The organism is Actinoplanes awajinensis subsp. mycoplanecinus (assembly GCF_001509495.1).
GTDB lineage: Bacteria > Actinomycetota > Actinomycetes > Mycobacteriales > Micromonosporaceae > Actinoplanes > Actinoplanes palleronii.
Window position 1 is genome coordinate 114681 of the sequence record NZ_LLZH01000318.1, and the last position, 56897, is coordinate 171577.

Genomic DNA, 56897 nt, shown 5'->3' on the forward strand with positions numbered 1-56897 from the left:
GCCGTCCGGTTCGCACTGACCTTGAGGTGCGCCTCCGGCGAGGACCCGACGATGTCGAAGTCGTCAAACCGGAGCAGGTACATGTACGGACTCGGGTTGGTGGCCCGCAGTACCCGGTAGATGTCCAGCGCGTTGGCGTCGGTGGGCCGCTCGAACCGCTGGGCCACCACGATCTGGAAGCACTCGCCGGCCCGGATCGCCTCCTTGGCCTGCTCGACCGCCTTCTGGTAGTCGCCCGGGACGGTACGGCTGACCGGCTCGCCGGCCGGCCGGCGCTCCACCGTGGAGATCATCGGCGGGGTGGGCCGGGACAGCGCGGTGGTCATCGCGTCCAGCCGGCCGACCGCGTGGTGGTAGGCCGCGCGGCGGGCCGCGTCGTCGGCGTCCTCGGCCAGCACCGCGTTCGCGACCAGCAGCGCCGAGCCGTCGTGGTGGTCGAGCACCACCAGGTCGGTGGCGAGCATCATGCCCAGCTCGGGCAGCGGCACGTCGACGGCGGCGGTGGACGGCAGCCGCTCGAACCGGCGGACCAGGTCGTAGCTGAGGTAGCCGACCATGCCACCGGTGAGCGGGGGCAGGTCGGCGTCGGGCGCGGCGCCGCCGGTCAGCGCGGCCACCGTCTCGCGCAGGGCCACCACCGGATCGCCGTCCAGCGGCACGCCGTCCGGGGGCGTGCCGAGCCACGCGGCCTGCCCGTCCTTCTCGACCAGGGTGGCGGCGCTGCGGACACCGATGAACGAGTAGCGCGACCAGGCCAGGCCCTGCTCGGCCGACTCCAGCAGGAAGGTGCCGGGGCCACCGGCCAGTTTGGTGTAGACGCCGACCGGGGTCTCGCCGTCGGCGAGCAGCTTGCGGGTGACCGGGACGACGCGCTTGCCCGATGCGACGAACGTCGCCTCGTCCGGGCTGACGATGCCGCTTGTCACAGCGCCTCCAGAGCCGATACCGGGAGTTCCGCGGAGAAGCAGGTGTGTGTGCCGGTGTGGCAGGCCGCCCCGGTCTGCTCGACGGTCACCAGCAGCGCGTCGCCGTCGCAGTCCAGCGCGACCTTCCTGACGAGCTGGTGGTGGCCGGAGGTGGCGCCCTTCACCCAGTACTCCTGCCGGCTGCGGGACCAGTAGGTGGCCCGGCCGGTGGTCAGGGTGCGGTGCAGCGCCTCGGCGTCCATCCAGGCCAGCATCAGCACCTCGTTGGTGCCGTGTTCCTGGACGATCGCGGCGACCAGTCCGTCCGTGGTGCGCTTGAGCCGGGCGGCGATCGCCGCGTCGAGGGACGTCTCTGCATCTGATACGGGCACGAGTCCGATTCTCTCCCATCGTTGCGGAACATTTGCGGGGGCGTCGCCGGGCTTCGCGCAGGAAGCCCCACGATCCGGTCACAGGGGATGTGCCCGGCCGATCGGGACGGTACCGTCGGCGGGGCGCCGTACCAGCCTGAGATGCCCGGCGCCCGCCGCCGATGTGTCTGCGCAGCTCCAGGCAGCCCCGGTGGGCGCGCCTCGCGACGGGAGTGGTTTACCGATGGAGCCGACGTCCAGCCCCGACAACGCCCGGCCCGCGCCCGGACTCGCCCGTTTTTGGCAGGTTCGTGCGGATTCGGATGCGGATCCGGATGCGAGCTACCTGCCCTCCGCCTATCTGCCCGCCGCGGAGGATCCGGCGCGGGAACCGGCGGCCCTGCCCGAGCCGGAGATGGTGTCGCTCGGCTCCCGCCGGGCCGGCGACCCCCTGGAGTTCGCCCTCCCGTCGCTGCCCGCTGACCTGCTGACCGGCTCGTCGATGGCATTCGGCCCGCGCTCGGCCCCGCCGTTCACGCCGCGGGCCTCGGCACAGGGCCCGGGCGGACCGGCCGGCTCCAACGGCTTCCACGGCGACCCGGGCGATCTGCCGCCGAGTGACCCGTTCGGGTTGAATCGCGCCGCCGGACGCGTCCCCGGGCCGTCCCGCGGCGACGGCGCCGGCCCCCGCCCGGCCGGGCGGTCCCGGCACGGCGATTCTGATCACTCGGTCCCTTCGGACCAGGAACCGCAGGCCGGACAGGACGTAGAGTCCCAGGGGCCCGAGACCGAAACACCGGGCCGGGACAACTCTTTCGGGGGATTCCGGCTCGGCGGCAGCGGGCGATTCCTCTTCGGGGGGCGGACCGAACCGGGCCCGCAACCGGGCGTCAACGGACACGCCGCCGAAGCGGAGCCATCGGCCGCGGAGGAGACCGAGATCGCCGGGACCGGCGACGCTCAAGTCGCCGGGCAATCGGCCGACGAGGAGTCCACCGGTGCGAAGCCGGCGGACGAACCGGCGGACGACACGTCGCCGGAGGCCGGCCAGGACGCCGCCGATGAGGCGGAACCACGCGACGAGAACGGACGTGAAGACATGAACGGACGGGCAGGAGCCCCCGGGTACGCGCAGGCCGGCGAATCGCCGGGCCCGGACGGGATGCCCGTGGTGGACGGTCCGCTCGGCGAGGCGCCCGACCCGGCACTGGAGAACCGCCCGGCCTCGGGCTGGGCCTCGGTGCCGGTGCAGATGCAGCCGCCCACCTCGGGTGGACCGGTCGGTTCGGTCTCCGGCGCGCCGGTCTCGCCGGGGTACGCCCCGGCGCCGTACCTGCCCACCGACTTCACCCCGGACCACCCGGCGGTCAGCCTGGAGCCGGTCTCCGGTCTGCCCGAGCAGGCCCCGGAGCAGTCGCTCCCGGCAGTGCCCGCCGACCCGGCCGCCTCGGCCGCTCCGGTCTCCCCGGCTCCGGCGCCGGCGCCGGCGCCGACCTCCGGACCGGCCACCGGTTCCGCCTCGGTGCCGATGCCGGACCTGCAGTTCCCGGCGATGCCGCCGCTGCCCGTCCCGCAGATCCCGGCCACCCGCGCGCCGATCGACCTGCCGGCCGCCCCGGACACCGGGTTCGCCTTCGGCTCGCCGGCCACCACCGGGTACAGCCTGGGCCGTTCCGGCGAGACGTACGGGGTCGCCTCGGTCACCCCGGCCGGGCCGACCGCGCCGCAGACGGGTTCGGTCACGCCGCCGCCGCTCGACTTCCAGCCGTACCCGGAGTCCGGTCTGACCGGTGTGTCGGTGGGCAACCTCGCCGGCCGCGGCCTGCCGGACGAGGACCTGCGTCCGTCCGCGCGCCGCTCGGCCAGCCTGGAGGACGCCGAGCCGGTCCGCCGCCCGGGCCGCCGCGCCGCCCGTGACGAGGACGAGTCGGAGATCACCAACCTGTCGGCCCCGTCCGGCGAGGAAGGGACGATCATCCGGGCCACGGTCTGGGACGAGGACGCCGCCCGGCACTTCCGGGCCGCCTGGCACGAGGTCAAGGCGGAGTTCGTCGACGACCCGGTGACCGCGCTGACCCGGGCGCACGACCTGCTCACCGACGCGGTGAACGAGCTGACCGAGGTCCTGCTGGCCGAGCGGGACGACCTGGACCCGCTGCGCGGCACCGGTACGCCGGACACCGAGAGCATGCGGATGGCGATGCGCGGCTACCGCGAGTTCCTGGACCGGATTCTCTCGCTCTAGGGATTCACGCACTGGACTGACCAGTAGTTGAGACGCAAAAGATGGGCGGCCCCCGGCACGGGGCCGCCCATCTTTTTTGCTACCCCGCTCACCGCGGCACCGGCGAGCAGGGCGAACGGGATCCCACCACCCGACGGCGGCAGAGGGGGGGCGCCGGGATCCCGAGACTTTTCCGACCGTCAGGCCGCACACCGGTGGCAGAGGATCGGGTGCAGCAGGTGGGCCAGGTCGTGGCGGTCGGTGACCGGGCGCGGGAAGGCCAGCCGGGCGCTGCGGGAACCCATCCGGACCACGAAGCCGTACCGGTCCAGGCGCACCACCCGCGGGTCGTCGCCGGGCTCCGCGGCCGGGCCGAGCTGGCGGCGCACGTAGTCGCTCATCTCCGACACGTGGTGGTCGGCCAGGTCGGCGATCAGGTCGAACTCCACCGCGCGCAGCGGGTCCGGCGAGGCCTCGGCGTAGTCGTCCGGGTCGATCTCGACCAGCTTCTCGTTGCGCTCGAAGCGCACCTCGGCCACGTCCATCCGGTAGAGCGACTGGCTCCCCCCGATGTCCAGCAGGTCACCGCAGGCGTCGGTGTCGGCGTAGTCCAGCGCGGCGGTCCGCGCCTGTTCGCCGGTGAGCTTGGCCGCCCACCCGGAGACCCAGACCCGGCCGATCGACGGCGACGAGGCCATCGGCGGCACGTCCCGGATGTCCAGGACCAGCGCGGCGTCGTCGTTGCCGGGCTGCGGCCGCAGCGCGGTGGACAGCGTTCCGTCGGACGGTACGAGCAGCAGCGGGCGGCCCTGCGCATCGGTCACATGCCTGATCGGAAGCGGTCCGGGGTGGCAGGCGATGTGGGCGACTGCGGGCAGGTGACCGGCGGCGAGGGTACGTCCGATCTCGGCGGGACTGGGTTGCATGACGAGCACCTCCGGGCACCGGTTAGGCTTACCTAAGTTAGGCAAGGCTAACCGTAACAGGAGATCCGGCGTGAACAACTCTCGACCCAAAGCCAAGCTCTCTCGGGCGCTCGGCATCCCTCTCACCCGTAAATGTGTGAAGTACTTCGAGCGGCGGCCGTTCCCGCCGGGCGTGCACGGCCGTGGCCGGCGCAAGAGCTCGGACTACCAGGTCCGTCTGCTGGAGAAGCAGCGCCTGCGGCACCAGTACAACATCAGCGAGGTCCAGATGCGGGCCGCGTACGACGCCGCCCACAAGGCCGAGGGCAAGACCGGCGAGGCCATGGTCACGCTGCTCGAGCGTCGTCTGGACGCGACGGTGGCCCGGGCCGGTCTGGCCCGGACGATCTACCAGGCCCGTCAGCTCGTCGTGCACGGTCACTTCACCGTGGACGGCAAGAAGGTCGACCGGCCGGGTTACAAGCTCAAGCCGGGCCAGGTCATCGAGGTCCGCGAGTCGAGCCGGCAGAAGCCGCCGTTCCAGATCGCGGCGACCGGCGCGCACCTGGACGGACCGACCGCGCCGTACCTCTCCACGGTGCTGGAGGACTTGCGCACCACGGTGATCCGGGTGCCGCTGCGCACCGAGGTCCCGGTCCTCTGCGACGAGCAGCTCGTCGTGGAGTACTACGCCCGATAACCCCGTGTTTCGGGCACTGTTCGACCCCGAAGATCGCCGGTTACCCGGCGATCTTCCGCGGAGCGAAGAGAAGCCAAGCTAGCTCCGTGTCTGTTCCAACCAGCTCGCGTAGAGCTTGGCGTAGATCGAACCTTCCTCGGCGACGAGCTGGGCGTGCGGGCCGCGTTGCACGACGCGGCCCGCGTCCACCACGATCACCTCGTCCGCGGACTGCGCGGTGGACAGCCGGTGCGCGATCGCCACCGTGGTCCGGCCACGGGTGACCAGGTCCAGGGCGTGCTGCAGGCGTACCTCGGTGGCCGGGTCGACAGCGCTGGTCGCCTCGTCCAGCACCAGCAGATCCGGGTCGGCGACGTACGCCCGGACCAGCGCCACCAGCTGCCGCTCCCCCACGCTGAGCGCCTCCCCGCGCTCGCCGACCTCGGTCTCCAGACCCTGCGGCAGCCCGTCCAGCCAGTCGACGAGCCCCAGCTCGACGAAGGCCGCGCGCAGCTGCTCGCCGGTGAGCGACGGCTCGGCGAAGCGGATGTTCTCCGCCACCGTGGCGTCGAAGAGGAAGCCGTCCTGCGGCACCATCACCACCCGCGACCGCAGCGACGCGAAGCGCACCGAGGTCAGCGGCGTCCCGGAGAGCAGCACCTCGCCCTGCGCCGGGTCCATCAGCCGGGTGAGCAGCTTGGCGAACGTGGTCTTGCCACTGCCGGTCTCCCCGACCACCGCGTACTTGCGCCGGGCGTCGAGGGTCAGATCCACGCCGGACAGCACGATCGGGCCGCCCGGATAGCGGAACGACACGTCGGCGAAGCGCACCGAGAGCGGGCCGGCCGGCAGCTCCACCCCCTGGTCGTCGGGGTCGGCCACGTCCGGCTCGACGTCCAGCACGTCCAGGATCCGGCGCCAGCCGGCCACCGCGTTCTGCGCCTCGTTCAGCATGTCGGTGGCGATCTGCACCGGCTGGATGAACAGCGTGACCAGGAACAGGAACGCGGTCAGCTGCCCGACGGTGAGCGCGCCGTCGGCGCCCAGCCAGACACCGACCACGACCACCCCGGCCAGCGCCAGGCCGGCGCCGATCTCCCCGCTGGAGAAGCTGGTCACGCTGGTCCGCATGGCCCGCTGCTGGGCCACCCGGAGATCCTCGATCGAGGAGTCCAGCCGGGCCTGGGTGCGGCCGGCCACCCCGTACGACCGGATCACCGTGGCGCCGACGACGCTCTCGGCGACCGCGCCGAGCATCACGCCGGTGCGCTCGCGGACCGCGCGGTAGACCTCGGCCAGCCGCTTCTGGAACAGCCGGATCACACCGACCGCCGGGCCGAACGCGAGCAGCACGACGAGGGCGAGCTGCCAGGAGTAGACGAACATCACCACGGCCGAGACCAGCAGCTGGCCGGTGGCGAGCAGCAGCTGCACCCCGCCGGTCTGCAGGAACTGGGAGATCTGGTCGACGTCGCTGGTCACCCGGGACACCATCGAGCCGCGCCGCTCGGACTGCTGGTGCAGCATGGACAGGTCGTGGATGTGCCGGAACGTCCGCTGCCGCAGCCCGCTCAGCGCGGTCTCACTGACCGTGAACAGCCGGCGGGTCATCAGGTACCCGCAGAGCGTGGAGATCATCAGCGCGCACAGGGTGATCGCGACGATCCGGACCACCACGCCGAGGTCCGGGCCGCCCGGCGCGCGGATGCCGTGGTCGATGCCCTGCTGCACGGCGATCGGCACGGCCACCCGGCCGGCCATCTGCAGCACCGCCAGGACGATCGTGCCGCCCAGACCGGTCCGCAGCTCCGGCGACAAGGCCAGGCCACGCTTGACGGTGGCCAGGGTTCCTTCGCCGCTCACTCTTGGTGCTCCGCTTTCTCGTACGCCGTGACCAGGTCCTGATAGCCCGCGTGGAACGTCATCAACTCGGCGTGCGTGCCGGTCGCCACCACCCGGCCGCGTTCCAGGTAGACCACCTGGTCGGCGAGCGCGATGGTGGCCCGCCGGTACGCCACCACCAGCACCGACGCGCGCGCGTCGGAGGCTCGCAGCGCGCCGAGGATGGCCGCCTCCACCCGCGGGTCGACAGCGCTGGTGGCGTCGTCGAGCACCAGCAGCCGGGGCTTGCCGGCCAGCGCCCGGGCCAGCGTGAGCCGCTGCCGCTGCCCGCCGGAGAGCGAGGTGCCGCGCTCGCCGACCGCGGTGTCCAGCCCGTCCGGCAGCCCGGCCACGAACCGGTCGGCCTGCGCCAGGGCCAGCGCGTCCCGGACCGCGTCGTCGTCGACACCGGGCCGGTCCAGCGCGATGTTGCCGCGGACCGTGTCGTCGAACACGAACGGCACCTGCGGCACCAGGGCGGCCGCGCCGGCCAGGGCGGAGAGCGCCAGGTCGGGCAGCTTCACCCCGTCGATCCCGATCGAGCCGGACTCCGGGTCGACCAGCCGCACCGCCAGCGAGGCGATCGTCGACTTGCCCGAACCGGTCGCGCCGACCAGCGCCACGGTCCGCCCGGAGGGCACCGTGAAGCTGACGTCGTGCAGGATCTGCGGCCCCTCGCCGTACGAAAAACGCACTTGATCGAACCGCAACTCGGCCGGACCCGCACCGGGCAGCGAACCGTCGCCGTAGGCGAGATCGCCCTCGGCGTCGAGCACCGCCCGCACCCGGTCCCACCCGGCGACGCTGCGCGGCAGCTCGCCGACCACCCAGCCGATCGCGCGGACCGGGAACGCCAGCACGGTGAACAGGAACGCGACGCTGACCACGTCGGCCACCCCGATCGCGCCGGACCGCAGCCGCCACGCGCCGAGCAGCAGCACCGCGAGGGTGCCGAGGCTGGGCAGGCTGTCCATCAGCGGGTCGAACAGGCCACGCAGCCGGCCGACCGCGATCAGCGAGTCGCGCAGCTCGTCGACGAAGACGCCGAACCGGCGGGACTCGTCGGCCTCCCGGCCCATCGTCTTGACCACCAGCGCGCCGTCGAAGCTCTCGTGCGCGACCGCGCTGACCTTGCCACGCATCTGCTGGGCCCGGATCTGCCGCGGCGACATCCGCCGCGAATAGACCAGGTTGAGCCCGAACAGCGCCGGGAACAGCGTCGCGCCGACCAGCGCGAGCACCCAGTCGGTCAGGAACAGCGAGATCATCGCGGCGATCAGCATCACGATGGTGCCAACCGCGAACGGCAGCGGGGCGATCGGCCCCCAGGCCGCCTCCACGTCCGAGTTCGCGTTGGAGAGCAGCGTGCCGGTGGCGTGCCGCTGGTGCCAGGCCGGCGGCAGCGACAGGTAACGGCCGGTGACCGCGCGCCGGTACCGCGCCTGGAGCCGGAACTGCATGAAACCGGCGCCGAGACGCCGGCCGAAAATGCTGGCGACGCGCAGGCCGCTGATCCCCAGGAAGATCGCCGCGACCAGCCAGAGCCGGCCCGCGTCCACCTGGTGCGAGGCGAACGACGGGACCACCACGTGGCCGATCACCCAGCCCACGACGTACGAGTTCGCAATGATCAGCAGCCCGAACAGGCTGCTGCCGATCGCACCGACGATGAAGAGTCGTGGCTCCGTGCGGATCGCGTGGCCGAGCACCCGCAGACCCCGTCCCAGCACGTCGCGGCTGGCTCCGCTGCTCAAAATCCCTACCTGACTGGTAAGCGTTGGCCGGCGAATCCGACCTTACCGATCCCATCCTGCCGAACCGGTGCCCGCCAGCCCCACTGTTTACATTGTGGCCACGATTACACCGGGTCCCTCCGCGCGCCTTACCATCGGCCGATGAACGACTACGCACGCCGGGAACGCCAGCTGCTCGCCGACCTGCTGCTGCACGTGGGCCCGGACGTGCCGACCCTGTGCGCCGGATGGACCACCCGCGACCTGGCCGCGCACCTGGTGATCCGGGACCGCCGCCCGGACGCCTCGGCCGGGACGCTGATCCCCGCGCTCGCCGCCTACGGGGAGAAGATCCGGCTGGCCCGGGCGGCGCTGCCCTACCCCCAGCTGATCGACGAGGTGCGCACTCCGCCGGTGTGGAGCCCGGTCAGCAACCCGCTGATGGACGGCCTGGCCAACACGCTGGAGTTCTTCATCCACCACGAGGACGTGCGCCGGGCCGCACCGCAGTGGGAGCCGCGGGTGCTGGCGGCCGGTCAGCAGGCTGCGCTCTGGCGCAGCGCCAAGCTCACCTCCCGGCTGGCCCTGCGCAAGGCGGGCGTGCCGGCCGAGGTGATCGCGACCGGCTTCCCGCCGGTGCGCACCGCGCCGGCGCCGGTGGTGCGGATCACCGGGGACGTCGGTGAGCTGGCGCTGTTCTTCTCCGGGCGTCAGCAGGTCGCCCAGGTGCAGATCGAGGGCGACCCGGCGGTGGCCGAGCGGCTGCGCGGGGCGAAGCTGGGTTTCTGACTTTTCGATCACCGGAGCCACGCCGGGACGGTATGGACAATCCGGTATACCCGGTGCCCGTAACCGAACGCTTACGCTCAGGCCAGGAACGTTCTACAGCAAACCGGAGGCATGGGCATGGAGATCCGACGTGGCGGATTCCGGGCAGCGGTTGTGCTGGCCCTGGCAGTAGGTGCAGCAGTCCTGACCGCGGGGCCGGCTGCGGCCTCGACGAAAGACCCCGACGTGTCGTTGCTGACCCCGGGCGGTGGCGTCTCGCTGCTGACCCCCGGCGCCGGCGTGTCGTTGCTGACCCCGGGCAGCGGCGTGTCCCTGCTCAGTGGTGGCGCCGGCTGACCAGGCCGGGCCGGGTGATGAAGGAGTCCGCGCCGACCGCGTGGGTGCAGGCGTAAGCCCCCGCGATCACCCCGTCCCTCAGGCACTCGCCGTCGCTCTTCCCCGCCGTCCAACCGGTCAGGAAAGCGGCGGCGAACGCGTCTCCGGCCCCGTTGGTGTCCACGATCGGCGCGCCCGGGTCGGCCGCGTCGAGATGCGTCACCCCGTCCCGGGTGTAGAGGTCCGCGCCGTCCGCGCCCCGGGTGACCACCACCCGGGAGGCCACGCCCTCGGCCAGGATCCGCTCCGCGGCGCCGGCGGCGAGCCGTACCCCGCTGACGAAGACCAGGTCGGCGCCGAGCGCGAAGTCCCGGTGGTGCGGGTCGGTGCCGTCCCAGTCGTGCAGGTCGGTGGAGACGGTGACCCCGGCGGCGCGCAGCGCGGGCAGCAGGTGCCGGGCCCAGTCCACGATCGTGACGTGCACGTGCCGGATGCCGTCCGGCAGCGGCTGGTAGAGATGTTCCGGCAGCCGGTAGCCGGGGACGTCGCGCCCGTCGTAGAGGGAGAGCCGCCGCCCGTCCGGGCTCATCAGGTTGACCGCCCGCCGGGTCCCGCCCGGCGCCGTCGCGGTACGCAGCGGGATCCCCCAGCGCTGGAACGCCGCCGTCACCCGGCGCCCCGGTTCGTCGTCACCCACGGTGTCGATCACCTGCACCGACGCGCCCAGCGCGGCCAGCCCGAGCGCGACGCAGGTGCCGGTGTGCGAGACGTGATCCTCGATCGGGCCGCGGGGCCGGGCCGAGTCGGCGGCGAGCACCGGCAGGTCCGCCACCGGGACCACCGTGTCGATGCCGGTACCGCCGATCACCAGGAAAACCATGAGGTCACGGTAACGACTAGGATTTGACCAGTTGCCGGGGCACTCTAGCCGTGTAACCGCCCTCGCATTACTCTGCGGTAACACCCACGTTACGTACCCCCCGTTTGAGGTTTTTAAGGCGGCGCCTGATGGCTCTCGACGTTCCCTACCGGTCAATTCCGGACATGTTGTTCCAGCGTGTGGCCAAGACTCCGGACGCGCGGGCGTTCGCCGGGCCCAACGCGGACGACACCGGGATGGACTGGCTGACCTGGCGCCAGGTCGGTGAACGCGCCAAGGCCATCGGGGCCGGGTTGCGCGAGCTCGGTGTCGGGCTGGAGGACCGGGTCGCGATCCTGTCCAGCACCCGCCTCGAGTGGGTCTTGGCCGATCTCGGCATCAACGTGGCCGGCGCGGCCGCCACCACGGTCTACCCGACCACCGAGCCGGAGGACACCGCGTTCATCGTGTCCGACTCCGGGTCGCGGGTGCTGATCGCGGAAAACCCGAAGCAGGCGCTGAAGATCGCCGGCGCGACCACGAGCGTCACCCAGGTGGTGCTGATCGACGGCGCGGCCGACGCCGGCGCCACACCGCCGCAGATCACCCTGGCCGAGCTGGAGGCGCGTGGCACCGCCGCGATCCAGCGGAACCCGGGCCTGATCGACGACGTCGTCGCCGAGCTGACGCCCGACCACATCGCCACCCTGATCTACACCTCCGGCACCACCGGCCGCCCCAAGGGCGTCGAGCTGCTGCACCGGGCCTGGACCTGGGAGGGCGTGGCGCAGGAGACCACCGGCCTGTTCTCCCCGACCGACCTGCACTACCTGTGGCTGCCGATGTCGCACGCGTTCGGCAAGACGCTGCTCTGCGGCATCGTGCACGTGGGCGTGCCGACCTACGTCGACGGCCGGGTGGACAAGCTGATCGACCTGCTCGCGGTGATCCGGCCGACGCTGATGTGCGCCCCGCCGCGGATCTTCGAGAAGGTCTACAACAAGACCGTCACCAGCGGCCTCTCCGGCGGCGGGCTCAAGCCGAAGATCTTCACCTGGGCCGTCGCGACCGGCAAGAAGAAGGTCGTGCTGGAGCAGGCCGGCAAGCCGGTCCCGGCGGCGCTCAAGGCGCAGTACGCGATCGCCGAGAAGCTGGTCTTCTCCAAGCTGCAGGCCAAGCTCGGCGGCAACCTGCGGGTGCTGGTCAGCGGCTCGGCCGCGCTGAGCCGGGACATCTCCGAGTTCTTCGCGGCGGCGAACCTGCCGATCCTGGAGGGCTACGGGATGACCGAGGCCTCCGCGGCGAACTTCGTGAACCGGCACGGCCGCCTCAAGATCGGCTCGGTGGGCGAGGCGCTCGGCGACCTCGAGGTCCGGATCGACACCGACGGCGAGGTGCTGCTGCGCGGCGCGCCGGTGATGCGGGGCTACCACAACCTCCCGGAGGCCACCGCGGAGGCGTTCACCGAGGACGGCTTCCTGCGCACCGGCGACATCGGCGAGCTCGACGCCGAGGGCTTCCTCAAGATCACTGACCGGAAGAAAGACCTGGTCAAGACGTCCGGCGGCAAGTTCATCGCGCCGAGTGCGATCGAGGGCGCGTTCAAGGCGGTCTGTCCCTACACCTCGCAGGCGATCGTGGTCGGCCAGTCCCGCAACTTCGTGACGATGCTGATCTCGCTGGACGAGGACGCCATCGCGGGCTGGGCGGCCGAGGGACCCCTGGCCGGCAAGAGCTACTCCGAGATCGTCGCCGCCCCCGAGACGCACGCGCTGGTCGAGGGTTATCTCGCCGAGCTGAACAGCAAGCTCAACCGGTGGGAGACGGTCAAGAAGTTCACCATCCTGCCGCGCGACCTGAGCATCGAGGCCGGCGAGATCACCCCGTCCATGAAGATCAAGCGGCGCAGCGTCGAGACGAACTTCGCCGAGCAGATCGACAAGATGTACGCGGGTTCCCTGGCCCAGATCTGACCGCTTCTGGTCACCGAAGCCGCCTCCTGAAAGGGAGGCGGCTTCTTTTCACACCATTGCGACGGTACGACCACCCGGCTCGGCCAGCAGCTCGATCCCGGCCACCAGCCCGGTGGCGCCGATCGTGAACACGAACAGCACCCGCGGTTCGCCCCGGTGCAGCCACGCGGCGCCCGGCTGCCCGTCGATGAGCGCGAGCCGGGCCGCCTGCGCCCGTCCGGTGAACGTCCGCGCGACCAGGTCGGCCCCGGTGACCCGCTCGTCGGAGCCCATCGCCACCGCCGCCGCGTCGGCCCGCAGCACCACCTCCGGGTCGAGCAGCTCCAGCAGCGCCCCGAAGTCACCGCCGCGGGACGCGGCCAGGAACGCGTCCACCACGGCCCGGCGCCGGTTCAGGTTGTGCTCGGCCGGGCCCTCCGCGCCGCGTACCCGCCGCCGCGCCCGGCTGGCCAGCTGCCGGGCCGCCTCCGGTGTGCAGCCGACCACCTCGGCGATCTGGGAGAACGGCACCCCGAACAGGTCGTGCAGCACGAACGCCAGCCGCTCCCCCGGGCTCAGCGTGTCCAGCACCAGCAGCAGCGCCGGGCCGATCGCGTCGGTCAGCAGCACCTCGTCCTCCGGGCCGGCCGCCGCGGCGGGCACGGTCACCGGCAGCTCGGCCGGGTCCTCGCGGCGGGCCGACCGGGACCGGAGCATGTCCAGGCAGATCCGGGACACCACGGTGGTCAGCCAGCCGGTCAGGTTGCCGACGTCGCCGGTGTCCGCGCGGATGACGCGAACCCAGGCCTCCTGGACCGCGTCGTCGGCCTCGTGCGCCGAGCCGAGGATCCGCTGCGCCACCGTGCGCAGGTGCGGCCGGGCGTCCTCGAACCGTCGGGCCAGGAACTCGGATTCGCTCATCGTCACACTCTCCGCTCGGGGTCCGTCATACGTTTGACGGACCACGGGAGTCCGACGTGACGAAGGGAAAAGCCATGCCGATCCGTACGATCACCGTCCCGGTCAAGGACCTGGACGCCGCGAAGGCTCTGTACACCCGGCTGCTCGGTGTCGAACCGTACGCCGACGCACCGTACTACGTGGGCTACCGCCCGGAGGGCGGACCGGAGCTCGGCCTCGACCCGCACGGCGACGTGACCGCCGGGCCGATCACCTACTGGCACGTCGAGGACATCAACGCCGAGGTGACCGCCCTGATCGCGGCGGGCGCCACCGAGGAACGCGGGGTGCACGACGTCGGCGGCGGCACGCTGATCGCCACCCTGCGCGACGCCGACGGCAACCGCTTCGGCCTGCACCAGGGCGCGGCAAGCTAGCCCGGGGTCAGGCGATGACCGCCGGGGTGCGCCAGCCCGACCGGGACGGTGTCCGGTCCAGGTCGTGGCGGACCGAGGCGATCCGCCGGACCGCCTCGACCAGGTCGTCGGCCGCGAGCGTGAACGGCAGCCGCAGGAACCGTTCCAGGGTGCCGTCCAGCCCGAACCGGGGCCCCGGCGCGAGCCGTACCCCGACGTCCTCGGCGGCCCGGGACAGCGCGCTGGAGATCGGGCCGTCCAGCTCCACCCAGAGCGTCACACCCCCGCCGGGCACGAAGAACCGCCACTCCGGCAGCTGCTCGCGCAGCGCGGTGACCAGGGCGTCCCGGCGGAAACGCAGCTGCGCGCGGCGCGCCTCGACGATCGACGGCGCGTCGCGCAGCAGGTGCACGGCGACCAGCTGCTCCAGCACCGGGCTGGCCATGTCCACACCGACCCGGATCGCGGCGAGCCGCTGCACCATCGGCGCCGACGCGCGCACCCAGCCGATCCGCAGGCCACCCCAGTACGGCTTGCTCATCCCGCCGATCGACATCACCCGGGAGTGCCGGTCGAAGACCGCGACCGGCGGGGGCATCTGCGGATCGTCCAGAGGCAGGTCCACGAACGACTCGTCGACGACCAGCTCGGTGCCGGTGGAGTGCGCGGTGGCGACCATCCGCTCGCGCAGCTCGACCGGCATCAGGTGCCCGGTCGGGTTGTGGAACTCGGGGATCATGTACGCCAGCCGGGGCCGGGTCTGCCGGAGCGCGCCGAGCAGCATCTCGCCGTCCCAGCCGGTCGCGGTGTCCAGCCCGTGCGTGGTGATCCGGGCCCGCCGGGCGGAGAGCGCGGCCAGCGCGTTCGGGTAGGTCGGCGTCTCCACCAGCACCGGCGCGCCGGCCGGCACGGAGAGCCGGAGCACCAGGTCGAGCGCCTGCTGGGTGCCGCTGGTGATCAGCACCTGCTCGGTCGAGGTGGGCACGCCCCGGGCCGTGTAGATCTGGGCCACCGCGTCGCGCAGCTCGGCGAGCCCGGTCGGGTGGTATCCGGCGCTGCCCAGGTAGCGCGGCAGGTCGTCGGCGGCGGCCCGGGCGGCCGGCACCAGCTCGACCGGCGCGGCCGAGGCGGCCACCCCCATGTCGATCATGTCGAGGTCGTCGTCCGGCGTCCACAGGCCGGAGGTGGCCACCCGGTGGCCGTTCGGCAGCGTGGTCCAGCTGCCGGCGCCGCGCCGGCTGGTCAGGTGACCGGTCTCGCGGAGCGCCCGGTACGACGCGGACACCGTGGTCCGGCTGACCGCCAGGGACTCGGCGAGCTCCCGTTCGGCGGGCAGCCGCACCCCGAGGGCGAGCCGTCCGTCGGAGAGCAGCCCGCGCACCGCGGCCGCCAGCGCGGCGTAGTCCGGACTTCGGTGCCGGCCCGGCAGCGAATGCCACCGACCGAGCAGACGAGCCAATTGGTCGCCTCGAACCGACGTTGTCATAGCCACCTCCCGAGGATTGGCACTTTAACACCGGGGAATTGGCATCGAGAGTGGCACCATGAGCCTGGTTCGTCGCGTGCCACAACTCCTGCTCGGCCTGGTCCTGTACGGCGTCAGCATGGCGCTGATGGTGGAGTCCGGCCTGGGCCTCAACCCGTGGGACGTGTTCCACCAGGGGATGACAAAGGTCACCGGGATCAGTTTCGGTCTGGTGGTGCTGCTGGTCGGCATCCCGGTGCTGCTGCTCTGGATCCCGCTGCGGCAGCGGCCCGGCATCGGCACGGTGGCCAATCTGGTGATCGTCGGCTTCGCCGCGGACGGCGCGCTGGCCCTGCTGCCGGCCGGCGTCACCATCCCGGCCCGGGTCGGCTATCTGGTCGCCGGGATTCTGCTGAACGGGTTCGCGACAGGTCTCTACATCGGCAGCCGGATGGGCCCGGGCCCGCGCGACGGCCTGATGACCGGGCTGGCCGGCCGGTTCCCGAAGCTGTCGGTGCGGGTGATCCGCACCGGGATCGAGTTGTTCGTGCTGGGCACCGGTTTCCTGCTCGGCGGCACCGTCGGGGTGGGAACGATCGTCTATGCCCTGGCGATCGGCCCGCTGGTGCACCTGTTCCTGCCCCGGCTGACGGTCCCCGATCCGGACCGGTCCGCGGTGCCCGCACACTGAGACAGACGAACCCCGATGTTCCCGGGGCGGGTCACAAGCCGGTGATCATCCGGACACATTCGCTTCCCGCCATGCCACCGGCACGGCATCATGGCGACATGGGGGCCGGCGGCTGGAACTGGAACGACGCGTGGATCTTCGTCTCCGCGGTCATCGCTGAGCGCCTGGAACGCGACAGGGCGCTGCACGCGGCCCTGCCGGTGGCCGGCGCGACGATCACGGATCTGCTGGCCGCGGCCGACTTTCTGCACCACAGCGTGCCGAGCCGCGCCGATCTGGAGGAGTCCGTCCGCCGGTTGGCCGGCGCCGGACTGATCACCGTGGAGGACGAGGTGATCGAGGTGGCCCCGGCCGGTGAGCAGCTCTGGCGGACCCGCCCGTTCAGCGGCCTGTCCTCCGCCGTGATGACCTTGCAGACCCAGCTCAACCGGGTCGCCGAGCCCGGGTACACCGACTGGACGCTCGGCGACACCGCCTACAACACCGCGGTCCGCGAGTACAGCATGCGTCTCGCCGACGACCGATAAAACCTGTTCGGTACGCATACCGGGTCCCGTCCGTAGGCTACGAGCCACGTCACCTGGCTGCGGCCACGCGACGCCCGCGCCGGTCCGGGCCGCGGCGCGCCCCCCGATTCTGGCTGGGCGTCAGGGGTGTCTCCGCAGCGCGGAGACACCCCTGACAGCCAGCCGAAAACCCGCAGTCGCGGCCGGGCCGCGGGTCGCCGCGGTGTCGCGGCCCCGTGCGCTCGGGACTCGGCTCGTAGCCTACGGACGGGACTTTCAGGTCGTACCGTAAAAAATCGGTCAGCGGACCGGGTGCCCGGCGCCGCGCAGACTGTCCTTGACCTGGCCGATCGTGAGGTCGCCGAAGTGGAAGACGCTCGCGGCCAGGACCGCGTCGGCGCCCGCCTCGACCGCCGGCGGGAAGTGCTCGACAAGGCCGGCGCCACCGCTGGCGATCACCGGAATGTCCACCACGGCGCGCACCGCGCGGATCAGCTCCAGATCGAAACCGGCCTTGGTGCCGTCGGCGTCCATCGAGTTCAGCAGGATCTCGCCGGCGCCCAGCTCGGCCACCCGGGCCGCCCATGCGACCGCGTCCAGACCGGCGCTGCGACGCCCGCCGTGCGTGGTGACCTCCCAGCCGGACGGCTGATCCGCGGCCCGGCGGACGTCCAGCGACAGCACCAGCACCTGGTTGCCGAAACGCTCCGCGATCTCGCTGATCAGTTCCGGTCGGTTGATCGCCGCGGTGTTCACGCCGACCTTGTCCGCGCCGGCCCGCAGCAGCACGTCCACGTTCGCCGGCGAGCGCACCCCGCCACCCACCGTGAGCGGGATGAACACCGTCTCCGCGGTCCGCCGCACCACGTCCAGCATGGTGCCGCGGTCGTCCGAGGAGGCGGTCACGTCGAGGAAGGTCAGCTCGTCGGCGCCGGCCGCGTCATACGCCGCGGCCAGCTCGACCGGGTCACCGGCGTCCCGGAGGTCGACGAAGTTGACCCCCTTGACCACCCGGCCGGCGTCCACGTCCAGGCACGGGATCACCCGCACGGCGACCGTCATCCCAGGACGTCCAGGGCCTCGCGGACGGTGAACGCGCCGGCGTAGAGCGCCTTGCCGGCGATCACACCCTCCACCCCGACCGGTTCCAGGGTGGCCAGGGCGCGCAGGTCGTCCAGGGTGGAGACGCCACCGCTGGCGATCACCGGCTTGTCGGTGGCGGCGCAGACCTCGCGCAGCAGCTCCAGGTTCGGGCCGCGCATAGTGCCGTCCTTGGTGATGTCGGTGACGACGTAGCGGGCCGCGCCAGCCTTGTCCAGGCGGGCGAGCACCTCGTAGAGGTCACCGCCGTCGCGGGTCCAGCCGCGCGCGGACAGGGTGCGGCCGCGCACGTCCAGGCCGATGGCGACGCGGTCGCCGTACTCGGCGCAGATCCGGTCGCACCACTCCGGGTCCTCCAGCGCGGCGGTGCCGATGTTGACCCGCTGGGCGCCGGTGGCCAGCGCCCGGGTCAGCGACTCGTCGTCGCGGATGCCACCGGAGAGCTCCACCTTGACGTCCAGCCGGCGGACCACGTCGGCGAGCAGTTCGGCGTTCGAGCCCCGCCCGAACGCGGCGTCCAGGTCGACCAGGTGCACCCACTCGGCGCCGTCGTTCTGCCAGGCCAGCGCGGCGTCGAGCGGGTCGCCGTAGGAGGTCTCCGAGCCGGCGGCACCCTGGACCAGGCGAACCGCCTGGCCGTCGGCGACGTCAACGGCGGGCAGCAGTTGCAGTGTCACGTTTTCCCCTTGAGAAGCTAAGGACGGCGGCCCAGCGCGACGACGACGAGGGCCGGCGCGGCGAGGACGAGCAGGACGGTGAGCAGGACACGGAGAGCCGGGTCCGGGATGAAGAACCAGACCAGGCCGATGGCCACCAGCGCGACGACCACGATGCCGATCCGCTGGCGCCGGCTGCGGCTGTAGAGACGGCCGTCCCGGCCCAGCCGGACGTTCGGCCGGACGGACCTGAGCAGCGTGCGACGCCACTGCCGCCGGGCGACCTTCCGGGCGCGGACGGCCTTCTCCCGTTCGAGGACGACGAGCCGTTCGGCCCGTCGTTTCGCGCGTTCCTTGCTCACGACAGTGTTTTCACCCAGTTGGCCAGCAGCGCATACCCCGCGTCGGCCGACTTCTCGGGGTGGAACTGCGCGACGCTCAGCGCGCCCGCCTCCACCACGGCCGCGAACGGCTCGTCGTGCGCCGCGGTGGTGACCTCGGCATGGCTCAGCGCGCCGAGGTCCTGCGCCGCGTACGAGTGGACGAAGTAGAACCGGGTGTCACCGGCCAGCCCGGCGAGCAGCCGTGAGCCGTCCGGGACGGTGACCGTGTTCCAGCCCATGTGCGGGATCCGCCGGGCCTGCAGCCGGGTCACCGAGCCGGGCAGCAGCCCCAGCCCCGCGGTCTGCACGCCGTGCTCCACCCCGGAGTCGAACATGATCTGCATGCCCACGCAGATGCCGAGCACCGGACGCCCGGCGGCGACCCGCTCGGCGATCACCGGCCCGGCCCCGAGCTCGTTGATCCCGGCCATGCAGGCGGCGTAGGCGCCGACCCCGGGCACGACCAGCCCGTCGGCCTCGGCGGCCGCGCGCAGGTCGCTGGTCACGATGACGTCCACACCGGTGCGCGCCACCGCGCGCTCGGCGCTCCGCAGGTTCCCCGACCCGTAGTCGAGGATCACCACGCTCGTGGTCATCTCGTTCGTCGGCATGATCAGAGCACGCCCTTGGTGGACGGCAGCGCGCCGGCGTTGCGCGGGTCGATCTCGACGGCCTCGCGCAGCGCCCGGGAGAACGCCTTGAACTGGGCCTCCACCACGTGGTGCGCGTCCGGGTGACCGCCCGGGCGGCAGGCCCGCAGCACGTCTACGTGCAGGGTCACCCGGGCCGCGTGCCCGAACGCCTCGAAGATGTGCCGGGTCATGCTCGTCGCGTAGACCGGCCCGATGTACGGCGTGAGCAGCGGCTCGTCGTGCACCACGTAGGACCGGCCGGACAGGTCCACGGCCGCCCGGACCAGCACCTCGTCCATCGGGATGGTGGCCGAGCCGTACCGCCGGATGCCCCGCTTGTCGCCGAGCGCCTGGGCGAACGCCTCACCCAGGGCGATCGCGGTGTCCTCGATGGTGTGGTGCGAGTCGATCTCGAGGTCGCCCTCGGTACGCACGGTCAGGTCGAACCCGCCGTGCTTGGCGAGCTGGTTGAGCATGTGGTCGTAGAAGCCCACGCCGGTGCTCAGGTCGCCCTTGCCGGTGCCGTCGAGGTCGATCTCGACGAGCACCTTGGTCTCGTTGGTGACGCGGTCAATCCGCCCGGTGCGACTCACGAAAGGATCTCCTCAGCGGCGTTCAGGAATGCGGACGTCTCGGATTCGGTGCCGGCGGTGACCCGGAGCCAGCCGGTCAGGCCCACGTCGCGGATCAGCACACCCCGGTCGAGGAACGCCTGCCACACGGCCTTCTGGTCGTCGGCCGTCGCAAAGAGCACGAAGTTCGCGTCGGAGTCGGCCACCTTCACGCCGCGCGACCGCAGCGTGGTGACGATCCGGTCGCGCTGCTCCTTGATCGCCTCGACGGTCACCAGCAGCGAGTCCCGGTGCACGACGGCCGCGCGGGCGGCGGCCTGGGTGATCGAGGAGAGGTGGTAGGGCAGCCGGACCAGCTGCACCGCGTCGACCACGGCCGGGTCGGCGGCCAGATAACCCAGCCGCCCACCGGCGAAGCCGAACGCCTTGCTCATCGTCCGGCTCACCACCAGGCGCGGGTGCTCGGGCAGCAGGGTGAGCGCGCTCGGGGTGCCCGGACGGGCGAACTCGGTGTACGCCTCGTCGACGATCACCATGCCCTTCGCCGCACCGAGCACCGCGTCGACCACGGCCGGGTCGAGAGCCGTGCCGGTCGGGTTGTTCGGCGAGCACAGGAAGATCACGTCCGGGTCGTGCTTCTCGATCTCGGCGACGGCGCGCGCCGGATCCAGACCGAAATCCGGGTCACGCAGCGCGCCGATCCACTCGGTGCCCGTCCCCGCCGCGAGCAGCGGGTGCATCGAGTAGGACGGTCCGAACCCGAGCGCCTTCCGCCCCGGCCCGGCGAACGTCTGGAGCAGCTGCTGCTGCACCTCGTTCGACCCGTTCGCGGCCCACACGTTCGTCGTGGACAGGCCGTGGCCCAGGTAGGACGCCAGCTCGGTGCGCAGCGCGACCGCGTCCCGGTCCGGGTAGCGGTTGAGGTCGCGCAGCTCGGCCTGCACGGCCTTGCCGATCGCCTCGACCACGTCCTCGGGCACCGGGTACGAGTTCTCGTTGGTGTTCAGCCGGACCGCGACGTCGAGCTGCGGCGCGCCGTACGGCGACTTCCCCCGCAGATCGTCCCGGATCGGCAGATCGTCGATGGTCGTCATGCCGGGAACCTCCCGTCCGACCGCCCCGCCCGCCACCCTGAATCGGACGGAAACCGCGCTTTTACCGCGTCGCCGTGCGCGGGCAGGTCCTCCGCGTCGGCCAGGGTCACCACGTGACCGGCCACGTCGCGCAGCGCCGCCTCGTCGTACTCGATCACGTGGATGCCGCGCAGGAACGACTGCACCGACAGCCCCGACGAGTGCCGCGCGCAGCCACCGGTCGGCAGCACGTGGTTGGAACCGGCCGCGTAGTCGCCGAGCGACACCGGCGACCAGGCGCCTACGAAGATCGCGCCGGCGTTGCGCACCCGCATCGCCCACTCCCGGGCGTCCCGGGTCTGGATCTCCAGGTGCTCGGCCGCGTACGCGTCGACCACCGCGAGCCCCTGCTCCAGGTCGTCGACGAGCACCACACCGGACTGCTCGCCGGTCAGCGCTGTCCGCACCCGCTCCTCGTGCTTGGTCGCCGCGACCTGGATCACCAGCTCGGCCTCCACCGCCTCGATCAGCGCGGGCGAGTCGGTGACCAGCACACTCGCCGCGAGCGGGTCGTGCTCGGCCTGACTGATCAGGTCGGCGGCGACGTGCCGCGGGTCGGCGGTCTCGTCGGCCAGCACGGCGATCTCGGTGGGGCCGGCCTCGGCGTCGATGCCGACCGTGCCGCGCAGCAGCCGCTTGGCCGCGGTCACCCAGATGTTGCCCGGCCCGGTGATCACATCGACCGGCTCGCAGCGGTCACCCTCGTCGACGCCGTCGGCGCCATACCCCAGCATGGCGATCGCCTGGGCTCCGCCGACCGCGTAGACCTCGGTCACGCCGAGCAGCGCGCACGCGGCAAGCACCCGGGAATCCGGCAGGCCGCCGTTCGTGGCCTGCGGCGGGCTCGCCACGACCAGGCCCTCGACGCCGGCCACCTGCGCCGGCACCACGTTCATCACCACGGTGGACGGATAGACGGCGAGGCCACCGGGCACGTAGAGGCCGACCCGGCGGACCGGGATCCAGCGCTCGGTGACCGTGCCACCGTCGACCACCCTCGTGGTGGTGTCGCTGCGGCTCTGGTCGGCGTGCACCTTGCGGGCCCGCTTGATCACCTCGAGCAGGGCGGCCCGGACGTCCGGGTCGAGCGTCGCGGCCGCGGCCTCGATGGCCTCGGCGGGCACCCGCAGGCGCTCCAGGGTGACGCCGTCGAACTTCTCGGTCGCCTCCCGGATCGCACTGAACCCATGCTGATGGACCGCCTCGACAACGGGACGAATCCTCTCGACAGCCACGGAGACGTCGAGCTGGGCACGAGGCAGCAGACCGCGCGGGTCCCGGCGGGAGCCGCGCAGGTCGATCCGATTCAGCACGGGACCAGTCTAGGCGGCCACCCAGGGGCCACCGCGAGCGCAATACCCCGGCCCAGGCGTTGGGACACGGTGGGTTGACCAAGGTCAGCGGACGGCTAGGCTGAACGCGTGAGCGATCGGCTACCGGTCTTCCCGATGAGCACGGTGCTCTTTCCCGGCCTGGTGCTGCCCCTGCACATCTTCGAGGAGCGTTATCGCGCTCTCGTGCGGGAGCTGGCCGCGAGGCCGGCTGAGCCGCCGAGCGAGTTCGGCGTGGTCACCCTCCGGCGTGGCACCGAGGTGCCGCCGGAGACCGGCGACGGCCCGGACCCGGCGCCCGCGCCGGTCAACGCCGGCGACCTGTACGACGTCGGCTGCACCGCCGAGCTGCGGCACGTCACCGAGCTGCCGGACGGCCGATTCGACATCATGACGGTCGGCCGCCGCCGATTCCGGATCCTCGACGTCGAGCAGGGCTCCGAGCCGTACCTGACCGCGAACGTCGAGTGGCTGCCGGACAAGGACACCCCGGACCCGCTGGCCGAGCTGCTCAAGCCCCGGGTCCTGGCCGCCTTCCAGCAATACCTGGAACTGCTGAGGCCGAACGCCGACATCATCGATCAGGTGCCGGACGACGCGACCGTGCTGTCCCACCTGGTCGCCGCGACCGCCCAGCTCACTCTGGACGAACGCCACCTGCTGCTGTCCGCCCCGGACACCGCGACCCGGCTGCGCGCCGAGTTGCGGATCCTCAGCCGCGAGGCTGGTCTGCTGGCCCGGGTGCGGGCGGTGCCGGTGCCGCTGTCGGATCTGGCCCGACCGGCCAGCCCGAACTGAGCGGGTCGCCGGCGACCGGCTGCGGCGCCGGGGTGCTGTTGTAGGACGGGTACGGCTCGTCGTACTGCCCGTGGTTCGGGCCGTATCCGGGCTGCGCGCCCGGGTGGTCGAGGTCCGGATCGTTCGACCAGCCGGCCAGCAGGGTCAGTACGATCGCCGCGACGAACGCCGGGATCAGCGTGGGCCCCAGCGAGTGCACCTCCGGCGGCGCCAGGTAGGTCGCGCCCTGCGCGGCGGACGCCCGCCACTGCTCGTACGCGTCCTTGCCGATCATCTCGCCGATCGGGACCGCGACCCAGTGCACGCCCACCCCGGCGCCGGCCACCACGCCGAGCAGCAGCGCCGGGCCACGGTCGCGGCGCAGCAGCAGCCAGGCGACGATCGCCACCAGCAGTCCGAAACCGATCCCGAGCAGGGTCAGCCAGCCGTCGGCGGCGATGTACTGCTCGGGCGACGGGTCGTTGACCACGATGCCGTTGTCACCGGCGTCGATCACCGGCACGGTCGGCGCGAGCGCGTGCCAGAGCAGCCCGAACGGGACGCCGAGCGCCGTGACCACGGCGAAACTGCCGGCCGCGACGGTGAGCGCGCGCCGCCACGAACGACGGCTGCCCTGCTGGATCTGCCACCACGGCGGCCGCGCCGCCGGGTGCTCCACCACTTCCGGGACTTCCTCTGGGTGCACCCTGTGATCCTTCCAGATCCCGCCGCGGCGTCAGGCGACGGCCGCCGGGCCGAGGATCATCTTGAGGTCGGCACGCAACGCGGGCGTCGGCGCGACCCGGACCGCGACCAGTCGCCAGATCGTGGTCCGCTTGCCGTTCTGCAGGTGGACGTGCACCTCGGTGTCGCCCGGATGGCTCACCAGGATCTCCTTGAGCTCGTCGACGAGCGGCGGGGTGCACCTGGTGATCGGCATCGTCAGGACCACCGGCTTGCTGTCCGGGTTGTGGGAGATATCCGGGATGGACATGTCCATCGCCATGATCCGCGGGGTGTCGTCGCGCCGGTCCACCCGGCCCTTGACCACCACGATGGCGTCCTCGGCGATGTACTGGCCGATCACCTCGTAGGTGTTCGGGAAGAACAGCGTCTCGACGCCACCGGCCAGGTCCTCGACGGTGGCCGAGGCCCAGGCGCGGCCCTGCTTGGTGATCCGCCGCTGCACCCCGGTGAGGATGCCGGCGATCGTCACCACCTGGCCGTCCTGGACCGAGCCGTCCTCGTTGAGCGCGGCGATGCTGACGTCGGCGTTGCTCTGCAGCACCTGCTCCAGCCCGGCCAGCGGGTGGTCGGAGACGTAGAGGCCGAGCATCTCGCGCTCGAAGACGAGCTTGTCGCGCTTGTCCCACTCGCTCTCGCCGATGGTCGGCATCGCGACCGTGGCCGAGGAGCCGCCGACCGAGTCGCCGAACGCGCCGAACAGGTCGAACTGGCCGGCCGCCTCGTTCCGCTTGACCCCGGCGTACGCGTCGATCGCCTCGGCGTGCACGGCCAGCAGGCCCTTGCGGGTGTGCCCCATCGAGTCGAACGCGCCCGCCTTGATCAGCGACTCGATGGTCCGCTTGTTGCAGGCCACCGCGTCCACCTTGGCGAGGAAGTCGTAAAAGCTGGAGTACCCACCCTGTGCTTGCCCATCTTTTGCCTTGCGGCAGCGGGCGATCGCCTCGACCACGTTGCCGCCGACGTTGCGGACCGCGCCCAGTCCGAACCGGATGTCGGTCCCGATCGGGGTGAACGGACCGGCCGACTGGTTCACGTCCGGCGGCAGCACCTGGATGCCCATCCGCCGGCACTCGGCCAGGTAGACCGCCATCTTGTCCTTGTCGTCGCCGACACTGGTCAGCAGACCGGCCATGTACTCGGCCGGGTAGTGCGCCTTGAGGTACGCCGTCCAGTAGGACACCAGCCCGTACGCCGCGGAGTGCGCCTTGTTGAACGCGTAGCCGGCGAACGGGACCAGCACGTCCCACACCGCCTGGATCGCCTCGAGGGAGTACCCGTTCGCGACACAGCCGTCGCGGAACGGGATGAACTCCTTGTCGAGGATCTCCTTCTTCTTCTTGCCCATCGCCCGGCGCAGCAGGTCGGCCTGGCCGAGCGTGTACCCGGCGAGGATCTGCGCGGCGCGCTGCACCTGCTCCTGATAGACGATCAGGCCGTAGGTGGGCTCGAGGATCTCGCGCAGCGGCTCCTCCAGCTCCGGGTGGATCGGGGTGATCTCCTGGAGCTTGTTCTTGCGCAGCGCGTAGTTGGTGTGCGAGTCGACGCCCATCGGGCCCGGCCGGTACAGCGCCAGGACGGCCGAGATGTCCTCGAAGTTGTCCGGCTTCATCAGCCGCAGCAGCGACCGCATCGGGCCACCGTCGAGCTGGAACACGCCAAGCGTGTCACCGCGGGCCAGCAGCTCGTACGCGCCCTTGTCGTCGAGCGGCAGGGCCAGCAGGTCGAGCGGCGCGCCGTGGTTGAGCTCGATGTTCTTGTTCGCGTCGTCGATGATCGTCAGGTTCCGCAGGCCCAGGAAGTCCATCTTCAGCAGGCCGAGGTTCTCGCAGGTCGGGTAGTCGAACTGCGTGATGATCACGCCGTCGGCGGCCCGGCGCATCAGCGGGATGTGATCGATGATCGGCTCGGCGGACATGATCACGCCGGCCGCGTGCACGCCGGTCTGCCGGATCAGGCCCTCGATGCCGCGCGCGGTGTCGATCACCTTCTTGACGTCCGGGTCGGTCTCGTACAGCGTGCGGACCTCACCGGCCTCGTTGTACCGCTTGTCGTCCTTGTTGAAGATGCCGCCCAGGGTGATGCCCTTGCCCATCACGTCCGGCGGCATCGCCTTGGTGATCCGGTCGCCGACCGCGAACGGGAACCCGAGCACCCGGGCCGAGTCCTTCACCGCGGCCTTCGCCTTGATCGTGCCGAACGTGGCGATCTGGGCGACCTTGTCGTCGCCCCACTTCTCGGTCACGTACCGGATGACCTCGGCGCGCCGGCGCTCGTCGAAGTCGATGTCGACGTCGGGCATCGAGACGCGCTCGGGGTTGAGGAACCGCTCGAAGATCAGCCCGTGCTGGATCGGGTCCAGGTCGGTGATGGCCATGGCGTACGCGATCAGGGAGCCGGCGGCGGACCCGCGGCCCGGACCGACGGCGATGCCGTTGTCCTTCGCCCACTGGATGAAGTCCGCGACCACCAGGAAGTACGCCGGGAAGCCCATGCTGATGATCACGCCGAGCTCGTACTCGGCCTGGGTGACGTGGGTCTCCGGGATGCCGGCCGGGAACCGCTTGCGCAGCCCCTCGTACGCCACGTGCCGGAAATACTCCTCCTCGGAGAAACCGTCCGGGATCGGGAACCGCGGCATCAGGTTCTTGAACGTGAACATCCCGTCGATGTCCACCTTCTCGGCCACCAGCAGGGTGTTGCGGCACCCCTCCTGCCAGGCGTCCGAGGAGTCGACCGCGCGCATCTGGTCGGCCGACTTCACGAAGTAGCCCGAGCCGTCGAACCGGAACCGGTTCGGGTCGGCCACGTTGCTGCCGGTCTGCACGCAGAGCAGCACGTCGTGCGCCGCGGACTGCTCCTCGTGGGTGTAGTGCGAGTCGTTGGTGACCAGGGTCGGGATGGAGAGCTTCTTGCCGATCTCCAGCAGCCCGTCCCGGACCCGCTTCTCGATCGACAGACCGTGGTCCATGATCTCGAGGAAGTAGTTGTCCTTGCCGAGCGCTTCCTGGTATTTCGCCGCGGACTTGAGCGCCTCGTCGAACTGCCCCAGCCGCAGGCGGGTCTGCACCGCGCCGGACGGGCAGCCGGTGGTGCCCATGATGCCCTCGGCGTGCTCCGCGATGATCTCGAAGTCCATCCGCGGGTACTTGCCGAGCTGGCCCTCGATGGAGCCCCGCGAGTTGAGCCGGAACAGGTTCTTCAGGCCGACCGCGTTGCGCGCCCACATGGTCATGTGGGTATACGCACCGTTACCGGAGATGTCGTCCGACTTCTGCTCCGGACGACCCCACTTGATCCGGCTCTTGGTCAGCCGCGACTCCGGGGCCACGTACGCCTCGACACCGATGACCGGCGTGATGCCCGCGTCTTTCGACTGCTTGTACATCTCATAGGCACCGTGCATGTTGCCGTGATCGGTGATCGCGGCGGCCGGCATGCCGAGGCGTTTCGCCTCGGCGATCAGTTCCTTGACCCGGGCCGCTCCGTCGAGCATCGAATACTCGGTGTGAACGTGCAGATGCACGAACGAGTCGGACACCCGGGACCCCCTCTTCGTTTGGCAGCGCCCCGGAATACTACTCGGCGAAGGGCTCCAGCATCACCGACGCGGCACGCAGCCAGGCCTGCCGGGTCTCCGGCTGCAGGTCCGCGTACTCGATCGAGGAACCCACCTCGAGCGCCGGGTCGTAGGGCACCACGGCGACCGCGCGGGTCCGCGTGGCGAAGTGCTTCTTGAAGTCCTCCAGCAGCGGCAGGGCGCCCGGCGACGGGCACGAGATGAGCGTCACGGCGTTGGCCACCATCTCGCCCATCCCGCTCTCCTCGAGCACGTCGAGCATCCAGTCCGCGGTGAACGCGGCGTCCTCGCGGGGCACCGTGGTAATCACCAGCTGGTCGGCGGTCCGCATCACCGTCTGCCAGTTGACGCTCTCCACGTTGTTGCCGGTGTCCACGCAGATCACGTCGTGGGTGCGGCGCAGCAGATCCATCACCCGGCGCACGGTGTCCTGGTCCAGCCGCTGGGCGAACCGCGGGTTCTCCTCGCCGGCCAGCACGTCGTAGGACCCGTCCGAGGCGTGCCGCAGGTACGCGTCGAGCTCCTGCAGCAGCGCGTCGCCGTGCAGGTTCTCGATCCGCATCAGGTCGGCCAGCAGGTGCTTGATCGTCCGGGCGTGCCGGGCGCTGCCGGCCCGCAGGCCGAGCGTGCCCCGCAGCTCGTTGTCGTCCCAGGCCAGCACGCCACGGCCGCGGACGCTGCCGATGGTGGCCGCGGCCAGCACGGTCGCGGTGGTCTTGTGCACGCCGCCCTTGGGGTTGGCGAACGCCAGCACCCGGGGCTTGCCGAGCTTGCGCCGCATCACCGCGGCCGAGCGGTCCAGGCCCTCGTCGCCGCGGGTCTGCCGCCACTCGATCCGGGCGCCGGTCGTCTCCGGCCGGAGCGTCGGCTCGGCCCGGGCACCGGGGGCGTCGAGCCGGATGCCGGGCGGGGCTGCGGGGGCGTCGAGCCGGATGCCCGGCGGCGCGACCGGGGCCGGCCGGGCGGCCGGCGCAGGTGGCGGGGACACCGGCCGCGGGGCGACCGGCGGAGCCACCGGGGGCGCGGCCGGGGCGTACGCCTGCGGATAGGCGGCCGGCGGCGGCTGATAGCCGTTCGGCTGCGGGTAAGCGTTCGGCTGCGGAGCTCCGTTCGGCGGCTGATAGCCGTTGGGCTGCGGGTAGCCGTTGGGCGGCGGGTACGCGCTGGGCTGCGGCGGGGCCGGCGGATAGCCGGGCGCCGGTGGGTACGCGCCCCGGGTCGGCGGCGCCGGCGGCTGTGGCGCGGCCGGCGGAGCCGGTTGCGGTGACCGTGGCGTCGGGTCGAAGAAGCTGTGCTGCTGCTGCTCCGACCGGGACTGCCACCGCGGGTCGAGCGGGTTGATCGGGCGCTGCGGCATGGCCCGCTGCGCGTCCGGTTCGGCGCCACGGCGCGGCGGCGGCCCGCTGTCCAGCGGATTCGCCGGCCTGGCCGACGCGCGTGCCGATGGTGCCTGCTGACCCCACTGCTGCGGAACGTCCGCCGTCTCCGGCTTCGGCTCCTCGGCGGGCTCCTCGGCGCGATGACCATGCCGGGCACGATCCAGCAAGGCCCGCCAGCGCGGGGCTGGTTCCGCAGGCCGGCCCCAGCCGGTCTCGGTCCCGTCCACGGCTTGTCCCTTCTGCGCCTACCCGACGTCGTGTTGCGGCGAGGGGTTCTCGCCAAGACAGGCTACGGATGAGAACCCTATTCGGGCCACCGACCGAGCGCCCATCCCCCGGTCGTTCTTGATCACATAGCGGCACGCTGGTCGTGCACGTGCATCCGCCCGAACGTTTCTTAATACGGAAAAACTAGCGCTCCGGTTCGGCACCGGAGGCTTCGGCAGACGCGCTTGATCCTTCGTGAGCAGCACTCACTTCCGCCTCCGAGGGTACGGCAAGCGGTTCCGGTGACGACGTGACGACAGCCGGCGACCCGGCCACCCGGCGATCCGGTGAGGCCGAAGTCACAGTGATCCCGATCGACGACGGTAACCGTGCCGGTGACGTGGAGGCAACATCCGGCGCCACCGTTGGCACAGGCACGGCCGACGGCTCGGCGGAGACCGTGCCACGTTCCTCGGGCAACGGCGGGCGGAATTCCGTCCGGTCCAGGGTGCGTACCTCGGGCGCCGGGTCGACCGCCCGGACCGCGGCGCGGGACGCGATGTCGTCGAGGGTCGCGGGGGTGGCGCGGACCACGGCCGCGAACACACAGGAACACCCTGATCGGTACGCGGCGGCCTCCTGAGCCGCGGTCCGGGCGGCATTCGCGTACGTCGCCCGCAGCCGGGTCTGGCGCTGATCGTCTCCGGTCAGCGACCGTTCCAGCCGCAGATAGTCGGCCTGCTCCTGATCACGGACCAGCGCCGCGTCGAGCATCCCGGCGGTCACGTCGCCGGGCCACCGGTAGACCGGGATCAGCGACACCTGGGTGCGGGTGTCCGGCAGTGGCACCCGGGCGTACACCTGGGCCACCAGCGCGCCGTCCAGCAGCGCCGGCAACCGGTCCGGTGCCGCGTAGTCACGCAGGCTGATCAGGGCCCAGGTGTCCCCGGCGGCCGGGCCGGACGGGTCGGCGAGCATGCTCAGCTCGCGCTGGGCGGAGTCCAGGTACCCGGCGACCGACTGGCCCTCGACCACACCGACCCGCACCACGTCGCCCGGGTCCTCGCCGGCCGGGCCGCCGGAGTGACCGGCCCAGGCGACGGCGAGCACCAGCACGGCGGTAGCGGCCAGCGCCACTCCGGTCATGATCTGCAACCGGAGTGAGCCGCCCCCGAACCTGACGAGGACCGCGCGCAGTCGATGCGGGCCCACGGTGTCACTCCATCAGGTCAGCCGACGTCCTGGAGGACGTCCAGCGCGATTTTCAGGTCGTCCGGGTACTCGCTGACGAACCGCACCTCGTCGTACGTACGCGGGTGCGCGAAGGCCAGCTCCTTGGCGTGCAACCACTGCCGGTTCAGCTTCAGCCGCGCCGCCAGGGTGGGATCCGCACCGTACGTGATGTCACCGGCGCACGGGTGTCGCATCGCCGAGAAATGCACCCGGATCTGGTGGGTACGCCCGGTCTCCAGCCGCACGTCGACCAGGCTCGCGGAGCGGAACGCCTCCAGCGTGTCGTAGTGCGTGACGCTCGGCTTGCCGTCGGACATCACCGCGAACTTCCAGTCGGCGGTCGGGTGCCGGTCGATCGGGGCGTCGATCGTGCCGCGCAGCGGGTCGAGGTGACCCTGCACCACCGCGTGGTAGCGCTTCTCCACCTCGCGCTCCTTGAACGCCCGCTTCAGCGCGGTGTACGCGATCTCGGACTTGGCCACCACCATCAGGCCGGTGGTGCCGACGTCCAGGCGGTGCACGATGCCCTGGCGTTCGGCCGCGCCGCTGGTCGCCACGTTGTGACCCATCGAGGCCAGGCCGCTCAGCACGGTCGGGCCGGTCCAGCCCGGGCTCGGGTGGGCGGCCACGCCGACCGGCTTGTCCACCACCACGATGTCGTCATCGCTGAAGATCACTGTCATGCCGTGCACCGGCTGGGCCACCAGGACCGGCGCGGTGATCGGCGCGGGCAGCGTCACCTCGAGCCACGAGCCCGCGGCCACCTTGTCCGACTTCGGCCGGGGAATGCCGTCGACGAGCGCGTCACCGGCCTCGACCAGGGTCGCCGCGGCGGTCCGGGACAGCCCGAACAGCCGGGAGACCGCCTGGTCCAGCCGCATCCCGTCGAGTCCGTCCGGTACCGGAAGAGAACGTGTCCCGCTCATGCCCGCTCCTCAGTTCCGGTCGTCGCATCGGTCTTGCCCGCCTCGGCCGGGCCGGCCTCGGTCGCGCTCGTCCCGGTCTTGGTGGTCTTGCCGGACAACCGGCTGCCGTCGCGCTGCCGGCCGGTCAGCTCCAGGAGCACCGCGAGGCAGACGCCGACGGTCAGGCAGCTGTCCGCGATGTTGAAGACCGCGAACTTCTCCCCGCCCGGCGCGAACATGCTGATCATGTCGACCACGTGGCCCTGGAACGGCCCGGGCGCCCGGAACAGCCGGTCGCCCAGGTTGCCCAGCGCGCCGCCGAGCACCAGCCCGAGCGAGAGCGCCCACGGCACCGACCGGAGCTTGGTCGCCATCCAGATGATCCAGCCGACCACGACCAGCGTGATCAGCGGGAACACCCAGGTGAACCCGGTGCCGAAGCTGAACGCCGCACCGCCGTTGCGCAGCAGCGAAAGATAGATCAGGCCACCGAGGATCCGGGCCGGGTGGTGCTCTTCCAGGTTCTCGGTGGAGAGGTGCTTCACCCACTGGTCGAGCGCCAGCGCGATGAGCGCGGTGGCGCCCAGCACCACCACGGCGCGCGGGGTGAAGCGGGCGGCCTTGTCGGCGTTCAGCGTCTTTCCTCCAGTTGCTTACAGGACACACAGAGAGTCGCGGACGGGAAGGCGGCGAGCCGCTCCACCGGGATCTGGGTGCCGCACCGCTCACACCAACCGTAGTTGCCCTGGCCGAGCCGCTCGATGGCGCGTTCCACCTGTGTGATTCGTTCGAGCAGGTTGTTGGCCAGCGTGATCTCCTGCTCCCGCTCGAACGTCTTGGTCCCGGTGTCGGCCTGGTCATCCCCGGCCGAATCCGCGAGCCGTACGCGCGAGAGCTCGGTGATCGCACTGAGCGCCTGATCGTACTCGGCCTGCAGCTCGCGGAGCCGCGCCACCAGCGCGTTCCGGATCTGCTCGGTCTCCGCTGCGGTCCGGCTCCGCTCGGTAGCGGCCGCACCACTCGCCGCGGAACGGGATTCGGTTGCCTTGGCCATCATCGCTCCCTCGGCCGCGCGCCCGGCGCGGCGATCAGCGGTCCTCGGAACCGGCCGGCCGAACTCTCCCCGGCACACCGGCCCCGCTGTCTTTCCCCCGTTGCCCCGGGCCGAACGGCTGTCGTAGCGGATCCGGCCCCACCTGCAGAAATGGCGCGGCTGGAAAGCGCCGCGCACACCAGAGGCCGGCAACGACACGGAGCATGAGATGCCCCGGCGACCGCGCCGAGCCCCATTTCGGATACTCGACGATACACCTCGAGTCACCCCACCCTCACCGCGTGTCAACCGGCCGGCAACGGTGGCGGTCAGTCGCCGAGCAGGCCGGCCAGGCGGGATTCCAGATCGCCGGCCGGGGCGTCGACGGTGAAGACCTTGTCCCGGCTGGTCGCGCCGATCCGCAGCGCCACGACCGCGGCACGCACCCCCAGCGCCTCCGCCAGGGCCCGGCGCACCGCCTCGGTGGCCCGGCCGTCCACCGCGGGCGCGCCCACCGCGACGATCAGCGCCGGCCCGTGCGGCCCGGCGTACCGCCCGCCGACCCGGGTGCGACCGGCCCCCGGCCGGACCCGCACCGGCACCGACACCCCGGACGGCACGTCCCGCTTCGCCATGCCCGCCGTCAGCGGCGGGCGTTCGCCGCGAGCAGCCGGTCGACCGGGCGGCACAGCCCACACGGGCTGAACCCCAGCTCCACGGCCTCGTCGGCGGGCAACGGCTCGGTCAGGCGGCCGACCAGGTGCGGGCAGTCCGCCATGTGGTAGCGCGGCCGCCCGTCCACCACCAGCACCTCGGTGTCCAGCCGGGCCACCTGCACGGCGTCCGTCGGCCGGACCGACTGCGGCAGCGGCTCGTCGTCGGGATCGTCCGCGTCCGGCTCAGCGAACTCGTCGCCCAACGCCGAGGAGTCCAACGCCGAGGAGTCCAACCCCGAGGAGTCCAGCCCCGAAGAATCCATCCCGGAGAAGCCCGGACCCGAGAAGCCAGGACCCGAGCCGGACGAAGCCCGCCCCGGCGCATCCAGCACCGAGGAGTCCAGATCCGAGGAGTGCAGCCCCGGCGACCCCGGACCGGCATACCCGGACCCGTCGCCGTGATCCGGATATCCGCCCGTGGCGGACGGACGGCGCCAGGACTGATCGTCCCCGTCGCGGCCGCGGGCCGCGCCGATGGTCGACGAGGCGGCCTGGTAGTCCGCACCGGCCGCCGATTCGTCCGTCAGGTGTGTTCCCGCGGCAGGCGCACCAGCACCCGAATCGGCAGCGCCGGGAAGATCAGCGGTGTCTCCGTGATCCGCTGGCGGCTGATCTGCGTATACCGGTTCAGCGGTGGCTGCGGGATAGCCGTTCGGGTCGGTTCGCCCGGTCGCCGCGAAGGACTCAGCGGGCTCGGGAGAGTCGGAGGCATAGGACACGCCGGCGGTGTGCGGAGAGTCGTCGGGGTAGCCGGAATCGGCTGCGAACGCGGCGCCCGCCGGGGCAGAATCGTGGGCGTCGGACGGCGCCCCGGTGGTGCGGCGCGGGGCCGACCCCGGCGGTACGGAGTCGTCCGGCGCACCCGGGCGGCGAGCCGCGGCGTTCTGACGCGCGCCGATGACCAGGGCGACCGCGGCCAGCAGGCTGGCCACGATCGAGGCTATGAGAAGGCTGCTCGACCCGCGGACCAGGCCGATCGCGAGACACACCACCGCGACAAGGATGAGCGGGAAACTAGCAGGAATCATGGCTCATCCTCGTCGGGGTGCCGGGGCTTCTGGTCAGCGGCCCGATTCGATGGCGTTCGACCGGCCGCCGTACGAACCGGCCAGGCCGGCCGCGGCGAGACCGCCGGAGCCACCGACCGAACGGTTCGCGTCAGCGCGCGCCATCTCGGCCTCCAGGCCCTGGCCACGGCCGTCGAGGTCGCGCAGCTGGCTCTCGAGGTAAGCCTTCAGGCGGGTCCGGTACTCCCGCTCGAACTGCTTGAGCTCCTCGATGTGCTTCTGCAGCGCGGTCCGCTTGGCGTCCAGGCCGCCCATGGCCTCCTGGTGCCGCTGACGGGCGTCGCGCTCGAGGGCGTCCGCCTTGGCGCGGGCCTCGCGGGTGACCTCCTCCGCCTTGGAACGGGCGTCGGAGAGGAGCTTGTCGGCCTCGCGGCGGGCGTCCGACACGTGGTCGTCGGCCGTGCGCTGGGCCATCATCAGCACCCGGAGAGCCTGCTGCTCACCGTCGGCGCCGGCCGCGCCGGCACCACCGGGGCCGGGGCCCTGTGCGCGCACCTGCTCCAGCTCAGCCTGCATCTGCCGGGCTGCCTGCTCGGCCGAGGACTTGTCCCGCTGCACACGGTCGAGCTGGGCCTTCAGGTCGTTGAGCTCGGCCGCGAGGCGGGGGTCGGCACTCGGGCCGGCTGGTGCGCCACCCCGACCGCCGCGTTCCACCTGGGCGCGCAGCTCGTTGTTCTCCTCGATCAGACGGGCGAGTTCGCGCTCGACCTCGTCCAGGAAGGCGTCGACCTCCTCCTCGTCGTACCCCCGCTTGCCGATCGGGGGCTTCTTGAAGGCGACGTTATGCACGTCGGCCGGGGTCAGCGGCATCGAAACTCCTCGGGTCAGTCGCGGCCGCGGTTGGGGCTGCTGTCTATCTGTAGGTCGAGATGAGGCGAACTAGCACTAACTCCATGAGCACGAACAGGATAACCAGCAGCACGATGGAAGCCAGGTCCAAACTCACGTTACCAATGCGCAGCGGTGGGATCACACGCCTCAACGCCTTGAGAGGTGGATCCGTGACGCTCCACACCAATTCGAGTGCGGCGGATGCGCCCCGGCCCGGCTGCCAGCGACGTCCGTACTGGAGCACGGCTCCCATGACGAACCTGCTCAGCAGCACCAGGAAGAAGAGGTACACCAACAGATAGATAATCTGAAACACGATCGACAGCACGTCCGGCGGATCCCTCGTTCGGGTCAACTCTGGGCGAAGAACCCGCCCTCAGCGATCTTGGCCTTGTCTTCTGCGGTGACCTGGACGTTCGCCGGAGAGAGCAGGAAAACCCGGTTGGTCACGCGCTCGATCGTACCCCGCAGACCGAACGCCAGACCCGCCGCGAAGTCGACGAGCCTGCGAGCGTCCGACTCGTCCATCTCGGTGAGGTTGATGATCACCGGGACGCCGTCGCGGAAGTGCTCGCCGATCGTCCGCGCTTCCCGGTACGTGGTCGGGTGCAGCGTGGTGATCTGGTACCGCTGCTCCTCCTCGATCGGGCGCTTGTGCACCTGCGGAACCGGCTGCGGCGCCAGTGCCAGATTCTCCCGGGTGGAGTACGTCAGCGCCGAGGACTGCTCGGGCGCCACCGAGGGCCGGGTGATGGAACGGACACTGGCCCGCTCGATCCGGTCGTCGTCGTCCCGGTCCATCTCGGCACGCACCGAGGAGACCCGGTCGCTGAGCCGACTGCTGCGCTCGGACCGCTCGGAGCGGTCGGACCGCTCAGCGCGCTCGGACCGCTCGGGCCGTTCCCGGTCGGGACGCGACCGCGGCACCGCCCGCTCCTCCTCGACCTCTTCGTCCTCGAAGCCGCCGTCGGAGTACCGGTCACCGGAGGAGTAGCGGTCCCGGTCCCGATCCCGGGTCGACCGGTAGGAGCGCTCCTGGTAACCCCGCTCCTCGTAGTCGCGCTCGTCCTCTTCCTCGGCCAGCCCCAGCCAGACGGCCGCCTTACGGAAAGTACTCATGCCCCCACCTCCGTCCGCTGTTGCGGCCCGCGCCCCCCTGGCGTGCCGCGTCCCCCCTGGCGAGCCGGACACCTGGTCCGATTCGGACCTGTGACCTGCTGCGACGCTGCGTCGTCAGACGCAACGGCCGCCGGCGGTGGCGCGTCGCGCAAAACAACACCTATGTAGTTTGCTGCCCGCCGCAAGGCTACCGCAGCGAGTTTCGCATCCCGAGTAAAGATGTACCGATCCGTACGTGTGTCGCCCCGTGCAGAACGGCCGCTTCCAGGTCGCCGCTCATCCCCGCGGAGACCGTGGTGGCGCCCGGATGCGCCGTGGTCAGACGACCGGCCAGTTCGGCCAGTCGCTCGAAAGCCCGCCCGGCCTCCCACCCCAGTGGAGCGACGGCCATCAGCCCGCCCAGCCGCAGACCGTCCGATGAGGCCACCGCGTCGGTCACCCGCCAGAGGTCGTCGCCGGCCGCACCGCCGCGGTCCGGGTCGCCGTCCAGGCTCACCTGGACCAGCACCTCGAGGGGTTCGTCGCGGACCGCGGCCACGGCCCGGTCCAGCGCGGTGGTCAGGCGCAGCGAGTCCACGGACTCGATCACGTCGGCGTACGTGGCAACCGACTTCGCCTTGTTGCGTTGCAGCTGGCCGACGAAGTGCCAGCGCAGGCGGACGCCCGCGGCGCGCGCCTCGGCGGCTTTGGCGGCCGCCTCCTGGTCCTTGTTCTCGGCGACGTCGAGGACGCCGAGCCCGGCGAGCAGCAGCACGTCGCTCGCCGGGTACGTCTTGGTCACCGCGGTCAGGGTGACCGCCTCCGGCGGCCGCCCGGCCGCCACGCAGGCACGCTCGATCCTGTCGCGTACCTGCCGGAGGTTGGCGGTGAGCTCGGCCCGCCGCCCGTCGTCACTCGTCTGATCAGTCATGAGCCAGGAACGCGGTCAGGAACCGTTCTTCAGGAAGTCCGGCACGTCCACGTCGTCGAAGAGGACGTGCTTGCGCGGCGTCGGCGTGGCCGGTGCCGGCGTGGACTGGTGCGGGGTCAGCGACGTCGACGAGATCGGCGACGGCGAGTTGCTGCTCTGGTGCGACTGCACCGGAGGGTGCACCTTGCTGCGCATCGGCTCGGCCGGCTTGTACGAGGGCGAACCCCCGTCGAACCCGGCCGCGATCACGGTCACCCGCACCTCATCGCCGAGCGCGTCGTCGATGACCGCGCCGAAGATGATGTTCGCGTCCGGGTGTGCCGCGTCGGTGACCAGCTGTGCCGCGTCATTGATCTCGAACAGGCCCAGGTCGGAGCCACCGGCGATGGAGAGCAGCACGCCGCGCGCACCGTCCATGCTCTGCTCCAGCAGCGGGCTGGAGATGGCCCGCTCGGCCGCCTCGACCGCGCGGTTGTCGCCGCGCGCACTGCCGATGCCCATGAGCGCGCTGCCCGCGTTGCTCATCACGCTCTTGACGTCGGCGAAGTCCAGGTTGATCAGACCCGGGGTGGTGATCAGGTCGGTGATGCCCTGAACACCGGAGAGCAGCACCTGGTCGGCCTGACGGAACGCGTCCATCATGCTGATCCCGCGGTCGCCGAGTGCGAGCAGCCGGTCGTTCGGGATCACGATCAGGGTGTCGCACTGGTTGCGCAGCTCGTCGATGCCGGTCTCGGCCTGGACCTGACGCCGCTTGCCCTCGAACGAGAACGGGCGGGTCACCACGCCGATGGTCAGCGCGCCGAGCTTGCGGGCGATGTTGGCCACCACCGGCGCACCGCCGGTGCCGGTGCCGCCGCCCTCGCCACACGTCACGAAGACCATGTCGGCCCCCTTGAGGACCTCCTCGATCTCGTCGCGGTGGTCCTCGGCGGCGTTCTTGCCGACCTCGGGCTGGGCGCCGGCGCCCAGTCCACGGGTCAGTTCCCGGCCGACGTCGAGCTTGACGTCGGCGTCGCTCATCAGCAGGGCCTGGGCATCGGTGTTGATCGCGATGAACTCGACGCCTTTGAGCCCAACCTCGATCATGCGGTTCACGGCGTTCACGCCGCCGCCGCCGATGCCTACGACCTTGATGACCGCAAGGTAGTTGTGCGGAGGTGTCATCGGGCTCAGCCTTCCCTTCCGGGGTTGGCGAATGTCGAGGGCCCCTGCGGTTCCAAGGCGGAACCGCACTTCGACATCCACTGCCGTGCAAGGGAGGGCGAGGAAACCCTCACCCTCTACTAGAGGTTTAGAGTTATGTCAACTACTCAAACCTCTCGACGCAACGTATGCGGACATCGCGCCCCAGCCAAAGAACCGGGACGGCGTGTCGCGTCCGCTTACGAGGTGAGTATGCGAGTCACCCGTAACCTCGACGGTAATATTCCGTTCGTACGTTTTTGTCGGTTTAGCCAAATCGTCACCGAATGGTCACGATCGGTTGCGCGCTGACGTCGATCTCGTTGCCCTTGCGCTTCAGCAACGCCAAGGTCACCTTGCTCTTCTGCTCGCTCGCGGTGTCGTCGCCCCAGATCACCACGCGACCCTTGCGCAACTCCAGCCGGATCTGCACCGGCGAGGCCACCGAGATGGCCACCAGCTGCTCGCGCAGATCGTCGGTGAGCGCGTCCAGCACGGTCAGCGCCGAGCCGGTGCTCGGGTCACCCGGGCCGGGCGTCGCCAGGCGGGCCAGCGGCAGACCGGCCGGCGCCGTGGCGACCGCCCGGAACGGCACACCGTCGTCGTCGATCAGGGTGAACTGGTCGCGGACCGGCACGGCGGCCACCGCGACCCGCTCGACCACCTCGATCCGCAGGGTGGACGGCCAGCTCCGGGTAACCGTCACCCGGTCCACCGGCGCCAGGCCGCGCACCCGGGCCTCGACGTCGTCCAGGTCGACCCGGGCCAGCGGACGGTCGGCCGGCACCGCGGCCGCGGCACGCACCTGCTCCTGGTCGAGCACCTGGGCACCGGCCACGTCGACGGTCTTCACGCCGAACACCGAGGTGCCGTAGAACAGCCAGACCAGGCCGGTGGCCACCAGCAGCACGCCGGCCCCGGCCAGCCAGGGCAATGCGGCCTGCAGCTTGCGCTGCCGGGCCCGGGCCATGAACCGGCGCGCGGACGGCGGCACCGCGTCGGTGTCCGCCCGCACCAGCCGCCAGTTGCGTGTGCCCGAGCCCGCCACGGATCAGCCCGCGAGATCCGGCCGGAGGTCCGCGTCGGTGAGCGCGGCCAGCAGCTCGTCGCCCATCAGCGAGATCGGCGGCGCGCCCATCGTCACCACCACGTCGCCGGGGCGGCTGCGGCGGACCACCTCGGCCGGCACGTCGGCCCAGTCCGGCACGAAGACCTTGCGGTCGGCGGGCAGGTCGATCGCGGCGGTCAGGGCGAGACCGCCCTCGCCCGGTCCGCGGGTCTCCCCCGGGCCGAACACCTCCATCACGATCACCTGGTCCGCGACGGCCAGCCCCTCGGCCAGCTCGGCCTGCAGGTCCCGGGTCCGGTAGACCCGGTACGGCTGGAAGACCACCAGCAGGCGGCCGTCCCCGGCCACCTCGCGCAGCGTGCGCAGCGCGGCCATCACCGAGGTCGGGTGGTACGCGTACTCGTCGTAGACCCGGACGCCGGCCGCGATGCCCTTGCGCTCGAAGCGACGGCGCACACCGGGGAACGACTCCAGCGCCTCGCGGATCTTGTCCAGCGGCACGCCCAGCTTGAGCGCGGTGAGCACGGTCGCGGCGCTGTTCAGGCCCATCAGCCGGCCGGGCATCGCGAGCTTCAGGTCACCCAGCGACTCGCCGTGCAGCTCCGCGGAGTACCGCACCCCGCTGACCGTCGACACCACGTCGCTGATCCGCAGGTCGGCGCCCTCGGACTCGCCGTACGTGTAAACCGTCTTGCCCGCGGCCCGCAGCCCGGCGATCAGCTCGTCGGTGCCGGGGCCGTCCGCGCAGGTCACCACGAACCCGTCGGCCAGCCCGCCGAACTGGAGGAAGCCCGCCTTGAGCGTCTCCAGGTCACCCCAGTTGTTGAGGTGGTCACCCTCGATGTTCGTGATGATCGCGACGTGCGGCCGGTAGATCAGGAACGACCGGTCGTGCTCGTCCGCCTCGGCCACGAAGTGCGGGCCGGTGCCGTGGTGGCCGTTGGAGCCGGCCGCGGACATCTCCCCGCCGATCACGAAGGACGGGTCCTGCCCGGCGTGCTGCAGGATCACCGTCATGATCGACGTGGTGGTGGTCTTGCCGTGGGTGCCGGCCACCGCGATGGTCTGCCGGCCGGTCATCGCCGCGGCGAGCGCCTCGGAGCGGTGCAGGACCCGCAGGCCCCGCCGGCGCGCCTCGACCATCTCCACGTGATCGGCCGGGATCGCGGTGGAGTAGACGACCGTGTCCACGCCGTCGAGGTTCGACGGCACGTGCGCCATGTGCACCGTCCCGCCGAGCGCGCGCAGCGCCGCCAGGGCCGGCCACTCGCGCAGCTCGCTGCCGGAGACCGGTACGCCCCGGGTCAGCAGGAGCCGGGCCAGGCCGGCCATGCCGACCCCGCCGATCCCGATCAGATGCACGCTGCCGAGGTCCTCGGCGGTCATCTCACCGGCTGGCGTCAACTCCGCCGTGTTCACCACTTAACTCCCTCGGTCACTGTGTTGACGGCGTTCATCGGCCGGCCGCTTCCAGGACGAACCGCAAGAGCTGCTCGTCACCGTCACGACGGCCGTACTGCGCCGCGGCGTGGCCCATGGCGGCCAGCCGCTGCCGGTCCCGGGCCAGCGGGATGATGTTCCGCTCGATCCAGTCCGGGGTCAGCTCACTGTTGTCGACAAGCATGCCGCCGCCGTTCTCCACCACCGGCAGCGCGTTGCGGCGCTGCTCCTGGTTGCTGAACGGGTACGGCACGTAGACCGCCGGCATGCCGAGCGCGGTGGTCTCGGCCACCGTGATCGCCCCGCCCCGGCAGAGCATCAGGTCGGCGGCAGCGTATCCGAGCTGCATGTCCGACAGGTAGGGCACGACGACATACGGCACCGGCAGGTCGCCCGGCACCTCGAACGGGTCGTTGCGCCCGCCCTGCACGTGCAGCACCTGGATGCCGGCGTGTGCCAGCCGCTTGGCCGCCGCGGCCACCGCCAGGTTGATCGTCCGCGCGCCGGACGAGCCGCCGGAGACGAACAGCACCGGCAGGTCCGGGCGCAGCCCGAAGTGGTAGAGCGCCTGCGGGCGCAGCGCCGGGCGGTCCATCTGGGTGATCCCGGTCCGCAGCGGCACGCCGACCAGGCGCGCGTTGCGCAGCGACTCGGCCTGCTCCAGCTGGTGCGGGAAACCGACGGCGATCCGTTTGGTGAACTTCATGCCCATCCGGTTGGCGACCCCCGGCGGCACGTTCACCTCGTGGATCACGATCGGCAGCTCCCGGCGCCAGGCGGCCAGGTAGGCCGGGGTCGAGACGTAACCGCCGAACCCGACGACCACCTCGGCCTGCACCTCGTCGATGATCTCACCGGCGGCGGCCGCGGACTTGTACATCCGGTCCGGGGTACGCAGCAGGTCCAGGTTCAGCGACCGGGGCAGCTGGTAGGCCGGGATCACCCGCAGGTCGTAGCCGGCCGCCGGGATGAGCTGGTTCTCCATCCCCTTGGGGCTGCCCAGCGTCGTGATCCGGATCTGCGGGAAATGGCGTCGCAGAGCGTCGGCGAAGGCCAGCAGCGGATAGATGTGACCACCGGTGCCTCCTCCGGCGAGCACGACCGACCGCAGCGGAACCATCACCGTCTCCTCTCCGTTCCTACCGTTTCGCCCGCCACCCTAGAGCGGGCTAGAGACGGTCCTTCGTCCCACCCACGGATGACCGGGAACCCGGCTTCTTCGGGGCCGGCGGACGCGGCTGGACCGGCCGCCGCGGCGGGGGAAGCGGCGGCAGCGGGGCCCAGACTAGTCGCACCCATCGAGGCGTCGGACGAGCGTTCAGGGCACGCGCCGCGTCCGGCTCCGCGCGGGCGAACGAGGCGAGCATGCCGATCGCCGCCATCGCCACGACGAGGGCACTGCCACCTGCGGAGATGAACGGTAGCGGAAGTCCGGTGATGGGCAGCAGACCGACCACCCCGCCCATGTTGATCACGGCCTGGGCGACCAGCCAGGTGGTGATCGCGGCGGCCGCGAGGCGGCGGAACGGGTCGGTGGACCGGCGGGCGATCCGGAACCCGGTGTACGCCAGCACCGAGAACAGCGCCAGCACCACCGTGCAGCCGACCACGCCGAGCTCCTCGGCCACGATCGCGTAGATGAAGTCGTTCTCCGCCTCGGGCACCCAGCCCCACTTCAGCGCGCCCTTGCCCAGCCCGACCCCGAACCAGCCGCCCTCGAAGATCGCCGAGCGACCCTGGATGAGCTGGTAGCAGACCCCGCCCGGGTCGCACTTCTCCAACGGCGTGAGGAACGCGGTGAGGCGCTGCACGCGGTAGTTCTCGGCGCCGTCCGTGCCGGAGCCGGCGCCCCGGGACGCGGCCGCGATCAGCAGGCCGATGCCGGTCAGCCCGAGCACGCCCAGCGCGCCGAACACCCGCAGGCGCACCCCGGCCGCCCAGAGCAGGCCGACGGTCAGCGCCAGCAGCACCAGCATGGTGCCCACGTCGTTGTAGCCGACCAGGACGAAGAGCAGGCCGATCACCGGGAAGAGCGGCATGGCCAGCTCGCGCCAGTGCCCCAGGGCCGGGCCCTTGCGGGCGATCACGTCGGCGCCCCACAGCACCAGGCCGAGCTTGGCCACCTCGGAGGGCTGGATGCTGACGCCACCGAAGGAGAGCGAGAGCAGGCTGACCGAGATCGGACCGACCTGCGCGTTCTTCAGCGGGCCGACCCCCTTGATCACGACGACCAGGTTGAGGAAGGCGAGCAGCAGGATGGCCGCGCCGAGCACGTACTTGGCCAGGGCGCGCAGGGTGACCGCGGGCAGCCGCTGGCAGATCCAGAAGGCGACCAGGCCGAGCAGGGCGTACACCGCCTGGCTGGAGATCGCCGAGAACGCGTTGCCGTTCGCCGCGTACGCCTTCACGCTGGTCGCCGAGAAGACCATGGTCAACCCGATCAGCAGCAGCAGGCCGGCGCTCGCGATCAGCAGGTAGTACGACGAGAGCGGACGGGCCAGCAACCCGTGCACGGCGGGCAGGAACTGCCGGCTCAGTGACGGGCGGTCCTTCTCGGTACGGTCGTCCGCCATGCCCTCATCATCGTCCGGACGACACGCCATCGACGCACACGTCGATGGCGTGTCGCATGAGAGTTACCCCATGATCGGGACGGGTCCTAACCCATGACCGCCAGGTGGTCGCTGTAGAACAGGCCCAGGCCGATCGCGGCGCAGATGCCCGCGATGATCCAGAACCGCACCACGATGTTGACCTCGCTCCAGCCGGCCAGCTCGAAGTGGTGCTGCAGCGGCGACATCCGGAACACCCGCTTACCGGTGGTCTTGAACGAGATGATCTGGATCACCACGGACATCGTGACGATCACGAACAGGCCGCCGATGATGACCGAGAGCAGCGTGGTCCGGGTGGCCACGGCGAGGCCGCCGATCAGGCCGCCCAGGCCGAGCGCGCCGGTGTCGCCCATGAAGATCCGGGCCGGGTTGGTGTTCCACCAGAGGAAGCCGACGCAGGCCGCGGCGGCCGCCGCCGCGATCAGCGCGATCTCCAGGGGGTCGCGGACCTGATAACAGTGTTCCTGGGTGAGCTGGTTGGTGAGCCGGTAGTTGTCGTCACCGCACCAGTGCCGGTACTGCCAGAAGCCGATCAGCGAGTACGCGCCGAGGACCAGGATCGAGGCACCGGTGGCCAGGCCGTCCAGGCCGTCGGTCAGGTTCACGCCGTTCGACATCGCCATGATCACGAAGACGAAGACCATCACCGAGCCGACCTTGCCGACGTCCAGCCAGCTCACGTCCCGGATGAACGAGATGTGCTCGCTGACCACGGTCTCGCCGTTGGTGCTCGGGAAGTAGAGCGCGGCGATGCCGAAGCCGGTGCCGACCAGCAGCTGGCCGAGCAGCTTGCCCTTGGCGGAGAGGCCGTCCGAGTTGCGCTTGCGGATCTTCAGGAAGTCGTCCATGAAGCCGACCGCGCCGCAGAACACGAACAGCCCGAGCAGGACCAGGGCGGTCATGGTCGGCCGCTCCTGGGCGATCTGCCGCTCCGGAAGCGTGGTCAGGGCGAGGTGCCCGGCCACGTAGGCGAAGACCGTGGCGATGATGAAGGCCACCCCGCCCATGGTCGGGGTGCCCTTCTTGCCCATGTGGGAAGCGGGGCCGAGGGTCCGGATCGGCTGTCCGGCCTTGAGCGCCGAGAAGACCCGGATCGCGATCGGGGTGCCGAAGAGCGAGATGAGAAAGGCGACCGCGGCCGCGACGATGACTGCCCTCACGTGGGCTGAACCTCCTCGGAACGCCGCAGCCAGTCGGCGACGTCCCATGTGCGGTACCGGGAACCCTTGACCAGCACGACGTCGTCGGCGCGCAGGTCATCGTGCAGAATCGCGATCGCGGCGGCCTGGTCGGCGGCGAGCCGGGCGGTGCCCCGCCACGCGCCCACCTCCGCGGCGCCGTCCAGGATCGGGCGGGCGTCGTCCGCCACCGCGATCAGCCGGTCCACACCGAGCTCGGCGGCCAGGCGGCCCACCTCGGCGTGACCGGACACTTCGTGGTCGCCCAGCTCGGCCATGTAGCCGAGCACGGCCGTGGTGCGTTTGCCGGCGCCCATCGCGGCCAGCGCGTGCAGCGCCGCGGCGGTCGACGACGGGTTGGCGTTGTAGGAGTCGTCGATGACCGTCACGCCGTCCGGCCGCGCGAACACGTCCATCCGCCGGCCGGAGACGATGCCGACCTCACCGAGCGCGGTGACCAGCTCGTCGAAGGGCAGTCCGGCGGTCAGCGCGACCGCTGCGGCCGCCAGGCTGTTGGCCACCTGATGCCGCCCGGCGACGTTCAGGTGGACGGTCCCCACCGAAGACCCGTTTTTCAGTACGTACGACGCGCGCCCGGCGGCATCCACCGCGACCTCGCTCGCCCGCAGCTCGGCCCCCTCGGCCTCACCGACCAGCAGCACCCGCGCGCCGGTCCGCGGCGCCATCCCGGCCACCAGCGGGTCGTCGGCGTTGAGCACCGCGACACCGGACTCCGGCAGCGCCTCGACCAGCTCGCCCTTGGCCAGCGCGGTGCCCTCCACCGACCCGAACTCGCCGATGTGTGCCGCACCGATGTTCAGCACCACCCCGATCGACGGCCGGGCGATCCCGGTCAGGTACCGCAGGTGCCCGACCCCCCGGGCGCCCATCTCCAGCACCAGGAACCGGGTCTTCTCACCGGCCTGCAGCACCGTGTACGGGAAGCCCAGCTCGTTGTTGAGCGACCCGGGCAGCGCCACGGTCGGGCCCAGCCGGGACAGCAGCTGCCCGATGTAGTCCTTCGTCGTCGTCTTGCCCGAGGAGCCGGTCAGCCCGACCACGGTCAGCTCCGGCAGCCGCCCGAGCACCTCGTGTGCCAGTTTCGCCAGCGCGTCCAGCTGGTCGGCGACCACGATCCCGGGCACGCCCGCGTCGCGGGTGCCGAGCACGCCGGCCGCTCCGGCGCCGACCACGGCCGGGCCGAAGTCGTGGCCGTCCTGCTTCTCACCGGCGAACGCCACGAACAGGCCACCGGGTCCGACCTTGCGGGAGTCGTACTCGACGCCCCCGCTGACCGTCTCCGAGCCGTCGCTGTTGACCAGCCGGCCACCGGTGATCGCGGCGATCTCGCCGAGCGAAAGGTTGATCATGCGGGTCCCTTCAGAGCGGCGGCCAGTTCCACCCGGTCGTCGAACGGCAACACCTGGCCGTTCACCTCCTGACCCTGCTCGTTGCCCTTGCCGAGCACGGCGATCACGTCACCCGGGCCGGCCAGGCGGACCGCCTCGTCGATCGCGGCGCGCCGGCCGGCCACCTCGATCACCTTGGCCGCCGTGTGCGCGTGTTCGGCGCCCTGGCGCACTGCCGCCCGTACGAAATCGGGGTCTTCGGTCCTGGGGTTGTCGTCCGTGATGATCACCAAGTCGGCGCCCTGGGCCGCAGCCTCGCCCATCAGCGGCCGTTTGCCCTTGTCCCGGTCGCCGCCGGCGCCGAGCACGCAGATCAGCCGCCCGCCCCGGGCGGTGGCCAGTTCGCGCAGCGCGGCCAGCGCCGCCACGATCGCGTTCGGCTTGTGCGCGTAGTCGACCACGCCGAGCACCGGGCTCTCGGCCGGCACCAGTTCGAGCCGGCCCGGCACGCCGCGGCACTCACGCACCCCGGTCCCGGCCACCGCGGGGTCGATACCCACCCCGACCAGCAGCGCGATCGCCAGCAGGGCGTTCGCCACGTTGTGCAGGCCGGGCAGGGCCACCCCGGTCTCGACGGCGACACCGTCCGGCCCGTGCGCGACGAACCGCTGCCCGAAGTCGGACGGGCGCAGGTCCGAGGCCCACCAGGTGGCGGCGGTGTCCCCGGCCGCGGAATAGCTGATCGTTTCCGGACGGAAGAGCGGGCGCAGCGCCGGGTCGTCGAAGTTCAGGACCTCGACGAGCGAGCGGCCGTCGAAGAGCCGCGCCTTCGCCGCGAAGTACTCCTCCGACGTCGGGTGGAAGTCCAGGTGGTCCTGGCCGAAGTTGGTGTACCCGCCGGCTGCGAACCGGATCCCGTCGGCCCGGCCCATCACCAGCGCGTGGCTGGAGACCTCCATGACCACCGCGGTCACCCCGCGCTCCAGGCCGGCGGCCAGGATCGCCTGCAGATCGGTGGCCTCGGGCGTGGTCCGGACGCTCTTCACCACGAAGTCGCCGAGCCGGGTCTCCACCGTGCCGACCAGCCCGGTGACCCGGCCGGCGGCCCGCAGACCCGCCTCGACCAGGTACGACGTCGAGGTCTTCCCGGCCGTGCCGGTTATCCCGATCATGGTGAGGCGCCGGGACGGCTCGCCGTAGATCGCCGAGGCGGCCGCGCCGAGCACCGCCCGCGGATCGTCGGCGACGAGCACCGGCAACCCGGCGGCGAGCGCGGCCTCCCGACCGGCCGGGTCGGTCAGCACCGCCACCGCTCCGGCCTGTGCCGCCGCGGCGGCGAACTCGGCGCCGTGCCGGTTCGCGCCGGGCAGCGCCGCGTAGAGATCTCCGGGGCGCACCGCGCCGCTACTGTGAGTGACCCCCGTGACGTCGATGTCATCGCCGTGCAGCGCAGCCGGAAGCAACTCGGCGAGCTGCCTCAACGAAAACGACGCGACGGACTCAGGTCGTGGAATGCCGGACACGGCGTCAGACCCTACCCGGTTGGTCAGGTGTTCCTGTCAACGCCATGCGACCTGAATTCATCCATGGATCTTGAAGGTCGGCGGTTTCGTCGTCGACGGTGGCACAAAGTAATGGGAAAGCGTGTAGGACATCATCTGGGCGAAAGCCGGGGCGGCGACCTCGCCGCCGGTGCCCTTCGCGACATCCATCGAGATCGCGATGACGTACCGCGGGTTCTCGGCCGGCGCCATGCCGACGAACGAGCTGGCGTTGTGACTGGTGTACTGCCCGTCGACGACCATCTTGCCGGTGCCGGTCTTGCCGGCCACCCGATAACCCTGCACCTGCGCCTTGGTGCCGGTGCCCTCGTTGTCCTCGACCACCGCCTCCATCATGGTGCGCAGCTCCGAGGCGACCTCGGCGTCCAGCACCCGGTGGGTCTCCGACGGGGCGACCGGGGTCTCCTTGTCGTCGATCCCGGAGACCGTCGACTTGATCAGGTGCGGCTGGATGTAGACGCCGTCGTTGGCGATCGCGCCGTACCCGGCGGCCATCTGCACCAGGGTCGCCGAGACACTGTGCCCGATCGGCACCGACCCGTACGCCGAGCCGCTCCAGTCCTCCGGCTTCAGCAGCATGCCCTCGGCCTCGGCCGGCATGCCCTCGCCGGTCGCGTGGCCCAGCCCGAACTTCTGCTGGTACTCGTAGAGCTTCTCCTTGCCGAGCTTCTCGCCGATCAGGATCGTGCCCACGTTCGACGAGTAGGCCAGCACCCCGGCCATGGTCAGCTTGGTGCCCTTCTTCTGCGGGTGACCGTCGTTGAAGGGCACTCCGCCGCGGACGATCGACGGGGCGACCGTCTGCGTCGACTCCGGCGTGATCAGGCCCTCCTGCAGGGCCGCGCCGAGCACGAACGCCTTGTGGCTGGAGCCCGGGTCGGTGACCACACTGGTCGGCACGTCGATCCGGTCGGAGGCGTCGGCCTTCAGCGGCTGGGCGGCGTTGTAGTACGGGTAACTCGCCTGCGCCAGCACCTCGCCGGTCTTCACGTCCAGGATCACCGCGCCGGCCACCGTGGCGTTGTTGCGCTTCGCCTCGGCGTCCAGGATCTGCTGCGCCTGGTACTGCACCCAGCGGTCGATGGTGAGCTTCAGCGAGCTGCCCGGCTTGGCCGGGGTGTTCAGCTCGTACCCGCCGGTGATCGGGATGTTCAGCGAGTTGCCCTTGCCGGTCTCGAAGACCCGCTTGCCGTCGGTGCCGTGCAGCAGGTCGTCGTAGCGCGCCTCGAGACCCTCCAGGCCGTGCCCGTCCGAGCTGGTGAAGCCGATCAGGTTCGCGGCCAGGTCCCGGCCGGGCACGTCGCGCCGCTCGTCGCTGTGGGTGTAGATGCCGGGCAGCTCCATCGCCTTGATCTTGTTGGCGACCGAGATGTCCACCCCGCGGGCCAGGTAGCGGAACCGCAGCCAGGTGCCGAACGACTGCTTGCGCTGCATGTTCTCGGCGAGCTCGGAGGCCGGCACGCCGACCAGCGGGGACAGCTTGGCGGCCGTCCCGGCGACATCCTCGCGCAGCTTCTCGTTCTCCGGGTCGGCGTAGATGTACCGCGCCTCGACGCTGTTCGCCAGGATCGCGCCGCTGCGGTCCAGGATCGCGCCGCGCGCGGCCGGCAGCTCCACCGTGCTGAGCCGCTTCTCGCGCAGCTTGACCAGGCTCTCCACCTCGGCCGGCGACGTGCCCACCTGCAGCACCACCAGCCGGATCCCGATCATCGTGAACAGCGACAGCGCCAGGACCGTGCCGAGGCGCAGACGGCGGCTGCTGTTCGCGAGCTTGGGCGGCTCGGCGGGCACCGGCCGCGGCCTGCGGGCCGATTCCCGGACCGGGCCACGCCCCTGCCCCCCGGTCACCCGCCGCCGTGGTCCGGGTTCTTCCTTTCCGGTACGACGTGAGGACGTCCGGGACGGCTCCGGCGTACGGCGTACGCGCTCGTCGTCACGCTCCACGGACCGCCGGTCGCGCAGATCGCGCTCCCGCCCCGCGGCCTCGCGGGGTTCCCTGGTCCGGCCGGCGGCCTCGCGCGGCGCCCGGCCCCGGCCCGCACCCTCCCGGCTCCTACCGGCCGCCTCACGGGGCTCGCGGGGCTCCCGGCTCGTCGCGCCGGCCTCCCCGGACTCCCGGCTCGTGGCCGGCGGCTCGGTCGTGCGCCCGCCGCGCTGACGCGCCCGCGGCGTGCTCTCGCCGTCCTCGACCACCTGCAGCGCGGGCCGGAACGGATCACCGGTGTTGCGCCCGGTCCGCGGCGACCGGCCGCGCTCGGCCACCGTGCGCCCGCGCGGCGTGTACGCCCGCGCCTCGCCGATGCTGGAGAAGCCGCGCCGCTCGGTGCGCTCGGCGTCCTCGGTCCCCTCGGCGGGGACGGCACGGGACGCACCGCGCCGGGGCGGAGTGCCCCGGCGCGGTGTCTCGTCATCGGCTCGCGGCGACACGGCCTACTGCCCCGTTCCCACAGCGTTCTGGTCGGCGGCGGCCGGATCAGCCCCGGCCCCGGTCGTGGCGCCACCGGTGGTCAGCGAGTCCTGCGCGGTCGGCGCGGTCTGTCCCTGGCCCGGCCGGGGCGTACCGATGTACTTGCCGTCCGGCAGCCGGATCTTGGCCGGGGCACCGGCCGGCACCAGGCCCAGCTGGCGCGCGGCGGCCTCCAGGTTGCCCGGGCCGGACACCTGGATCAGCTGCTGCTCCAGCTCCTGCTGCTGTTCGTCCAGACTGGTCTGGTTCTCGCGCAGCGCGTCGAGCCGGAACGACTGCTCCATGGTCTTCGTGTTGATCAGCAGGATGCCCACCACGCCGACCAGCACCAGCGCGATCACGCCGGCCGCGAACGTCGGCCGCGGCGCCCGGATCGGCAGCGGCGGCGCCACCCGCAGGCGCGGCAGGAACGGCAGCGAGATCCCGTCCGTCTTCAGCTGCTTGGCGGCAGTGCCGTCGACCTCGATCACCGTCTCGGGCTGCTCGCGACCCTCGTCGCCGCGCATCCCGGATCGGCGCGTGTCGGATCGCCCGCCGGACTGGCGCACCCCCCGGGCGCCACCCCCCGCGACCTCGGCATCGCGGCTCGCCCCACGCCCACGTTCCCCCGGACGGCCCCCCGACCGCGGCGCGTTGCTTCGCTCGCTCATGCTTCCCCCTCCCCCTCCTGGTTCGCCCCCGGGCGTATCCGCCCTTGTCCCCCGTGCGTTGTATCCCGGTGTCGCCCTTGTCCCTCTCGGGTGAAAGCAGTCACCGTGTCCGTTCGCGTGCGGACCGTGGCGCCTGCTTGCCCGTAACCCCCTGCTCGCTAATCCGTTCCACCGCGCGCAATTTCACCGAAGCCGCGCGCGGGTTCTCCGCCACCTCCGCCTCGCTGGGCAACTCCGACCCCCGGGTCAGCAGCCGCAGCGTCGGACCGGTACCGGGAAGCTCGACCGGCAGGTCGATCGGCCCGGTGCTGCGCGACCTCGCGGTGAGGGCGCGCTTCACGATCCTGTCCTCCAGAGATTGATAACTCATCACCACAAGTCGCCCGCCGGGCGACAACGCGTCCAAAGCCGCCGGGACAGCGGATTCGAGCACCGCCAGCTCGCCGTTGACCTCAATGCGTAGTGCTTGGAAGGACCTTTTCGCGGGATTTCCACCCGTTCGGCGCGCGGCGGCCGGGATCGCTTCCTTGATCAGGTCGGCCAGCTTGGACGTCGAGACGATCCGCGCCTTGGCCCGCTCCTTGACGATCGACGAGACCACCCGGGTCGCGAACTTCTCCTCGCCGTACTGCCGGAGGATCCGCACCAGCTCGCCCGGCTCGTACGAGTTGACCACCTCTTCCGCGGTGATCCCCTGCGACTGGTCCATCCGCATGTCCAGCGGGGCGTCCTGCGCGTACGCGAACCCGCGGTCCGCCTCGTCCAGCTGCAGCGAGGAGACACCGAGGTCGAACAACCCGCTGTCGATCGCCGGGATCCTCAGCTCGGTCAGCACCCGGGGCAGCTCGTGGTAGACCGCGTGCACCAGGTGGATCCGCTCGGCGAACCGGGACAGCCGGTGCCGCGAGTGGGCCAGCGCCTCGGTGTCCCGGTCCAGTCCGATCAGGACGGCCTCGGGGTACCGCTCCAGCACCGCCTCGGCGTGGCCACCCAGGCCCAGCGTGAAGTCGACGTGCACGGCGCCGGGCCGGACGAGAGCCGGATCGAGCAGCTCGAGGCAGCGTTCCAGCAGTACCGGAACGTGCGCACCGCGCGGCTCCCCCATGACGACCCCCATAAAACCCACCCGTTCACGTCTCACCCGGTTGTTACCCGTGTTGCCTGCCGGCCGTTTCCGTACCGGCCCGGCCGCCCATCCGTACCGCCAGATCCCCATCCGCTCAGTCCCGCGCCGGTTTTACCCGGCCCCGGACACGCGCCTGGCGCCGGGGAAGAGGCGCCAGGAGCGGGAGCGGCTGGAGATCTCGCAGTACGGCAGCAGTGGCGTCCGGGCCGCACTCCCAGCGGCCCACCGAGTGCCACGCCTACAGTCCGCCGGGCAGCACCCCCTCCTCGATGTCGGCGAACTCTTGCTCGCTCGCCGAGAGGTAGTCGTCCCACGCCTGCTTGTCCCAGATCTCGACCCGGGTGCTGGCCCCGATCACCACGAGATCCCGGCCGAGACTCGCGTACTCCCGCAGATGTGCGGGGATGGTGACCCGGCCCTGCTTGTCGGGGACCTCGTCGTGTGCGCTGGCGAAGAACACCCGGCCGTACGCCCGGGCGGACTTGTTGGTCACCGGCGCCTCGCGCAGCTGACCCGCGATGCGCTGGAACTCCGGCATCGGGAACACGTAAAGACAGCGTTCCTGCCCCTTCGTGATCACGACACCTCCCGCCAGCTCGTCGCGGAACTTCGCCGGGAGGATCAGCCGGCCCTTCTCGTCGAGGCGAGGAGTGTGCGTGCCGAGAAACATCGGCCCCCACCCCTTTGCCGGGACGGCCGCTCCTTCGCGGAGGGAGTGGACCGTCTGTCAACTCGGGCCGGCAGGCTCCGGTTGAGTCCCTCGGTCCTGCCACTGTGCCCCACTCTACTCCACTTCCCTCCACCTGCAACCCGAAAGCGACCTTCCCAAAACCGTTTTCGCGGACGTAATCCCAGTTCACAGGCGGTGGGCCGGAGTGGAGGGCCGGAGCATGATCCACGAGGTCCGGTTTCCGACATCCAGCCCACGACGGTCGATAAGTCCACCCGAACTCACCCCCCACCCCCACCCGTGGAGCGAAGTGGAGCCCCCGAACCCCCTACCGGGGAGGAAAGTGGAGCCCCACCTGCCCCGAACCGGCAGCCCCCACTCGGGGCGCGGCGGCACTCCCCGCCTCCCGGCCCAGCGGCGCCGGCAGCCCCTCGCGGCCCAGCGGGGCCGGCAGCCCCTCGCGGCCCAACTGGGGCCAGCAGCCCCTCGCGGCCCAGCGCCCTCGCGGCCCAGCGCCCTCGCGGCCTCGCGGGCGGTAGCGGCGCGCGTCACCACCCCGGCTGGTCCTCACTGCCCTTTCCAGACCCCGATAGCGGCCACCAGGACCAGCCGACTGCCCTTGGCGAGCGCCCACGGTGAGTATCGCGGCCCAGATGACGACTGCCACCGCTCGTCGACCGAACCCAGTGAGTACCCACGACCGCAGCGCCGGGGAGCGCAGCCCGCGCGATGTTCCCGTCTCGGCGCGGCACCGGCGCGCCTCGCGGCCCCGGCTGGTGCTCACGGTCGGCTCGGCGCTCGTGAGACAGCCGTGAGCACCAGCCGGGCCGCGGGCAGGCGGGCAGGCGGGGCGGGGGACGGGAACGCCAGTGGGGCGCGGCCCGGAATCGGGTCGCGCCCCACTGGCGGTGTTTCCTTACTTACTAGGTGCTGTCGGGCAGCGGAGCACCCTCGGCACCGCCGAACGACCTAGCACCCTCGGCGCCGAGGGCTTTCCGGACACCCGCAGCACCGCGGGCGACCGAGCGCCGAGTCCACTGACCGTTCCCCGTGCCGGGGCACGGTCAGGCGACCAGCCGGCGCACGACGTAGTTGCTGCCGTAGATCTTGTGCTTGCCGACGCGGGCGCCGGTGTGCGGCGAGTCGTACATGTAGCCGCCGCCGGCGTAGATGCCGGCGTGGTAGCCGTACGAGCCCGACCGGAAGACGATCAGGTCGCCGACCTTCTTGTTGGACTTGCTGACCGACTTGCCGTAGTGCTGCTGCGAGTTGGCCTTGTGCGGCAGCTTCTTGCCGGCGGCCTTCTTGTAGACGTACAGCGTGTAGCCGGAGCAGTCGAACCGCTTGGGTCCGGCGGCCGCGAACTTGTACAGCGCGCCCTTGTGCTTCTTCGCCTCGGCGAGGATCTTAGCGCCACTGGCCTTGACCGTGACCTTGACGCCCTTGGTGGCCGCCTGGCTGTAGCCGGTCCCGGTGAAGAGCGTCCGGACGTACGCGGACGTCTTCGGCGCGGCCTTGAGAGTGACCGTCCCGTTGGCGTTGCGGACGGTCTCGGTGTCCCAGGTCACCCACTTGCCGTTGCGAAGTCCCTGCAAGCGGACGGTGCCCTTGGCGACCTTCCCGGTGTTCGGGTTGATGACCTTGGCGGTGACCTTGAGACTGGAGCCCCAGGGGAGCTTCCGGGTGCTGAGCTTGTTGCTCAGCCTGGGCTTCACCTTCACCGCCGCGGCGGTGGTGGTCGTGGTCACCGTGGTGGCGGCGACCGGCGTCGTGGTGGTGGCCGCCGAAGCGGGTGACGTGGCCACGAGCTGACCTGCACAGAGGCAGAGGCCCAGGGACAGTGCGACGGTACCGGCGCCGGACATGCGGCGGTTACGGCTCGAACTGTGTTGGTGCACGGTAAGGAGATCCCTCCGGCACGCCTGCGAGGTTAGCTGTCGGGTTCGGGCGGGAAGGTTGCCCGGCCGCTTTCGCGGCTTCACCCCAAGGCCCCCACCGATGGCGCCGCCGGTGTCGCGCGGCTCGGTACGGACCGGGTTTCTGGTTCCCCCGTCCCTGCCCCCGATTGCCTCGTCTGGTCGATCTGGTGTTGCGGCGTCGCACCCTCGGGATCGGGGCAGGGCTCGGCGTGAACCGTCCGGTGCGGCCGGCGAGCGGATGCCGCCGGCTGATCCTTGGTACCCGAACGAACCCATGATCGTCAGGTGCGATTCAGTTACACAAAGTGATTGGCACATCAGGCCCTGTCCAGTTTGTTACCTCCGCGAGACAAATGTCATCGCGCAGAGTGTTCAACCAAACACACTGCGTCGAGGAAAGCCGGTGAACCAGAACACATAAAAACTCAGGTGGTAACCCGTTCGTGACACCACCACGCCGGTCAGCGGCGCAAACGCAATAAGCCGTACGGGCGAAAGGGGTTCCGGGCCTTCCGGCAACTCGACGTCACCCTTGGTTCCGGTACCCTCGCTGCGTGACGGACGGGAAGATGCCCCTGCGGGCCATAGTCGCGACCACCGCGTCGAAGACGGCGGCCGCTCTCTCCAGGGCCGCGGGACGCGGCGACGGGTCGGTGATCGGCGGCTGGATCGGCCTCAAGATCGATCCGGACCTGCTGACCCACCTCGCCTCAGGGCGTGCCGTCGCCCTGGTGTCCGGCACCAACGGCAAAACCACCACCACCCGGCTCACCGCGGCCGCGGTCGGCGTGCTCGGCCGGGTGGCCACCAACTCGTTCGGCGCCAACATGCCCTCCGGGCACACCTCGGCGCTGGCCAAGGAGGGGCACACCCCGTTCGCGGTGCTGGAGGTGGACGAGCACTACCTGCCACAGGTGATCGAGGCCACCCGCCCCAAGGTGGTGGCGCTGCTCAACCTCTCCCGTGACCAGCTCGACCGGGCGAAGGAGGTGGCGATGATGGCGCAGCTGTGGAAGACCACGCTGGCTAGCCACCCCGACATCCGGGTGGTGGCCAACGCCGACGACCCGCTCGTCGTCTGGTCGGCGGCCGCCAGCACTCAGGTCACCTGGTTCAGCGCCGGCCAGCGCTGGCACGACGACTCGTTCGTCTGCCCGGAGAGCGGCCACCCGATCGAGCGCGCCAACGGCGACTGGTGGTGCTCCGGCTGCCCGCTGCGCCGCCCCCGCCCGCAGTGGGTGGTCGAGGAGGACGGCGTCATCGACCCCCGCGGCGACTGGCACCTGGTCAAGCTGCAGCTGCCCGGCAAGGTCAACCTCGGTAACGCGGCGACCGCGCTGGCCGTCGCCGGCGAATTCGGGGTGCGCCCGATCGAGGCGCTGCCCCGGCTCTCCCGGGTGTCGTCGATCGCCGGCCGCTACGCCCAGGTGGACCGGGACGGCCGCAACATCCGGCTGCTGCTCGCCAAGAACCCGGCGAGCTGGCTGGAGGCCTTCGACATGGCCGACCAGGCCCCCACCCTGCTCTCGATCAACGCCCGGGACCCCGACGGCCTGGACACCTCCTGGCTGTGGGACGTCGACTTCTCACCGCTGCGCGACCGTCCGGTGCTGATCACCGGCGACCGGGCGTTCGACCTGGCGGTCCGGCTCCAGGTGAACCAGGTGCCGTTCCGGCACGTAAACAGTTTTGACGAGGCGCTGGCGTCGGTGCCGCCGGGCCGCCTCGAGGTGATCGCCAACTACACGGCTTTCCAGGACATCCGGGCGGTGCTCGACCGTGTCAACTGAGTCCACCCGAGGCGGAACGACAGAGGGCAAGGCATGAACGACAGCACGCTGCGGATCGTCTGGATCTACCCCGATCTGCTGAGCACGTACGGCGACCGGGGCAACATGCTGATCCTGGCGCACCGGGCGGCCGCCCGCGGCATCCCGGTGGAGACCTACGAGGTCCGTTCCGACATGCAGATGCCGACCTCGGCCGACATCTACCTGATCGGTGGCGGCGAGGACGGCCCGCAGGCGCTGGCCGCCCAGCGCCTGATCACCGACGGCGGCCTGCACCGAGCGGTCAACCAGGGCGCCTCGGTCCTGGCCATCTGCGCGGGTTACCAACTGTTCGGCCACTCGTTCTTCGCCAAGGGGACAAAATGTGCGGGCCTCGGCCTGCTCGACATCTTCTCGGACCGGGGCGAGACCCGGGCGGTCGGCGAGCTGCGGGGCGACATCGACCCGCGACTCGGCCTGCCCCCGCTGACCGGTTTCGAGAACCACGGCGGCCGCACCCACCTGGGCCAACACGCCGCGCCGCTGGCCCGGGTCACCGGCGGCATCGGCAACGACGGCCAGACCGAGGGCGCCTGGGCCGGCAAGGTCATCGGGACGTATTCGCACGGTCCGGCGCTCGCTCGCAACCCAGCGATAGCCGATCTGCTACTGCGTTGGTCGACCGGCGCGGATAGGCTTGCGCCCCTCGACGACTCGTGGCCGGAGCGGCTGCGAGGCGAGCGGCTGGCCGCGGCGACCCCGGCCTGACCCTGAGGACCGGCGGCGGAGAGCACGGCCGGAAGACGACGACGAGCGCGGAATAGACCTGCACGACCTTGTCCAGAACCGACGACAGTTGGGGCGGTAGGCCTGCATGACCGACAAACCTGATCACCCCGTGTGCACCCTCGAGCGGGACCCTCAGGCTGCGGCGATCAGCCAGTCCGCCCCGGCCGTCGCGACGGACCTGGAGGCGCACGCGCCGATCAGCCGGAAGC

At 71.3% G+C, this 56897-nt stretch carries 53 protein-coding genes and 1 riboswitch (2 of these 54 cut by a window edge); of the genes, 12 read left to right on the forward strand and 41 right to left on the reverse strand.

Features of this window, described 5'->3' with window-relative positions; genetic code table 11:
• Together ADL15_RS42015 and hisI are read right to left on the reverse strand one after the other, a co-directional pair.
• Positions 1 to 926: the 5' portion of an anthranilate synthase component I gene (locus ADL15_RS42015; protein WP_067704362.1), read on the reverse strand. The gene continues 583 nt to the left of window position 1, outside the view; 926 of the gene's 1509 nt are visible here — the first part of the coding sequence; it begins with the start codon at positions 924 to 926; the stop codon falls past the left edge of the window.
• Positions 923 to 1297, reverse strand: coding sequence for a phosphoribosyl-AMP cyclohydrolase (gene hisI / locus ADL15_RS42020; RefSeq protein ID WP_067704365.1), 375 nt, complete (start codon positions 1295 to 1297; stop codon positions 923 to 925). The genes ADL15_RS42015 and hisI overlap by 4 nt, the downstream gene beginning before the upstream one ends.
• A 223-nt stretch (positions 1298 to 1520) precedes the next feature.
• On the opposite strand from hisI, the gene ADL15_RS42025 reads away from it, so the two are divergent.
• Positions 1521 to 3521 carry a hypothetical protein gene (locus tag ADL15_RS42025; RefSeq protein WP_067704368.1) on the forward strand — a complete coding sequence of 667 codons (2001 nt, stop codon included), beginning with the start codon at positions 1521 to 1523 and terminating at the stop codon, positions 3519 to 3521.
• 179 nt (positions 3522 to 3700) lie between these two features.
• Here the strand turns inward: ADL15_RS42025 and ADL15_RS42030 are convergent, their stop codons facing one another.
• Positions 3701 to 4426, reverse strand: coding sequence for a DUF2470 domain-containing protein (locus ADL15_RS42030; protein ID WP_067704907.1), 726 nt, complete (start codon positions 4424 to 4426; stop codon positions 3701 to 3703).
• A gap of 70 nt (positions 4427 to 4496) precedes the next feature.
• On the opposite strand from ADL15_RS42030, the gene rpsD reads away from it, so the two are divergent.
• Entirely contained in the window at positions 4497 to 5105 is a 609-nt protein-coding gene (gene rpsD, locus ADL15_RS42035) for a 30S ribosomal protein S4 (RefSeq protein WP_067704372.1), read from the forward strand.
• 78 nt (positions 5106 to 5183) lie between these two features.
• Here the strand turns inward: rpsD and ADL15_RS42040 are convergent, their stop codons facing one another.
• Together ADL15_RS42040 and ADL15_RS42045 are read right to left on the reverse strand one after the other, a co-directional pair.
• Positions 5184 to 6947: an ABC transporter ATP-binding protein gene (locus ADL15_RS42040; protein ID WP_067704375.1), complete on the reverse strand. Its 1764-nt coding sequence runs from the start codon at positions 6945 to 6947 to the stop codon at positions 5184 to 5186.
• Complete coding sequence (locus ADL15_RS42045; RefSeq protein ID WP_067704377.1) at positions 6944 to 8719, reverse strand: ABC transporter ATP-binding protein; 1776 nt, start codon at positions 8717 to 8719, stop codon at positions 6944 to 6946. The genes ADL15_RS42040 and ADL15_RS42045 overlap by 4 nt, the downstream gene beginning before the upstream one ends.
• Positions 8720 to 8860: 141 nt before the next feature.
• Here ADL15_RS42045 and ADL15_RS42050 point away from each other — a divergent pair, with 141 nt between their 5' ends.
• Together ADL15_RS42050 and ADL15_RS53640 are read left to right on the forward strand one after the other, a co-directional pair.
• On the forward strand, positions 8861 to 9487 hold the full coding sequence (locus ADL15_RS42050) for a TIGR03085 family metal-binding protein (protein WP_067704380.1): 627 nt from the start codon (positions 8861 to 8863) through the stop codon (positions 9485 to 9487).
• 117 nt (positions 9488 to 9604) lie between these two features.
• A complete protein-coding gene (locus ADL15_RS53640; protein ID WP_157441953.1) occupies positions 9605 to 9823 on the forward strand; it encodes a hypothetical protein in 219 nt (72 codons plus the stop codon).
• Here ADL15_RS53640 and ADL15_RS42055 read toward each other — a convergent pair.
• Positions 9804 to 10682 (reverse strand): carbohydrate kinase family protein, encoded by an 879-nt coding sequence (locus ADL15_RS42055; protein ID WP_067704383.1) that lies wholly within the window; start codon positions 10680 to 10682, stop codon positions 9804 to 9806. The genes ADL15_RS53640 and ADL15_RS42055 overlap by 20 nt on opposite strands.
• A 128-nt stretch (positions 10683 to 10810) precedes the next feature.
• Here ADL15_RS42055 and ADL15_RS42060 point away from each other — a divergent pair, with 128 nt between their 5' ends.
• Entirely contained in the window at positions 10811 to 12634 is a 1824-nt protein-coding gene (locus tag ADL15_RS42060; RefSeq protein WP_067704386.1) for an AMP-dependent synthetase/ligase, read from the forward strand.
• Positions 12635 to 12682: 48 nt separating this feature from the next.
• On the opposite strand, the gene ADL15_RS42065 is transcribed toward ADL15_RS42060, so the two are convergent.
• Complete coding sequence (locus tag ADL15_RS42065) at positions 12683 to 13534, reverse strand: sigma-70 family RNA polymerase sigma factor (protein WP_067704388.1); 852 nt, start codon at positions 13532 to 13534, stop codon at positions 12683 to 12685.
• A 74-nt stretch (positions 13535 to 13608) separates the two neighbouring features.
• On the opposite strand from ADL15_RS42065, the gene ADL15_RS42070 reads away from it, so the two are divergent.
• Positions 13609 to 13950, forward strand: coding sequence for a VOC family protein (locus ADL15_RS42070; RefSeq protein ID WP_067704391.1), 342 nt, complete (start codon positions 13609 to 13611; stop codon positions 13948 to 13950).
• 7 nt (positions 13951 to 13957) lie between these two features.
• On the opposite strand, the gene yczR is transcribed toward ADL15_RS42070, so the two are convergent.
• Entirely contained in the window at positions 13958 to 15415 is a 1458-nt protein-coding gene (yczR, locus tag ADL15_RS42075; RefSeq protein ID WP_067704394.1) for a MocR-like transcription factor YczR, read from the reverse strand.
• A 58-nt stretch (positions 15416 to 15473) separates the two neighbouring features.
• Between yczR and yczE the strand changes: the two genes are divergently transcribed.
• Together yczE and ADL15_RS42085 are read left to right on the forward strand one after the other, a co-directional pair.
• Positions 15474 to 16085: a membrane protein YczE gene (yczE, locus tag ADL15_RS42080; RefSeq protein WP_067704397.1), complete on the forward strand. Its 612-nt coding sequence runs from the start codon at positions 15474 to 15476 to the stop codon at positions 16083 to 16085.
• Positions 16086 to 16183: 98 nt separating this feature from the next.
• Positions 16184 to 16612, forward strand: coding sequence for a hypothetical protein (locus tag ADL15_RS42085; RefSeq protein WP_067704399.1), 429 nt, complete (start codon positions 16184 to 16186; stop codon positions 16610 to 16612).
• A gap of 279 nt (positions 16613 to 16891) precedes the next feature.
• On the opposite strand, the gene hisF is transcribed toward ADL15_RS42085, so the two are convergent.
• Genes hisF through hisD form a run of 7 tightly spaced genes read right to left on the reverse strand, consistent with a single transcriptional unit; the run spans position 16892 to position 22381 of the window.
• The gene (gene hisF, locus ADL15_RS42090; protein WP_067704402.1) at positions 16892 to 17653 is read right to left on the reverse strand and encodes an imidazole glycerol phosphate synthase subunit HisF; all 762 of its coding nucleotides are present in this window, start codon (positions 17651 to 17653) and stop codon (positions 16892 to 16894) included.
• The gene (gene priA, locus ADL15_RS42095) at positions 17650 to 18369 is read right to left on the reverse strand and encodes a bifunctional 1-(5-phosphoribosyl)-5-((5-phosphoribosylamino)methylideneamino)imidazole-4-carboxamide isomerase/phosphoribosylanthranilate isomerase PriA (RefSeq protein WP_067704404.1); all 720 of its coding nucleotides are present in this window, start codon (positions 18367 to 18369) and stop codon (positions 17650 to 17652) included. The genes hisF and priA overlap by 4 nt, the downstream gene beginning before the upstream one ends.
• Positions 18370 to 18386: 17 nt before the next feature.
• A complete protein-coding gene (locus tag ADL15_RS42100) occupies positions 18387 to 18710 on the reverse strand; it encodes a hypothetical protein (protein WP_067704408.1) in 324 nt (107 codons plus the stop codon).
• Positions 18707 to 19342 (reverse strand): imidazole glycerol phosphate synthase subunit HisH, encoded by a 636-nt coding sequence (hisH, locus tag ADL15_RS42105; RefSeq protein ID WP_394326984.1) that lies wholly within the window; start codon positions 19340 to 19342, stop codon positions 18707 to 18709. The genes ADL15_RS42100 and hisH overlap by 4 nt, the downstream gene beginning before the upstream one ends.
• 2 nt (positions 19343 to 19344) lie before the next feature.
• Positions 19345 to 19956, reverse strand: coding sequence for an imidazoleglycerol-phosphate dehydratase HisB (hisB, locus tag ADL15_RS42110; protein WP_067704411.1), 612 nt, complete (start codon positions 19954 to 19956; stop codon positions 19345 to 19347).
• Complete coding sequence (locus ADL15_RS42115; protein ID WP_067704912.1) at positions 19953 to 21029, reverse strand: histidinol-phosphate transaminase; 1077 nt, start codon at positions 21027 to 21029, stop codon at positions 19953 to 19955. The genes hisB and ADL15_RS42115 overlap by 4 nt, the downstream gene beginning before the upstream one ends.
• Positions 21026 to 22381: a histidinol dehydrogenase gene (hisD, locus tag ADL15_RS42120; RefSeq protein WP_067704415.1), complete on the reverse strand. Its 1356-nt coding sequence runs from the start codon at positions 22379 to 22381 to the stop codon at positions 21026 to 21028. Before hisD ends, ADL15_RS42115 begins: the two co-directional genes overlap by 4 nt.
• 108 nt (positions 22382 to 22489) lie before the next feature.
• On the opposite strand from hisD, the gene ADL15_RS42125 reads away from it, so the two are divergent.
• Positions 22490 to 23197, forward strand: a complete 708-nt coding sequence (locus tag ADL15_RS42125; protein ID WP_067704420.1) for an LON peptidase substrate-binding domain-containing protein — start codon at positions 22490 to 22492, stop codon at positions 23195 to 23197.
• On the opposite strand, the gene ADL15_RS42130 is transcribed toward ADL15_RS42125, so the two are convergent.
• From ADL15_RS42130 to ADL15_RS42255, 26 genes are all read right to left on the reverse strand, one after another.
• Positions 23112 to 23882, reverse strand: coding sequence for a hypothetical protein (locus tag ADL15_RS42130; RefSeq protein ID WP_232344885.1), 771 nt, complete (start codon positions 23880 to 23882; stop codon positions 23112 to 23114). The genes ADL15_RS42125 and ADL15_RS42130 overlap by 86 nt on opposite strands.
• Positions 23883 to 23912: 30 nt before the next feature.
• Positions 23913 to 27461, reverse strand: a complete 3549-nt coding sequence (gene dnaE / locus ADL15_RS42135) for a DNA polymerase III subunit alpha (protein ID WP_067704425.1) — start codon at positions 27459 to 27461, stop codon at positions 23913 to 23915.
• 37 nt (positions 27462 to 27498) lie between these two features.
• On the reverse strand, positions 27499 to 29106 hold the full coding sequence (locus ADL15_RS42140; protein ID WP_067704429.1) for a MinD/ParA family ATP-binding protein: 1608 nt from the start codon (positions 29104 to 29106) through the stop codon (positions 27499 to 27501).
• Positions 29107 to 29290: 184 nt separating this feature from the next.
• Positions 29291 to 30232 (reverse strand): hypothetical protein, encoded by a 942-nt coding sequence (locus ADL15_RS42145; RefSeq protein WP_232344886.1) that lies wholly within the window; start codon positions 30230 to 30232, stop codon positions 29291 to 29293.
• Between the two features lie 83 nt (positions 30233 to 30315).
• Positions 30316 to 31245: an RluA family pseudouridine synthase gene (locus tag ADL15_RS42150; protein ID WP_067704436.1), complete on the reverse strand. Its 930-nt coding sequence runs from the start codon at positions 31243 to 31245 to the stop codon at positions 30316 to 30318.
• On the reverse strand, positions 31242 to 31859 hold the full coding sequence (gene lspA, locus ADL15_RS42155) for a signal peptidase II (protein WP_083972433.1): 618 nt from the start codon (positions 31857 to 31859) through the stop codon (positions 31242 to 31244). Before lspA ends, ADL15_RS42150 begins: the two co-directional genes overlap by 4 nt.
• Positions 31856 to 32278 (reverse strand): TraR/DksA family transcriptional regulator, encoded by a 423-nt coding sequence (locus tag ADL15_RS42160; protein ID WP_067704919.1) that lies wholly within the window; start codon positions 32276 to 32278, stop codon positions 31856 to 31858. Before ADL15_RS42160 ends, lspA begins: the two co-directional genes overlap by 4 nt.
• A gap of 308 nt (positions 32279 to 32586) precedes the next feature.
• Positions 32587 to 32892 carry a DUF167 domain-containing protein gene (locus tag ADL15_RS42165; protein ID WP_067704439.1) on the reverse strand — a complete coding sequence of 102 codons (306 nt, stop codon included), beginning with the start codon at positions 32890 to 32892 and terminating at the stop codon, positions 32587 to 32589.
• Positions 32893 to 32900: 8 nt separating this feature from the next.
• Positions 32901 to 34001, reverse strand: coding sequence for a hypothetical protein (locus tag ADL15_RS57250; RefSeq protein ID WP_083972434.1), 1101 nt, complete (start codon positions 33999 to 34001; stop codon positions 32901 to 32903).
• A 33-nt stretch (positions 34002 to 34034) separates the two neighbouring features.
• Positions 34035 to 34850, reverse strand: a complete 816-nt coding sequence (locus ADL15_RS42175; protein WP_067704444.1) for a DivIVA domain-containing protein — start codon at positions 34848 to 34850, stop codon at positions 34035 to 34037.
• Positions 34851 to 34893: 43 nt separating this feature from the next.
• On the reverse strand, positions 34894 to 35199 hold the full coding sequence (locus ADL15_RS42180; RefSeq protein ID WP_067704447.1) for a YggT family protein: 306 nt from the start codon (positions 35197 to 35199) through the stop codon (positions 34894 to 34896).
• Between the two features lie 23 nt (positions 35200 to 35222).
• Positions 35223 to 35990, reverse strand: coding sequence for a cell division protein SepF (locus ADL15_RS42185; RefSeq protein WP_067704450.1), 768 nt, complete (start codon positions 35988 to 35990; stop codon positions 35223 to 35225).
• 187 nt (positions 35991 to 36177) lie between these two features.
• On the reverse strand, positions 36178 to 36900 hold the full coding sequence (locus ADL15_RS42190) for a YggS family pyridoxal phosphate-dependent enzyme (protein WP_067704454.1): 723 nt from the start codon (positions 36898 to 36900) through the stop codon (positions 36178 to 36180).
• A gap of 15 nt (positions 36901 to 36915) precedes the next feature.
• Positions 36916 to 38067, reverse strand: coding sequence for a cell division protein FtsZ (ftsZ, locus tag ADL15_RS42195; protein ID WP_067704457.1), 1152 nt, complete (start codon positions 38065 to 38067; stop codon positions 36916 to 36918).
• Between the two features lie 298 nt (positions 38068 to 38365).
• Positions 38366 to 39100: a cell division protein FtsQ/DivIB gene (locus ADL15_RS42200; RefSeq protein ID WP_232344888.1), complete on the reverse strand. Its 735-nt coding sequence runs from the start codon at positions 39098 to 39100 to the stop codon at positions 38366 to 38368.
• A gap of 36 nt (positions 39101 to 39136) precedes the next feature.
• The gene (gene murC / locus ADL15_RS42205) at positions 39137 to 40540 is read right to left on the reverse strand and encodes a UDP-N-acetylmuramate--L-alanine ligase (RefSeq protein WP_232344904.1); all 1404 of its coding nucleotides are present in this window, start codon (positions 40538 to 40540) and stop codon (positions 39137 to 39139) included.
• A 67-nt stretch (positions 40541 to 40607) separates the two neighbouring features.
• Entirely contained in the window at positions 40608 to 41714 is a 1107-nt protein-coding gene (murG, locus tag ADL15_RS42210; protein WP_067704463.1) for an undecaprenyldiphospho-muramoylpentapeptide beta-N-acetylglucosaminyltransferase, read from the reverse strand.
• Between the two features lie 49 nt (positions 41715 to 41763).
• Positions 41764 to 43167, reverse strand: a complete 1404-nt coding sequence (locus tag ADL15_RS42215; RefSeq protein WP_067704466.1) for an FtsW/RodA/SpoVE family cell cycle protein — start codon at positions 43165 to 43167, stop codon at positions 41764 to 41766.
• Positions 43168 to 43253: 86 nt separating this feature from the next.
• Positions 43254 to 44369, reverse strand: a complete 1116-nt coding sequence (gene mraY / locus ADL15_RS42220; protein WP_067704469.1) for a phospho-N-acetylmuramoyl-pentapeptide-transferase — start codon at positions 44367 to 44369, stop codon at positions 43254 to 43256.
• The gene (locus ADL15_RS42225; protein WP_067704471.1) at positions 44366 to 45757 is read right to left on the reverse strand and encodes a UDP-N-acetylmuramoyl-tripeptide--D-alanyl-D-alanine ligase; all 1392 of its coding nucleotides are present in this window, start codon (positions 45755 to 45757) and stop codon (positions 44366 to 44368) included. Before ADL15_RS42225 ends, mraY begins: the two co-directional genes overlap by 4 nt.
• Complete coding sequence (locus ADL15_RS42230; RefSeq protein ID WP_067704474.1) at positions 45754 to 47259, reverse strand: UDP-N-acetylmuramoyl-L-alanyl-D-glutamate--2,6-diaminopimelate ligase; 1506 nt, start codon at positions 47257 to 47259, stop codon at positions 45754 to 45756. Before ADL15_RS42230 ends, ADL15_RS42225 begins: the two co-directional genes overlap by 4 nt.
• Before the next feature lie 57 nt (positions 47260 to 47316).
• Positions 47317 to 49491 carry a penicillin-binding transpeptidase domain-containing protein gene (locus ADL15_RS42235; protein ID WP_449369314.1) on the reverse strand — a complete coding sequence of 725 codons (2175 nt, stop codon included), beginning with the start codon at positions 49489 to 49491 and terminating at the stop codon, positions 47317 to 47319.
• A gap of 237 nt (positions 49492 to 49728) precedes the next feature.
• Positions 49729 to 50271: a hypothetical protein gene (locus ADL15_RS42240; protein WP_067704479.1), complete on the reverse strand. Its 543-nt coding sequence runs from the start codon at positions 50269 to 50271 to the stop codon at positions 49729 to 49731.
• Between the two features lie 244 nt (positions 50272 to 50515).
• Positions 50516 to 51631, reverse strand: coding sequence for a 16S rRNA (cytosine(1402)-N(4))-methyltransferase RsmH (rsmH, locus tag ADL15_RS42245; protein ID WP_394326985.1), 1116 nt, complete (start codon positions 51629 to 51631; stop codon positions 50516 to 50518).
• Positions 51632 to 51779: 148 nt separating this feature from the next.
• Positions 51780 to 52211, reverse strand: a complete 432-nt coding sequence (mraZ, locus tag ADL15_RS42250; protein WP_067704485.1) for a division/cell wall cluster transcriptional repressor MraZ — start codon at positions 52209 to 52211, stop codon at positions 51780 to 51782.
• A 1064-nt stretch (positions 52212 to 53275) separates the two neighbouring features.
• A complete protein-coding gene (locus ADL15_RS42255; protein ID WP_232344890.1) occupies positions 53276 to 54016 on the reverse strand; it encodes a C40 family peptidase in 741 nt (246 codons plus the stop codon).
• Between the two features lie 99 nt (positions 54017 to 54115).
• Positions 54116 to 54244: riboswitch (cyclic di-AMP (ydaO/yuaA leader) on the reverse strand.
• 455 nt (positions 54245 to 54699) lie between these two features.
• Between ADL15_RS42255 and ADL15_RS42260 the strand changes: the two genes are divergently transcribed.
• The 3 genes from ADL15_RS42260 to ADL15_RS42270 all read left to right on the forward strand — a co-directional run.
• Positions 54700 to 55920, forward strand: coding sequence for a Mur ligase family protein (locus ADL15_RS42260; RefSeq protein ID WP_067704925.1), 1221 nt, complete (start codon positions 54700 to 54702; stop codon positions 55918 to 55920).
• Positions 55921 to 55953: 33 nt separating this feature from the next.
• Positions 55954 to 56667, forward strand: coding sequence for a type 1 glutamine amidotransferase (locus tag ADL15_RS42265; protein ID WP_067704491.1), 714 nt, complete (start codon positions 55954 to 55956; stop codon positions 56665 to 56667).
• Between the two features lie 106 nt (positions 56668 to 56773).
• Positions 56774 to 56897 carry the start of a TVP38/TMEM64 family protein gene (locus ADL15_RS42270; RefSeq protein WP_083972435.1) on the forward strand. Its footprint extends 656 nt past the window's final position, so 124 of the gene's 780 nt are visible here — the first part of the coding sequence; the start codon lies at positions 56774 to 56776; the stop codon falls past the right edge of the window.

What these genes read in the sequence shown, in the direction of transcription:
- ADL15_RS42085 (WP_067704399.1), top strand. Translation starts at nt 16,184, where the DNA reads ATGGGGGCCGGCGGCTGGAACTGGAACGACGCGTGGATCTTCGTCTCC.
- ADL15_RS42190 (WP_067704454.1), bottom strand. Translation starts at nt 36,900, where the DNA reads ATGACTGATCAGACGAGTGACGACGGGCGGCGGGCCGAGCTCACCGCC.
- ADL15_RS42215 (WP_067704466.1), bottom strand. Translation starts at nt 43,167, where the DNA reads ATGGCGGACGACCGTACCGAGAAGGACCGCCCGTCACTGAGCCGGCAG.
- ADL15_RS42165 (WP_067704439.1), bottom strand. Translation starts at nt 32,892, where the DNA reads ATGGCGAAGCGGGACGTGCCGTCCGGGGTGTCGGTGCCGGTGCGGGTC.
- ADL15_RS42030 (WP_067704907.1), bottom strand. Translation starts at nt 4,426, where the DNA reads ATGCAACCCAGTCCCGCCGAGATCGGACGTACCCTCGCCGCCGGTCAC.
- ADL15_RS42240 (WP_067704479.1), bottom strand. Translation starts at nt 50,271, where the DNA reads ATGCGCGGCGACGAGGGTCGCGAGCAGCCCGAGACGGTGATCGAGGTC.
- hisF (WP_067704402.1), bottom strand. Translation starts at nt 17,653, where the DNA reads ATGACGGTCGCCGTGCGGGTGATCCCGTGCCTGGACGTGGACGCCGGC.
- ftsZ (WP_067704457.1), bottom strand. Translation starts at nt 38,067, where the DNA reads ATGACACCTCCGCACAACTACCTTGCGGTCATCAAGGTCGTAGGCATC.
- ADL15_RS42055 (WP_067704383.1), bottom strand. Translation starts at nt 10,682, where the DNA reads ATGGTTTTCCTGGTGATCGGCGGTACCGGCATCGACACGGTGGTCCCG.
- ADL15_RS42115 (WP_067704912.1), bottom strand. Translation starts at nt 21,029, where the DNA reads ATGACGACCATCGACGATCTGCCGATCCGGGACGATCTGCGGGGGAAG.
- yczR (WP_067704394.1), bottom strand. Translation starts at nt 15,415, where the DNA reads ATGACAACGTCGGTTCGAGGCGACCAATTGGCTCGTCTGCTCGGTCGG.
- ADL15_RS42265 (WP_067704491.1), top strand. Translation starts at nt 55,954, where the DNA reads ATGAACGACAGCACGCTGCGGATCGTCTGGATCTACCCCGATCTGCTG.
- murC (WP_232344904.1), bottom strand. Translation starts at nt 40,540, where the DNA reads ATGACCGCCGAGGACCTCGGCAGCGTGCATCTGATCGGGATCGGCGGG.
- ADL15_RS57250 (WP_083972434.1), bottom strand. Translation starts at nt 34,001, where the DNA reads ATGATTCCTGCTAGTTTCCCGCTCATCCTTGTCGCGGTGGTGTGTCTC.
- hisH (WP_394326984.1), bottom strand. Translation starts at nt 19,342, where the DNA reads ATGCCGACGAACGAGATGACCACGAGCGTGGTGATCCTCGACTACGGG.
- ADL15_RS42050 (WP_067704380.1), top strand. Translation starts at nt 8,861, where the DNA reads ATGAACGACTACGCACGCCGGGAACGCCAGCTGCTCGCCGACCTGCTG.
- ADL15_RS42065 (WP_067704388.1), bottom strand. Translation starts at nt 13,534, where the DNA reads ATGAGCGAATCCGAGTTCCTGGCCCGACGGTTCGAGGACGCCCGGCCG.
- ADL15_RS42225 (WP_067704471.1), bottom strand. Translation starts at nt 45,757, where the DNA reads ATGATCAACCTTTCGCTCGGCGAGATCGCCGCGATCACCGGTGGCCGG.
- ADL15_RS42260 (WP_067704925.1), top strand. Translation starts at nt 54,700, where the DNA reads ATGCCCCTGCGGGCCATAGTCGCGACCACCGCGTCGAAGACGGCGGCC.
- ADL15_RS53640 (WP_157441953.1), top strand. Translation starts at nt 9,605, where the DNA reads ATGGAGATCCGACGTGGCGGATTCCGGGCAGCGGTTGTGCTGGCCCTG.
- ADL15_RS42185 (WP_067704450.1), bottom strand. Translation starts at nt 35,990, where the DNA reads ATGAGTACTTTCCGTAAGGCGGCCGTCTGGCTGGGGCTGGCCGAGGAA.
- ADL15_RS42060 (WP_067704386.1), top strand. Translation starts at nt 10,811, where the DNA reads ATGGCTCTCGACGTTCCCTACCGGTCAATTCCGGACATGTTGTTCCAG.
- ADL15_RS42160 (WP_067704919.1), bottom strand. Translation starts at nt 32,278, where the DNA reads ATGGCCAAGGCAACCGAATCCCGTTCCGCGGCGAGTGGTGCGGCCGCT.
- ADL15_RS42150 (WP_067704436.1), bottom strand. Translation starts at nt 31,245, where the DNA reads ATGAGCGGGACACGTTCTCTTCCGGTACCGGACGGACTCGACGGGATG.
- murG (WP_067704463.1), bottom strand. Translation starts at nt 41,714, where the DNA reads ATGGTTCCGCTGCGGTCGGTCGTGCTCGCCGGAGGAGGCACCGGTGGT.
- ADL15_RS42025 (WP_067704368.1), top strand. Translation starts at nt 1,521, where the DNA reads ATGGAGCCGACGTCCAGCCCCGACAACGCCCGGCCCGCGCCCGGACTC.
- mraZ (WP_067704485.1), bottom strand. Translation starts at nt 52,211, where the DNA reads ATGTTTCTCGGCACGCACACTCCTCGCCTCGACGAGAAGGGCCGGCTG.
- rsmH (WP_394326985.1), bottom strand. Translation starts at nt 51,631, where the DNA reads ATGGGGATCTGGCGGTACGGATGGGCGGCCGGGCCGGTACGGAAACGG.
- yczE (WP_067704397.1), top strand. Translation starts at nt 15,474, where the DNA reads ATGAGCCTGGTTCGTCGCGTGCCACAACTCCTGCTCGGCCTGGTCCTG.
- ADL15_RS42145 (WP_232344886.1), bottom strand. Translation starts at nt 30,232, where the DNA reads ATGACCGGAGTGGCGCTGGCCGCTACCGCCGTGCTGGTGCTCGCCGTC.
- ADL15_RS42175 (WP_067704444.1), bottom strand. Translation starts at nt 34,850, where the DNA reads ATGCCGCTGACCCCGGCCGACGTGCATAACGTCGCCTTCAAGAAGCCC.
- ADL15_RS42070 (WP_067704391.1), top strand. Translation starts at nt 13,609, where the DNA reads ATGCCGATCCGTACGATCACCGTCCCGGTCAAGGACCTGGACGCCGCG.